Consider the following 53,197-nt stretch of genomic DNA (forward strand, 5'->3'; position numbering starts at 1 on the left):
CGCGTCCGCATCGACGTGGAACGGCTGTGGATCGTACCGCTCGGCGAACTCGATGATCTCCGCTTTCGTGACGTGGTACTCGCCGAACTCCTGGCTGTCGCCGACCTCGATGTCCTCGTAGTATTGCATAGTTCGGTACAGCGAGGTACGCGGTCAAGAGGTTACTGGAGACGGTACTGAAGAGTCGTTGTGGTGTCCCGAAGACGATACTCAGGCTTCCTGCAAGTCGCGAATGCTCACCCAGTGATCCGGATACGCTGCCTCGTGGTCGCTGGCCTCGCTGTTCGCCGTGGGCCAATCAGCACACGCGCGCTCGAGGTCACAGCTGTCACAGTGCAGTTGGTATGACATACTCCACGTCCCACGGACGTCATCTTAAGCGTTCGTCACGGTCGTGCAAGCGCCACTGTACACGCCTGCGTCAGTTGTGAATGCCCATCGCGTCGATCTGCTCCTGGTATCGGTTTCGAATGGTGACCTCGGTCACTTGCGCGACGTCAGCGACTTCGTTCTGGGTCTTCTTTTCGTTGCAGAGGAGCGCACTCGCGTAGATCGCAGCCGCGGCGTATCCGGTCGGCGACTTCCCCGACAACATCCCCTGTTCGGCCGTCGTGTCGATGATTTCGTTGGCCTTCGCCTGGACCTCCTCGGAGAGTTCGAGTTCGGAACAGAAGCGGGGGACGTACTTCTTCGGATCGACGGGCTCCATCTCGAGGCTGAGTTCCTGCGCGATGTATCGATACGTGCGGCCGATCTCCATCCGTTCGACGCGCGAGACCGCCGCGACTTCGTCCAGCGATCGCGGGATCCCCTCCATGCGGCAGGCCGCGTACAGCGTACTCGTGGCAACGCCCTCGATCGAACGGCCGCGAATGAGGTCCTCGTCGAGCGCGCGTCGGTAGAGGACGCTCGCGACCTCGCGAACGGACCGCGGAACGCCCAGCGCGGACGCCATCCGGTCGGTTTCGGAGAGTGCAAACTGGAGGTTTCGTTCCCCGGCGTCTTTCGTCCGGATTCGCTCTTGCCACTTCCGCAGTCGGTTCATCTGGCTTCGCTTGTCCGAGGAGAGCGACCGGCCGTAGGCGTCCTTGTTCTTCCAGTCGATCGTGGTGGTCAACCCCTTATCGTGCATCGTCTGGGTTGTCGGGGCTCCGACGCGGGATTTGCTGTCCCGCTCCGATTGGTTGAACGCCCGCCACTCCGGTCCGTGATCGATGGTTTCTTCCTCGAGAATCAACCCACAGTCCTCACAACTAATTTCGCTCTCATCCGAACTTCTGATGAGCGTACTCGAGTCGCATTCAGGACAGGTCCGAACGCCCTCGTTCTCGGTCGTTTCGGTCTCTGTCTGGTCATTACGCTCTTTCTGACGAGTGGGGCGTTTCATCGGTCGATTGTAAAGAATCGCCCGAGCGAGTTAAACGCTGGGAGCCATCCTCGCGAATACCGGTGAAATCAATCCCCGAAACGACGCGATCGAAGCGACCGCTCTTTGCAGGTCAGTTTGGCCAACAAGATCTCGCGCGATGAACTCTTGAAATCGCTGCTTCGTGACTCAAGATCATCCCGCGAATGGGTGAATTGCTCCGTATTATCCAATTAATTCGTTCCTCGAATCAAACGTAATGGGTTGGAACGGATTCGAACTCCGCCGAGACGGGCTCGCTCCGCTGCGCGCGACTCGTCTAGTTCAAACCTACCCAACATAACGAATTTGCTGCTCGCGGATTGCTCGCAGCAGAATCAGTGGGTTGGGACAGATTTGAACTGTCGACTTCCTCCGTGTGAAGGAGGTATCATAACCGGACTAGATCACCAACCCGCACGGAGTGATATCCGTGCGTTCAACTTAAGACTTCCTTTCACTGGTCGCTGGCGGGTTCGTGCGAACGACGCGCAGAAAGCGTCTCTCGAGCGCTCCCAGTCACCCCGTGAACCCGATCCGTAGCCTTCTGCTCGAGGGTCGTCAGGTCCTCGCGAACCGTGTGAAGACGACCCGATTCGGACTCCGATTCGGGTTCCCGGACGACCAGCGTTCGAAGCCGCGTCGCGTAGGGCTCGAGCGTCTCGGTAACGCCGAGTTTCGCGTGTTCGCCGGCGCGCTTCAGGTAGTACCGGCTGTCGTGGAAGTGTTTGTTCATGTGGTCCTCTCACATGGAGAGGGCGGCAGCGAATATAGACCTTTCGCAGGCAACAGGAACGGAATCGCGTCCGATCACGTCGTCTTGACGGAATCGATCAACGTCCGTGAGCACGCGAACATTCCCGAACGCAGCTCAGCAGCGATGCTTGCGGGCAACGCTACGTCGGTCGTCAGCGAAGTTTCCAGTCTCGAGGTCCCTTAGCCACGGCGTCGAAACCGCGCTCGAGCGAACTGTTATCGGGTACGACCGATCTCGCGCTCTCACCCGAGTGGTTCGTCGACACCTTCGAACCGGCGCGCGGAGACCGGAAACTCTCGAACCCGTGCCGGGACAGCGGGGTGGACATTCTTCCACGTCAGCCCTGACGAGTAAGGGCGGAGAGTTTCCATCGCAGTTGCTGCGTAGCAGCCAGCGATAGATATAACATTCTAGTCATATTTTGTGTTTAAAATGGAACATATACTGGCCGTCCGTTAAGAAGTTTTTATAAATATTCTCCCTAACTGATTAGATGTGCTGATTGCTGAGTTTACGGTAAGCGAAATGATTCTTCACAGCACACTTAGCGCGTTTACTGACGTTCATCTTTCGTACGAGGAGCTGTACCGAACTAAAAGCAGTGATATTCGCCTATTCTTTTGGATGGCTGGCGTCGATAGCGCCGCCTTTGAAACGGCCGTCGAGGACGACCCGACGGTTACCGGCCTCCGTCGGCTGACCGCGAGCGATTCGATGTCGCTCTATCGAGTCGATTTTACGCCATACGGTCGCGACAGATCCACGTTTTCGAGGTGGAGCGAGGACGACGTCGTGTTGCTCGAGGCGGACGGAACCCACGACGGGTGGCAACTCCGCATGCGATTCCCCGATCGAGCGACGCTCATCGAGTATCGCGAGGCGTACACCGCCATGGACTGCCCGTTTTTCCTGCTGTCGCTCTACCGGGAAACGGATCCCGAACGAACGGGAGAGACGGCACTTACCTCGAGACAACGCGACGCGTTACTGACGGCGTACGAATCGGGCTATTTCGAAATCCCGCGGCGTCTCTCGCAGAAGAAACTCGGAGCGCAACTCGACGTTTCGTCTCAATCGATCTCCGAACGGCTACGTCGGGCGATTTCTGCGTTGATTGAATCGACGATACGACGAAACTAGCACTTAAAACCCGGGCGGATCAGGTCGAACGCTCACCGGTTCATTCAGTAGATAACGAGGTGGTATGAGAAAAACCAGCAGTCTCGATCTGATGTTCAAAGCACTCGCTGATCGCCGGCGTCGACGAGTCTGTCGTTACCTCGAGTCCCGGCAGTCTCCAGTCTCATCCGGCGACGTGGTGTCACATCTGTTTGCGGAATCACAGCACGCGGGTCCGTCACGCCAAAATCTCGAAATTACCCTGCGGCACACGCACCTCCCGCTGTTGCACGACGCGAATATTATCGAGTACACTCGCTCGGCCGATCGCATCGAACCGGGGGAAAGCCTTCACACGACCGAACTAATCATCGAGATGATTTCCCAGGAGAGCGCCACCGTCGCCTGACCTGAGTGGCGTTTCGCCTCGAGCCGCCTGGCGCGAACGGTTAGTACTGCGGTGACTCTTCCGGCTCGCCGTCGCGTTTGTTGACGACGCGACCGAACGTGAACAGTCCGTCCGAAAGTCGGTTGAGGTACTGAACCGTTTGTTCGTTGATCCGTTCCTCGGCGGCGAGTCCGACGGCTCGCCGCTCGGCGCGTCGACAGACCGTTCTGGCGTGGTGGAGTTGCGCGCCGTGTTCGCTCCCCGTCGGCAGGATAAAGGCGGTCAGGGGTTCGAGTTCGTCGTCGTAGTCGTCAATCCACGCTTCGACGGTTTCGACGTGTTCGGCGCGGATCGCCGGGTCGTCCTCGTCGGGGTCGGGATTAGCGAGGTCGGCCTGGACGACGTGGAGGTGGTTCTGAACCGAGCGCAACTGGTCGTCGATATCCTCGTGGCCGGTCGGTCGAATCGTCCCGATCAGCGCGTTGAGTTCGTCGACCGTCCCGTAGGCCTCGATGCGCGGACTGGTCTTCGAAACGCGGGTCATATCTCGGAGGTCCGTCCGTCCGTCGTCGCCGCGACCGGTGTAGATCGACATACCCGAATCGTCGGCCGGTGTGCACTTAACTGCTGTCGGGTCGGCTGCGGACGGTTTCCGCCAGTACGAGCCCCCGAGTCGCTGCCTCGTCCCCATCTCGACCCGCGTACCGGAATCAGTATCTTCAACACGCGCCGCATCCAACGCCCGCGTATGGCTATGGAACTCGAACACGAGTGCCCCGACTGTGGAACGGAACGGACGTTCTACCGCGCCGCGAGCACGACGCTTCACCTCGGTACGAAAGTCAAGTGGCACTGTCCGGACTGTGACTACGGCTTCGTTCGAATCAGCGACAACGGGACGGCCGTGGACTCGAGCCTCGAGACGGCATCCCAGTAACGTCGGACGAGGAGTCTTTCTACGCCAACTCGAACGCCCAGCGGTCACTATCGCTGGTGGACCGTGAGAGGGAGTGGAACGAATTCTCTCGAGACGTTCACTGACCGTGTTTGGCTCGCCGACCGATAGTACTGGTTCTCAGACCGTCTGCGCGCTCAGTTGTCCTCAAGCGCCTGCCACGACAGGCGGGGATTCCGGGCCGCGCTGGTTTGATCGATCCGTCGCGCCGTCGTTCGATCGGGGGCGGCCTCGAGCGTCTCGGTATCCTCCGATGCGACGGCGTTGAACGCGGCGGCGAGTCGATCGAGCGTGTCCTTGCTCTCGACCTCCGTCGGCTCGGTCATCAGCGCTTCGGGGACGATCTCGGGCCACTTGGTCGTCGGCGGGTGGACCCCGTAGTCGAGCATGCGCTTTGCGACGTCGGCCGCGTCCTGTTCGCCCGCGCTGGCGACGAACTCGTGGTGGAACGGTTCGTAGGGAACGTCGTAGCCGACCCGGCTCGCGAGGTAGTTCGCGTTGAGCACCGCTTTCGCGCTGGCGTCGGTCAGCCCCGAATCGCCCAGCCGTGCGATGTAGGCGAAGGTCTTGACGAGGACGAGCCAGTTGCCCTGGAAGCCGTGGACCTTGCCGATGGTGTGTTCGGGGTCGAAGCGTTCGTAGGTCGCTTCGCCGCTCTTGCTCGCGCCCCCTTCGCGCACTCGAGGTGCCGGCAGGAAGGGCGCAAGGTCTTCGACGACGCCGACCGGACCGGCACCGGGCCCGCCGCCGCCGTGGGGCGTCGCGAACGTCTTGTGGACGTTGTAGTGCATCACGTCGAAGCCCATGTCGCCCGGCCGAGCGCGGCCGAGCAGGGCGTTCAAGTTCGCCCCGTCGTAGTAGAGCAGTCCGCCCACGTCGTGGACCATCTCGGCGATTTCCGTGATGTCGCGCTCGAACAGGCCGAGCGTGTTCGGGTTCGTCAACATCAGCGCTGCCGTCCGCTCGGAGAGCGCAGCCTCGAGCGCCTCGAGATCGACTCGCCCGCTGTCGTCGCTGGGTAGCGAAACGACGTCGTAGCCGCCCAGCGCCGCGGTCGCGAAGTTCGTCCCGTGGGCGCTCTCGGGGATGATGACTTCGTCGCGGTGGTCCTCGCCGTTGTGCTCGTGGTAGGCCGCGGCGACGCGGATCCCGACGAACTCGCCGGCCGCGCCCGCGGGCGGCTGGAGCGTCACGGCGTCCATCCCGCCGATTCGGCCGAGGTAGTCCTGAAGCCGATACAGCAACTCGAGGGTGCCCTGGACCGACCGCTCCGAGCGGTCGGGGTGGACGGCCGCCGACGGGAGCGCCGCCACGTCCTCGGTGAACTTGGGGTTGTACTTCATCGTACAGGAGCCGAGCGGGTAGGGACCGCTGTCGATCCCGTAGATCATCTGAGAGAGGCGCGTGTAGTGGCGGGCCAGTTCGGGTTCGGACAGTTCGGGTAACTCGAGGGTGTCGCGAGTGAGGTCGTCGGGAAGCGGCGAATCGCCGTCGCCGGCACCGCCCGCGTCGCGACCGTCGCTCTCGCCGCCGATCTCGACTCGAGTCAGGTCCTTCTCGGAGAGCAGCGGCTCGTACTGGCCGTCCTCGACGTATCGGGCCTGATCGTACCGGACTCGGTCGTCCGCAGACGGTTCGCCGGTCGGCTCTTCGGTCATCGTGCCACCTCCGTAAACGCCGCGACGAACGGATCGAGTTTCTCGTCGGGGACGCCGGCGACGCAGACCTGAACCTCGTGTTCGCCGACGACGTGGACCGCAAAGCCGCGCTTCTCGAGATCGTTCGCGATCGGAGCCGCGGGTTGATCGACGTGAGCGACGAATTCGCGGAAGTGTCGCCGATCGTGGACCGGCGCTTTGACGCCGTCGAGCGCGTCGAGTCGGGCCGCGAGACCCTCGGCGCGGGTGACGCCGCGTTTCGCAAGGTCGACCATCCCGCTCGGCCCGAGCGACGCCGCGTGCATCGCGGTTCGCAGCGCAACCCACGCCTGATTCGTACAGATGTTACTCGTCGCTCGCTCCCGACGGATGTGCTGTTCGCGGGTCTGTAAGGTGAGCGTGAACGCCCGCCGGTCGGTCGCGTCCTCGCTCGCACCGACCAGTCGGCCGGGTACCTGCCGGAGGTAGTCCGCGCGACATGCGAACAGCCCGAGACCCATGCCGTAGCTCGTCGGAAGGCCGAGCACGCTCGCGTCACCGATCACGACGTCGGCACCGACGTCCGCCGGTCGCTGGAGCAAGGAGAGCGCGATCGGATCCGAGCCGAGCACGAACAGCGCCTCGTTGGCAGTGGCGATCTCGCCGATCGACTCGAGTCCTTCTTCGATCGTTCCGCGAACGGTCGGATTCTCCGCGTAAACCATGACGGCGTCGTCGCCGGCCGTCTTCTCGAGCGCCTCGAGATCGACGTTGCCGTCGTCGGTGGCGTACTCCTCGAGGACGAGGTCCGTTCCGGCGACGTAGTTCTCGAGGGTGGACCGGCGACCCTCGAGCAAGCGGTCGGGGACGAGCACGCGGTGGCCGCTGGTGTCGCGAACCCGCTCGGCCAGCGTGGCGGCCTCGCCGAGCGCCGTCGCCGCGTCGTACATCGAGCAGTTGGCGATCTCGAGACCGGTCAGTTCGACCAGCAGCGACTGGTACTCGAAGAGGGCCTGCAAGAACCCCTGCGAGACCTCCGGCTGGTACTGCGTGTAGGAGGTGAGAAACTCCGAGCGGTCCGCGAGGTGGGTGACCAGCGACGGGATGTAGTAGCCGTAGTGGCCCCGCCCCAGCAGCTCCGTCAGGCCGTCGTTGCGCCCGAGAATCGAGCGAACCAGTCGTCTCGTTTCCCGTTCCGATCGCGCGTCGATCCCGAACGTCCCGTCGAACTCGACGGCCGTCGGAATGTCGAAGAGATCCTCCTCGGTCTCGGCCCCGACCGCCTCGAGCATTTGCGAGCGTTCCTCGTCCGTGTGGGGAGCGTACGGACTCCCGGTGGCGTCTGATCCGTGCATAGCTAGTACTGGTTCCGGCCGAACGAACCGCCTCGTCCCCCGTGTCGCCTGCAACGTTCGATCCGAAACATGATACGCGGTTCTAACGGTCACGGGGTAATGAACGCACCCCTTCGGGTGCGGCCGTCCACATCTGAATCCGTTGGCTAATCCATATCTTCGTCGTCTTCGTCGGTATCTGTGGTCCTCTCAGCATCCCTCTCGGTATCCGTTATCGGCGTAGTGTCTCCGCCGGCACCTGTCGAAGCATCAGCGTCCGCGTCTCCACCGTCTCCGGTATCCGCGTCCGCCCCTCGGTCGGGCGCGGTATCGGGTTCACCGCTCGCCTCGTCGTTCGCGGCGGCCGTCCCTCGAGCGGTGTCGGACGTCCCGATGTCAGCGGCAGTAGCGCGCCCTGTCCGCGTTCGAATGCCGGTTCCAGGTTCGGTGTCGACGGCGGGGTCTTCGATCGTCTCGTCGCCCTCGAGATCCGATTTTGCACCCGATCCCGTCGGCCGCTCTCGAGCGAACACGTCGAGGGTGACCTTCGCTCCGCCGAGGACGACGGGGCCGATGAACAGCCCGACCGCGCCGAAAACGACGATGCCGCCGAAGATGCCGACGACGATGATCGCGGAGTTAAACGCGCTCGTCCGTCCGATGAGTGCGGGTCGCAGGTAGGTGTCCGAGACGCTGACGAGCGAGCCGTAGCCGACCAGCACCGTCGCCCCGATCAGGTTACCGGTGGCGAACAGGTAGATCGCGACTGGAAGCCAGACGCCGAAGGCACCGACCAGCGGGAGCAACGCGAGGACGAACGTCGCGACGGTGAGGAAGATCACGGCCGGGACGCCGAGGATGGCGAGCCCGATACCGAGTGCGACCGCCTGAATCACCGCCACCGCGACGTTGCCGACGACGGAGGCCCACATGAGCTGATCCAGCTTGGCGAGGAGTTCCCGCTGAACGTCGTCCTCGACCGGAACCACCCGCCGCGTCCACGCGACGAGTCGATCGCCGTCTCGCAAGAGTGCAAAGAGCACGAACAGCGTCACGGTGAGCCCGATGAGAACCCCCGGTAGCCCGCTAACGAGTTCGATTCCGCTCGTCGCGAGGCCCTGTACCGTCGTCCCGATCGGCTCCTGGTACGTTTCGTACAACTCGGCGATGTCGATCGGATAGCCGGTGATCTCGAGTCGCTGCTCGACATCTCCCATATCGAGCGACCCCTCCTGGACGGCCGTGAGAACCTGGAGAGCCTGCCGGAGTGCAATCGCGAGGACGTACGTGATGGGGAGGAGGATCGCGAGGATCGCCACGCCGACGAGCGTGAGGGCGGCGATCATCGAGCCGGTGATCGGCTCGAGGCGTCGCTGTGCCGGCATGAGAACGTACGCGAGAACGACGCCGAGCAGAATGTACTGGAGATACGGCAGGAAAATGAGCGCCGCCAGAACGGTGCTCACGAGCGCAAGCACGGTCAATCCTGTCCGTTCGGAGAGCCATCCTGACGAATCGGGTCGGTTGGACATACTCGTCCCTACGAACGCCAGCCCAAACATCCCACGGATACTGCCAGTTCGTGCGATGAGCGGTGTCGGCGAACGCTATAACGCGCCCGATCGGACGATGGGTCTACGATCAGCGCCCTGATCGTGTCGATGGAGCGTCTCGAACGAGTCGGGTGTCACCGACTGCAATCAACCGCGGGTGTCTTATTGTGGTTTCGCAATGCTACGGACGATGGGAGACCGGCACCCGGCAAACGACCCGCCCGATGACGACGGTACCGACCGGGCCTTCATTCGAGCCCTCTTGCGGTTTTTCTTCGCCGTCGTCTTGATCTGCGCGCTCGCTCTCGGAACGACCGTGCTCGCGCCGATGGTCCTCGATGATCTCGGCGGGATCGACGGCGACGGTTTCGGGGTTCCTGATCGCATCGACCTCGAGGAGCGACCGGCGCCGAGTTCGTCCCCGCCGCCGGCCGGCGAGCGCGACCCCGACGTCACCGACCCGGACGATCCCGGCGAATCGTCGTACGAGACCGACGTCGAGACGGTCGACTCGGTGACCGTCGAGGATTTCGTCCACGCCGAGGTCAACGAGCGCCGCGCCGACCACGACCTCGAGCCCCTCGAGTGGGACGGGACGATCGCGTCCGTCTCCCGCGCGCACAGCTACGATATGGCCGACCGCGGCTACTTCGATCACGTCAACCCGTCGGGCGAGGAGCCGATGGACCGCTTTACCGACGTCGACAACTACTGTCGCGGGTACGGCGAGAACATCGCTCAGACGTGGGTCGACCAGCGCGTCGAGCGACCGGGGTCCGAGGAAAGCGTGCGCTATCAGACCGCGGAAGGCCTCGCGACCGGACTCGTCAATCAGTGGATGAACTCCACCCCGCACCGGCAGGCGATCCTCGAGGAGGGCGAGGTGCCGAGCTGGGACCGCGGTGGCGTCGGCGTCTACATCGCGGACGACGGCGTGGTCTACGCGTCGCACAACTTCTGCCTCGAGCGGTGATCGGACGACTCCGCGCTCGAGGAGCGATCACGACCGCGTCGATCCGGGCGGTTTTCCGACGGATCCGTAAGACGGAAACTGTGGTCGACTGACAGCGCCTTTGGGGCTGGGTCTCGACGCCTTCGTATGGACATCTCCCGGACGATTACGTCGGTCTATCGAACGGCAAGCGACCGCGATATCTCCTTTCTCGCGGCGGGGTTCGCCTACTACGCGTTCGTCTCGCTGATTCCGCTGGTCTTGCTCGCCCTCGTCGTGGGCTCGTTTCTCGGCGGGGAAGCGGCCGCCGAACGGCTGATTCGGGTTGCGGGCGACTTCCTCCCGGAAGCGGGCGAGGAACTCGTCACCGACGCGCTGACGACCGAATCCGGGCGTGCGGAGGCCACCGTGGTTGCCCTCGCCGTCGCGACGTGGGGTGCACTCAAGGTCTTCCGCGGGCTCAGCCTCGCCTTCGATAAGGTCTACGACGAGGTCGCCGAGGAGACGTTCGTCGATCAACTCAGAGACGGCGTGACCGTGATCGTCGCCGGTGCGGGCGCGCTCACGTTGATGATCGTGATGGGGACGGTGCTCGGGCTCGCGGCCGACGTCGTTCCCTTCGTCGACCTGTTGGGCTGGATCGTCCTGTTGGCCGGGCTGATCCTCGTGTTCCTTCCGATCTACTACGTGTTGCCGCCGATTTCGGTTGCGGTCACGGAGATTCTCCCCGGCGTCGTCTTCGCCGCCGTCGGCTGGACGGTCCTTCAGGCCGGCTTTCAGCTCTACGCCGCCAACGCCGGCAGCTACCAGGCCTACGGCGCCGTCGGTGCCGTCTTGCTCTTCGTCACGTGGCTTTACTTCGCCGGCATGCTGATTCTCCTCGGCGCGGCGCTCAACGTCGTGCTCTCGTCGCCCCCGGCCGAGTGAATCGGTCGCTCGGCGACAGCCACCGCGCTCGGCCGTTCACCGAGAGAATCCCACTGGGGAACAGTTATGGTCTCGGCACGGCCAGACGTTGACGATGAGCGACGAGCACTCACAACAGCCCTCCTCGGCCGGTTCGGCCGCCGACTCGAGCGGGTCGGCGGCAGACGCCGACGAGAACTCGAGCGACGACCTCGAGCCGGGCGGCGGTCCCCACCGCGTCGTCTCCGACCAGAGCGTCGACGATATTCTCGACTCGCTCGACGAGACGAAATCGGCGTCGACGCCGGCCGAGACGGAACCGACGGGATCGGCCGAGTCGGGCGAAGCGAACGCCGCCACCGGCGCGACAGTCACCGGCGGTTCGGAGTCCGGCGCATCGACCGAGTCGGCTGCGCCGCCGGGGAGCGACGACGCAGCTCGATCCGCCGATGCAGGTCCCGCCGCTCGATCCGACGACGGGGACGCCTCGCTCGAGGATCTCGCGGCCCGCATCGAAGACGGAACCGTTACCGGTGCGGACGTTCGGGCCGCCGAAGCGGGCGAGGGGCGCGACTCGACGCCCGACGTCGACGAGATCGACCTCTCGATGGAGGACCTCGAGACGACGCGGGAGCAAGCCGCGTCTCGGTCGCCGGCGGGCGGACCGACCGCAACGGACGACTTCGGCGACGACGCGGGGCCGCTCGCCGGGTCGATCCGGCGCGAAGAGACTGGCGACTCGAGCGATGTGGAGCCGGACGAGGAGGTCGGGTTGTTCGGGCGGATCAAGCGGTTTTTCTCGGGGTAGCGGCGACTCGGTCGGTCCGCTCCGTCGCCTTCACTATCTCGTCGTGAACGACCGTCCGCGAACGGCGATTCTCGAACCTCCGTGTTCGCTTCCGGAAGCGAGGGCGATTCACGTGACCAGCGTGATCAGGAGAAACAGCGTGACGATGGAGACGAGCGTCGTAGCGAACACGTTCAGCGACGCGAACTCCTCGTCGCCGCCGAGTTCGGCGGCGAAGACGTACGTCGAAACCGCGGTCGGCGTCCCGAACATGACGACGACGGCCGTGATCGTCGCCGTGTCGACCGATAGCGCGGCGAAGACGAGCCACGCGAGCGCCGGCATGCAGACGATCTTCAGCGCGATCACGGAGCCGGTTGCACCGAAATCGATCGCCGGCAGATCGACCTCGAGCGACGCGCCGACGCAGAGCAAGGCGAGCGGCAGCGCGAGCGAGCCGACGAGATCGAGACCGGTCGCGACGGTCCCCGGAACCGTGACGCCGATCGATCCGGTCGCCAGTCCGGCGATCAACGTCACCAGCACGGGATTTCTCGCGAGCCCCCGAAGTTCGTCGCCGAGGCTCGCGTCGGCTCCGTTGAGTGTCGAGAGCACGAGAACTGATAGCGGCAGTTGGGTCAGCGTCACGACGCCGAGTATCACGCTCGCGATCGCGGTCACCTCCGCGTCGAACGTCGCCGCGACGAGTGGCAGTCCGAGATAGCCCAGGTTCGAGTGGTACGACTGGACCACGGCGACGCTCCGGCGCCCCCTCGAGTCCCGATCTCGATGGACGAGCCAGGCGACCGCCGCCGTCGTGAACAGGACGAGCAACAGCCCCCCGACCAGCGCCGGCGACAGCACGTCACCGATCGCCCGATCGTAGGTCGAGACGAAGATGAGCGCCGGCAGCGCGACGTAGTAGGTGGCGGCGTTCAGCCGGTCCGTCCGGTCGGCGTTGAGGACGCCGGACGCACGGAGTCCGGCTCCACAGAGGAGGACGACGAGCAACGCCAGCAACCGGAGGACGACTTCCATACGGGGCTCGAATCGACTCGGACGTTTCTACCGTTCGGTTGTCGCTGACAGTGCGATTGTGTAACAGGACTCGAATCAGCGGTCGATCAGCGGTCGGTACACTGTAACGATTCCGTCGCTCACGAGTTTGCTTGCGAACGAAGTAGTGGGTTGGAGCAGATTTGAACTACGCCGAGACGTGCTCGCTCCGCTGTGCGCGACTCGTCTAGTTCAAATCTACCGAACAATTCTCCCGACGCGAACCCGTCGCTCTGCTCCTCGTTGTTGCGTCGGGAAAATGGGTTGGAGCAGATTTGAACTGCCGGCCTCCTCCATGTCAAGGAGGTGTCGTAACCAGACTAGACCACCAACCCGCTTGCGTTCTCGTGGCGTCCGTCGCCACCTTGTCTACACTCATTCGTTGCCCGCCACCGTAATTGAAGGTTTCGAATCGGTCGCCGTGCGCGACTCCACCCCACGCACCCCTCCGACACGCTTAAGTTGATGTACTGATTTGAGCATTGTAAGACAACTACGTACATTGGTGTTCACTATGCAGGAGTATGTCGAACGGGTGACTGACGGCCGGAATCTCTCACAAGCGGACGCTCGAGCGGCTTCAGCGGCCGTTTTCGAGGATGCAACGGAGGCACAGATCGGCGCGCTGCTCGCGGCGTTGCGCGCGAAAGGAGAAACCGAAGCGGAGATCGCCGGCTTCGCCCAGGGAATGCGCGAGGCGGCACGAACGATCGCGCCCGCTCGGGAACCGCTGGTCGACACCTGCGGCACGGGCGGGGACGACTACAACACGATCAACGTCTCGACGACGAGCGCGATCGTCGCCGCGGGCGCGGGCGTCCCGGTCGCAAAACACGGGAACTACTCCGTCTCGTCTTCGTCGGGCAGCGCGGACGTTCTCGAGGAAGTCGGCGTGAACGTCGAGGCAGAACCGCCGGCCGTCGAGGAGGCGATCGAACGCGACGGAATCGGATTCATGCTCGCGCCGGTGTTCCACCCCGCGATGAAGGCCGTTATCGGGCCGCGCAAGGAACTCGGGATGCGGACGGTCTTTAACGTCCTCGGGCCGCTGACGAACCCCGCGGGCGCGAACGCACAGGTCGTCGGCGTCTACGATCCCGATCTCGTTCCCGTGCTGGCGAACGCGCTCTCTCGGATGGACGTCGAGCGCGCGCTGGTCGTCCACGGCGCCGGCACCGACGAAATCGCGATCCACGGCGAGACGGTCGTCGCGGAGGTCCACGGTGATTCTGTCGACGAATACGCGCTCGAGCCGACCACACTCGGCCTCGAGGAACACGACATCGACGACATCGCCGGCGGCTCGCCCGCGGAGAACGCGGCCGACATGCGCGGCATCGTCGAAGGCGACGTCGCGGGCGCGAAACGCGACGTCATCCTCGCGAACGCGGGCGCTGCGATCTACGTCGCCGGCGAGGCCGAGTCCCTGCAAGCGGGCGTCGACGCCGCACGCGAGGCGATCGAATCCGGAGACGCGGCGACGAAACTCGAGCAACTCCGTGCGGGTGCCGCGGAGCAGGTCCAATGACGCGCGTCAAGATCTGCGGGCTCACGACCGAGAGCGACCTCGAGATGGCGATCGACGCCGGTGCCGACGCCGTCGGTATCATCTGTGACGTGTCGGTCGAGACGCCGCGAGAGGTCACGGTCGCCGAGGCTCGAGACCTCGCCGCAGCCGCACCGCCCTTCGTGGCCAGCGTGCTCGTGACGATGCCGTCCGAACCCGAACGCGCGATCGAACTGGTCGATACGATCGAGCCGGACGTAGTCCAGATCCATAGCCGGATCAGCCCGGGCGATCTCGCCTACCTGCGCGCGAAAGTCGACTCGCAGATCCTGCTCGCGGTCGACGCCGACGACGCGGCGGTCGCCGAGATGTACGACGACGTGGTCGACGGGTTCCTCGTCGACACGCCGGGCGAGGACGGCGGCGGCGGAACCGGCGAGACGCACGACTGGGATCGGACCCGAATCGCCACGGTCGACCTCGAGTCGCCGCTGATCCTCGCGGGCGGTCTCACCCCCGAGAACGTCGGCGATGCGATCCGGACGGCCGAGCCGTTCGCGGTCGACGTCGCGAGCGGGGTCGAAGCCGACGGCGGCACCAAGGATCCCGACGCCGTTCGATCGTTCGTCCACCGAGCCAAGACCGCCCACCGGACGGCGGAGCTGTAAGACGAGAACAACTATGAGTGATTCCGAACCCACACCCGACGCGACGCCGACGCTGGATATCGATCGCGAGACCTTCCGCGAGCACGCGGGCGACCGCACGGACCGTCCGGCGGTCGTTCGCACCGTCGCGACGCTCGCCGTCGAGACGACGCCGCTCGAAGCGTACGCCGCACTCACCGGCCGCTCGGCATCGAGCGATCGGGAGCGTTCGCCCTACGCCTTCCTGCTCGAGAGCGCGGAGAAAACCGCCTCGAGCGACCCCGACGGTGCCTTCCGGCCGAGTTCGGCGCAGGTGGATCGACACGCGCGGTACTCCTACGTCGGCTACGATCCGGACGCGGTCATCACGGTCGAGTCGGACGGCGCGAGCGTCGAGGCCCTTACCGACGACGCACCGCTCGATCTCATCGAAGCTGGCGTCGAAGGCGACACGGTCGACGCGCTCCGCGCCGCGATGCCGGACGTCCGACTCGCGAACGCCTCCGAGCACGACCGTCAGCACCTGACCGGCGGCCTCGTCGGCTTCCTCGCCTACGACGCGGTCTACGACCTCTGGCTCGAGGAGGTCGGCCTCGAGCGACCCGAGTCGCGGTTCCCGGACGCACAGTTCGTCCTGACGACGAAAACACTCGCGTTCGACGAGCGCGACGGGACGCTCTCGCTGATCTGTACGCCGATCCTCGAGGCCGCCGACGATCCCGATGCGGTCTACGACGAACTGCTCGCGGAGGCCGGCGCGGTCGCGGAAACACTCCGCGCCGCCGAGACACCCGAAACCGGCGGATTCGTCCGAGAGGACGAGGTCGCAGGCTCCGAGGCGGAGTACGAGGAGAGCGTTCGCCGAGCCAAGGAGCACGTCCTCGACGGCGACATCTATCAGGGCGTTATCTCCCGGACTCGAGAGCTCTACGGCGACGTGGATCCGCTGGGCTTCTACGAGGCGATGCGGGACGTCAATCCCTCGCCGTACATGTACCTGCTCGATCACGACGACCTGACCGTCGTCGGCGCGAGCCCCGAGACGCTGGTCTCGGTGCGCGGGCGCGAGGTCATGTCGAACCCCATCGCCGGCACCTGTGATCGGGGCTCGGGTCCCGTCGAGGACCGGCGACTCGCCGGCGAGATGCTGGCCGACGAGAAAGAGCGCGCCGAGCACACGATGCTAGTCGATCTGGCTCGAAACGACGTGCGCCGCGTTTCCGAGGCCGGCTCGGTCCGCGTCGACGAGTTCATGAACGTCCTCAAGTATAGCCACGTCCAGCACATCGAGTCGACGGTAACGGGCGAACTGGCCGCCGATGCAGACGCCTTCGACGCGACTCGAGCGTCGTTCCCCGCCGGAACGCTCTCCGGGGCACCGAAGATCCGAGCGATGGAGATCATCGACGACCTCGAGTCCACGCCGCGCGGCCTCTACGGCGGCGGCGTCGGCTACTACTCCTGGACCCGTGACGCGGATTTTGCGATCGTCATTCGAACGGCGACGGTCGAGCGCGAACCGGAACGGGACCGGATTACCGTCCAGGCCGGCGCGGGACTGGTCGCCGACAGCGATCCCGAAGCCGAGTACGAGGAAACCGAGAAGAAGATGGGCGGCGTGCTCGCAGCCCTCGAAACGATCGAAGGACCCGACGACGTGATCGAGACGGACGGCGAGGACGAGACGGTGACGGCGGACCTCGAGTTCACGCCGGAGGTGAGCCGATGAGCGTCACCGGCGAGGAACGCACCGACGAAACGGGGGCAGCGCCGGACCCGAAGACGGTGCTGTTCGTCGACAACTACGACTCCTTTACGTACAACCTCGTGGAGTACGTCAGCCAGCACGCGGGCACCGAAACCGCCGTGTTGAAAAACACCGCGTCGCTCGAGGCGGTTCGGGCGGTCGATCCCGACGCGATCATCATCAGTCCGGGTCCGGGCCACCCGAAGAACGACCGCGATGTCGGCATCACGATGGCCGTTCTCCGCGAGATAAGCCCGGAAATTCCGACGCTCGGCGTCTGTCTCGGACTCGAGGCCGCCGTCTACGAGTACGGCGGCACCGTCGGCCGAGCGCCGGACCCGATCCACGGCAAGGCCTCGGCCGTCGACCACGACGGGGCGGGCGTCTTCGCCGGCCTCGAGCAGGGCTTCCGGGCCGGACGGTATCACTCGCTCGTCGCGACGGAGGTTCCCGACTGCTTCGAGGTTTCGGCGACGGCAGAACACGGCAGCGCGGAACGCAGTTCCGCTGGCTCCGCGGTGGAACCGCAGAACGACGAGACGCTCGTCATGGGCGTTCGCCACCGCGAGTACTCCCTCGAGGCCGTCCAGTTTCATCCCGAGAGCGTGCTCACGGCGGTCGGTCACGACGTGATCGAGAACTTCCTCGAGTCGGTGTAAGAACGCGAGCAATGTCGGCGGCGGAGCGAATTCTCGGCGTCTGAGCGGGCGAAATGCCGTCGGAGAAATCGGCGGAGCGGATCGAAACGCGACGAGCGAACGGCAAGCGTCGACGCTCGAGAACGAGTGGAGTTGGGTTTGGAGGGGAGTCCTGCGGTCGGCCGATGCGTACCGGAAGCGCCGATCTAGACGCCGGGAATCAGCTCGAGCGTCCCGGTCGCCCACAGCCCCGCGAGGACGACCGCGGCGACGATGCCGACGCGAACGGCCAGTTTGATCGCAATACGGAGCGCGATGATGGCGACCGCAAACGCGGCCAGCGCGACCAGGGCGAGCAGGACGGTCGAGGACGTCAACAATCCGATCATACTGCATCCCCCGCACTGCAGGGACGTAATCTTTCTGGATGTCGTGATGGAGTCGCTATCCGGACTATCATCGGTAGCGATTTATCCAGCCGAAAGATAGTCCATCCGTAAAACTAAAATCGATAGGTAGCAACGGGATTCGTGATGGTTAGCGCTACTTTCAGTTCGGTCTGAAAATCGTTAAGGCCGTTGGCGTTGTAGTTGCTCACAGCAACGATCACGGCCATTTCGACGGCCGTGATCGAAGGAAACGATACAGAACCATCTATACAACCATAATTGTCCTAATACAAGAAAAGTAGGACAACAACACCCGGTTTTAAGATGCATGGCTGATTACCGAACCTTCGTCACGAATGATGCAATTTAGAACTCACACCCACGCCAGAATCGATACCCGGCAACGGGATACCTACGAGGTGAACCACGCATGAGCGACTCGGAGCTCTCCGCGGCGGAGCTAACCCTCCCGATCAAACGGACCGACGGCGACACGCTCGAGGAGCGCCTGACGGACAACGCCTACGAGAACATCCTCCCGGCACGATACCTTCGCAAGGACGCCGACGGCAACCTCACCGAGACGCAAGAGGAACTGTTCAAACGGATCGGAAACAACATCGCGCTGGCCGAAGCCGTCTACGAGGCCGAAAAGCGCGACCTCGAGATCACGGTGACGCCGGACCAGCTCAAGCCGGGCCATCCGCGACGAGACGAACTCGCCGCGGAGGTCTTCGGCGAGGGAACGACGGCGGAAGACGACGTCGAGACCGCGCTCACCGAGGGCAACGTCAACAAGTTCGCCTACGAGACGGTCGTTCCGGAGCTCCCCGACGACGTTCGCGAACACGTCGAGGACACCGCCGAGACGTTCATCGACGGGATGGAATCGCTCTCCTTTATGCCGAACTCGCCGACGCTGATGAACGCCGGCGACGAACTCCAGCAGCTCTCCGCGTGTTTCGTCATGAGCCCCGACGACGACCTCTCGGACATCCACGAGACCGCAAAGAAGGCCGCGGAGGTCTTCCAGTCCGGCGGCGGCGTCGGCTACGGCTTCTGGCAACTGCGCCCCTTCGGCGACTCGGTCGGCTCGACGGGCGGTATCGCCTCGGGCCCGATCACCTTCATGCGGACCTACGACCAGCTCTGTGAGACGATTGCCCAGGGCGGCACCCGACGCGGTGCCCAGATGGGCATCATGCGCGTCTCCCACCCCGACGTCATCGAGTTCATCCACGCCAAGAACAAGGACGTCTCGCTCGCGCACACGCTGCGACTGAACGACCCCGACGACTACACGTACACCACCTTCAGCGAAGCGCTCGAGGAAGCCCGCAGCCTCATCGACGAGGACGGCCGCGTGCCCAAGCACCTGCGAAACGCCGTCGAGGGCCATCTCTCGAACTTCAACATCTCCGTCGGCGTCACCGACGCGTTCATGGAAGCGGTCCAGAACGGCGAGGAGTACACCTTCACCAACCCGCGGACGGAGGAGCCCCACATCGCCAGCGAAGAGACGAAAGAGATGTACAGCCGCTACGACCTCGGCGAGCACGTCGAGGTCGGCGAACCGCTCTCGATTCCCGCCGAACTCATCTTCGAACGCATCGTCTCCGGTGCCCACGAAAACGGAGAGCCGGGCGTCATCTACCTCGAGCGGGTGAATAAACAGCACTCCTTCGACATCGAAGAACACGAAGATCACCAGATTCTGGCGACGAATCCGTGTGGCGAACAGCCGCTCGAGGAGTATGAAGCCTGCAACCTGGGCCACATCAACCTCTCGACGCTCGCCGACCAGGGCGCGCCCGACTGGCGCGTCTGGAGCGAAGAGCACGCCGACGAGTACGACTCTCAGGCGGCGGCCGTCGACGCCTTCCTCGAGGAGGCCATCGACTACGCGGAGTTCGACGAGCGCATCGAGTACGGCACCCGCTTTTTGGAGAACGTCGTCACGATGTCCGACTTCCCGGTCGAGGAGATCGAGGAGAAGGTCCGGGACATGCGCAAGATCGGTCTCGGCGTCATGGGCCTGGCCCAGTTGTACATCCAACTCGGCATCAAGTACGGCAGCGACGAGGGGAACGAGGTCGCCCGCCAGCTGATGACCCACATCAACCACGGCGCGAAGGCGACGAGCCACGACCTCGCGACGGAACGCGGCTCCTTCAACGACTGGGACGACTCGAAGTACGCCGACCCGACCGAGTACCGCGAGTGGTTCGAACACCAGACCGGCGAGGACGCCGACGACTGGGCCGACGGCTTCCCGATCCGCAACCACAACGTGACGACCATCGCCCCGACGGGAACGACCTCGATGGTCGGCAACACGACGGGCGGCTGCGAGCCGATCTATAACGTCGCCTACTACAAGAACGTCACCGACGACGTGCAGGGCGACGAGATGTTGGTCGAGTTCGACGACTACTTCCTGCGTACCTTAGAGGACAACGACATCGACGTCGACGCCGTCAAGGAGGAAGCCCAGGAGCAGATGGCGACCAACCAGTTCGAGGGCGTCGAAGGATTGTCGACGGTGCCGGACGCGATCGGCGAACTATTCGTCATCACGAGCGACCTCTCGGCGAAACAACACGCCGCCGTCCAGTGTGCCGCACAGAAGGGCGTCGACTCCGCGATTTCGAAGACGGTCAACGCGCCGAACGACTCCACGCTCGAGGACGCCAAGGAGGTCTTCGAGTGGGTCTACGAGAACGGCGGCAAGGGCGTCACCTACTACCGCGACGGCACCCGGAGCAAGCAGGTGCTGACCACGCGCGCCGACAACGCGGACTTCGCCGACGAGACCGAAGCCGCACAGGCGCTCGTCGAACAGATCGACGAGATCTTCGGCGGCCTCGAGGCCTTCCTCGGCAGCGACGAGGTGCGAGACGTGCTCGAGGAAGACGTCGATTCGCTCGTCGAAGCGGGGGCCGACCCGGTGACGGTCGACTTCACCGAGAAGCGCGAACGGCCCGACGCCCTGCAGGGCGTCAGCCAGCGCATCGACACCGGCTACGGGAAGGTCTACGTGACGATCAACGAGGACCCCGAGACCGGCCAGCCGTTCGAACTGTTCGCGAACATCGGCCACTCGGGCGGCTTCACGAACTCCTTTACCGAGGCGCTGGCGAAGGTCATCTCGACCTCGCTGCGCTCGGGCGTCGACCCAGAAGAGATCGTCGACGAACTCTGCGGGACTCGAAGTCCCAAGGTCGCCTGGGACAAGGGCGAGCAGATCCAGTCCATCCCGGACGCCATCGGCTCCGCGATGCGCCGATACCTCGAGAACGAGATCGACAAGCCGTACCCGAAACAGCAGACGCTCGAGGAGTCCGCCGACGCGGACACGGAAGTCGAGTACGACGATCACCAAACTGACGGCGGCGCTGCCGCCCGGAATGGGGCCAACGCGGACGACGACACCACCCAGGACCTCATCGACGCCGGCGAGTCGCCGGAGTGTCCCGACTGCGGCTCGATGACGCTGTACTTCTCCGAAGGCTGCAAGACGTGCGAGAGCTGTGGCTGGTCGGAGTGCTAATCGGGTAGTACCGGTGGATCGATAGCGGGGAATCCGTATTTTTGGTTCCGTTGGAATTCCGTTCTTCAGACCCATTTTCGCCCTGCAACAACTGGTCACTGAAGAGTGTTTACTGGTGGTGGAAATCCTGCCAGATACGGATGATCTTCGTAGCCTCGTGCAAGAGACAGGACGCATATCGGTCACGGGGCGAAGCTGGATTCGGCGTTCTGTACAGGGAACCAGTGTATCTCGCTGCGAATTAGCAAAACCGTTCAAAGGGGCTATATTCTCGCCATCTATTCGATACCGTATGAGAGTTGTTCTCGACTACGGTGGAGTTCTGGTTGATCATATCGACGAGCGAGAGCACGCCCACCTACTCGGAGTGTCTCCGAGTCAGGAACCGTACCCGGGTTGGTTGGCCTATTACCTCTTTCGAACAGGGCTTCTGAACAGTGAAGAGCAGTACGTCGAACTATTATCGACACTAACTGGAGCGACAGAAGAGAACTGCGTCGAGTATATTGACCGTACCTGGCTCAACCCTTACTTCCCAGAAGAGAACAAAGAGATTCTTGCTGAGTTAGCGTCCCAACACTCCCTCGTGTTGTTTAGCAATATGGCGAAGCCATGGATTGAAAAGGTACTTCAACGGCATAATGTTCGGGACGTATTCGATTCTTTGTTCGTTTCGAGTGAGCTGGAACGGCCGAAGCCCCATCCGAGAGGGTACCATCGTTGCATGGAAGGCATAGACGGTGAGATCGTTATGGTCAGCGACGAATTCAATGAAGATCTCCTGATGGCTCAGTGCTTCGGGATGACGACGATATGGCTCAAAAACGACAAGGAAGAACCATATCAGGAACCGGATTACACCATCGACGCCCTCGAGTCTCTCTATTCTATCCTTGAGAAGATACAGCGGAACTGTTGAAATACTATCTCTCTGATGGTTTTTCAGTAGCCGTGTTACAGACAGGGAAAGCAGTGATCGGTTGCTACTACCCAACCAGAGACCAGATTCCAGCTATAACGTCTACGGTCACCATAGCTGCTGTAAACCACACTAGACGGTTATCAGGAGCCGTATCGGGTGTGTGTGACGAGATGAATACATCATAGATCGTCCCTGCACTCATTCCAATTCCGCCAATTAAGAGAAACACTGGGAGAGAACGATACTACCAGAGACGATATTGGTGAGACCGATCCCTCCGAGGCTACCGCCACAGACGGCTACTGATGCACAGTAGAGATGTACCATGTTGATGGCTACAAATTTAAATTATAGTTAAATACCATCCGATGAGAGGATCTGACATGGCAACGGAAGCGAAACGAAAAGATCAGTAACGCGTCCTCGAGGAGGACATTCAGCGGTGAACCGCCAGCGGAGCAGTCGATCGCCAATCGATCAGATAGCCGTTCGATCCGGCTCCACGACGGCCGTCATGTGGTACCACAGCAAAGCGACGACGCCAGCGCCGGCGAGAACCAGTCCACCGGCGACGGTGAAGGCGAGGACGTAACTCGAGGCGGCGAGCCACCCACCAGCGATACTGCCGACTCCGCCCGCGAAGGCCATCAGCGCGCTGTAGGCCCCGAGCGCCTCGCCGCGGACAGATGCCGGCGCGAGTTGCGTGACGATGGTTCCCGTTGTCACGGCAATGACGGCCCACGTGAGGCCGATGATACCGAAGACGAGACCGGTTCCGACGAGTCCGACGCGCGTCACGCCGAGCGCAGCGCCGGCGATGGCGACGACCGGGAGCGCAACGGCACGGGCGAGCAGGCCGCCGACCTGCACGAGTCGGGCGTCGTGGGTCGTCGCGAACGCGCCGACGCGATCGAAGAAGACCGCGGATGCGAGACTCGAGAGCAGGTACAGGACGAAGGTTCCGTCGGAGCCGTACCCGATTTCGCCGAGGAAAGCCGGGAGCGGGGCGAAGAAGGCCGCCGATCCCGAAAACACCAGTACGATCGCGCCGAAGTACAGCGTGAGCGACGGCGTGAACCGACGGGCGAGTCGTCGCGGGTGGAGGCCGCGGGGATCGATGCGAACCGGCGAAAAGGGAAACGTGACGCCGCGGATGTTGAACCGCCCGGCGCGCTGACTGGCTCGGCGGAGTTTCTGCGGTTCGGGGTCGTCACCGGGACCCGGATCCGGCGGCAGCGATCGACCGGCTGCGACGACGCTCACCGCTGCACAACCCGCACAGATCACCAGAAATCCCTGCTGGGCCGCGAGCGGGTCGACGAGGCGCGTCGTGCCGGCGGTCCAGACGGTGCCAGCGAAGAGGCCGAGCGCCCAGCCGACGCCCTGGTACGTGTTGAGCCGCGCGATTCGCGCACTCCACCGGTTGTCGGGGACGTCCGTTACCGCTAGCAGCGTAAGGATCGGCAGGACGGCAGCGGATGCGAACCAGATGGCCGCGTTCGCAGCGATAACGATCGGGATCGACCGCGTAAGTGGGACGACGAGTAACATCGCGGCGACGAGCGCGAGTGCGACGAGGACGAACGCGCGGCGTTTCCCCGTCCGGTCGGCGAGACCGCCGAACGCCAGCGCACCGGGCACGCCGACGAACGCGGCCGCTGCAGCGAGAACGCCGAGTGTGAACGGATCGCCGCCGAGCGAGACGACGTACAGCGGGACGATCAGCGACGCCCCGCCAAAGGCGGCGGAGCCGAGCGCCCACGCGTACAACCATCGATCGGACATACGGACGACACTCGAGCGGCCCCTGATAACGAATCGGTTTCGACGATGGACTCGAGTTCTGGAAACGGTCGATCGAACGCCTAACGGCGACGAGAGAGAGGGAGAGAGTCAGCGCCGATGAGTACCGATGTTAGTCGTCGTCATCGCCGGGAACGGCATCGGGTTTCGACTGCCGTTCCGGTCGAGAGCCGATGATCCAGGCGTCGTCCTGAAGCAGGACGCGGCCGAACCGCGAACTGAACTCCCTGATGAGGCCCAGCATCGCGAGGAAGCAGACGAACGCGAACGGCCCGCCCGTGATGATCGCGGCGGACTGCAACGCGTCGACGCCGCCGAGGATCATGAGGATCGCCGCGGTCATCCCGAGCACGACGCCCCAGAAGACCCGATTGATGCTCGAGGGACTCGCCTTGCCACCGGTCGTCATCATCGAGACGGCGAGCGTCGAGGAGTCCGCCGACGTGATGAAGAACGTCGTGACGAGGATCATGAAGGTGACCATGAACACCGACCCGAGCGGGAACGCCTCGAACAGGGCGAAGCCGGCGACCGGTGCGCCGTGTTCGCCGACGGGGCCGAGGATGTCCGTGACGCCGTTGTGCTGGGCCCAGACGGCCGAGCCGCCGACGAACGTGAACCACGGGATCGTCGCGCCCGAGGTGGCGACGATGCCCGTGAATGCGACTTCGCGAACGGTTCGACCGCGGGAGATCCGGGCGATGAACAGTCCGGCGAACGGGGACCACGAGAGGGCCCACGCCCAGTAGAAGACGGTCCAGGTGTTCGTCCACTCGGTCCCGCCTTCGACACCCGCGCCGGTAAACAGGCTCATCGAGACGAAATTGGTCACCATGCCGCCGAAGGCCTGCGTCCCGAGCAGGACGAGAAAGATGGTTGGGCCGAGGATGAACGTCGCGAGCATGAGGGCCACGAAGAGGATCATATTGAAGTTCGAGAGCCGGCGAATCCCCTTGTCAACGCCGAGCACCATCGAAATCGTAAACAGGAGCGTCATCGTCGTCACCACAAGCAAGATGCCGGTGTTGCCCAGATCGATCCCCCACTGGTAGTCCAGTCCAGTGACGAACTGGCTGCCGATGAAGCCGAGCGACGTCGCGACGCCGCCGATCGTCGCGAAGACCGCGAGGATATCGATCACCTTCGCGGCCGGCCCGTCGAGGTTATCCGCACCGAGAATCGGCGTCAGTGCCGAGGAAACCCGGAGCGGAACGCTGTCGTAGTTGTACGCGAAGTAACCGATCGCGATCCCCATGATCGTAAAGACCGCGAGTTGGGGCAGCGCCCAGTGGAACAGAGTCTGCTGGACCGCTATCGTCATCGCCTCGGCCGAGCCGCCGGAGACGTTGTACAGGGGCGACGGATCGTCGTAGTAGTACAGCGCCTCCGTCGGCCCCCAGAAGACGACGCCCGCGGCGAAACCGGCCGAGTACAACATCGTGAAAAACGAGATGAAGCTGTACTCCGGATCGCTGTCGCCGAACTTGATCTTGCCCCACGGACCGACGATCAAGAAGAGCAAGAACAGGACGATCAGGAAGACGATCAGCAACAGCGCCCAGTTCAGGTACTCGAGCATCGATTCGTTGGCCACGCTGATGGCGCTTTCGACGGTGGTCGGGCTGAGGAAGTACAGTGCGATGACCCCGACCGTGATTCCTGCGCCGAACAGGAAGACGATGGGGTCGAGCTCGTCGCGGAAGCGACCGACTGCGCTCGATTCGTCCGAATCAGCCATCGATCTGCCCCCGTTCGAAACGGTGAGAGTTCGACCGAGCGGTACCCCCACTGCGCCACTGTTCTGAACCCGGTCCGTGACCTCCCGGCTGGAAAACGCCGCAGTCAGCCCCACGGACCGGGCGGTTTGAACGGTTTCTTGTTTCCGGACAGGTCATGCTAATTGGTAGCACCACCCAATCGATCCACGAACTGATTATTAACGCTATGCATGCTCATTTCTACAAATGAATATTAGATGAATAATTCAGCGGCGCTTATGAGGACCGTGTAACGAACGGCCGTCACCGCCGATCGTCGCAGCCGTTGGCCGTCGGTACACTCGCCGCCCGATGGATGTGCGATCGGTGCGTGAGGGTGTTCAGTTGCGACTGTAGAACAACGGGACAGCGTAAATCCCTCGTGTTCATAGGGACGGCTCCCCTCAGCAGCACCTACCGGAATGTATCGTAATCGGTCAAGCCATCACAGTACGGGCGACCCGACGAGCACCGCATCCGGAGGTACCGAGCCGTGACTGATGCCGACGAGCGTCAGCGAACGAACGGCCAGCCGTGTCCGCTCTGTGCGACACCGATGTACAAACGCCACTGCAAGTACGTCTGCCCCCAACACGGCGTCGTCATCGATTGTAGCGATCCCTTCCTGTAGTGCCAGTCCGCCGAACCAACCCAGTGCCCGACTCGCGCCGTGAGTCGAACCGAACTGATACGAGATGAGGCACTGTGGCTTCGGACACGCAACAGACGATCCTCGTCGTCCTCCTCGATCGGCACATGCCGGATCGTCCCGGCGACGAAGTCCTATCGTCGAACTGGATATCGACGACTACGTCACCAAACCGGTGACTCGAGCCCAGCCGACGCGGATCATCGAGAACCTCCGGCGCAGTCGCGCGTCACCGACGACGGCAAACGCGAACTCACCACTCTCTCGAACAAGATGGAGACGCTGGGGGACGACCGGTCACCGGACACCCTCGAGAACACCGAGGCCTACCAGCAACTGGAAGACGACCTGACGGAACCGAGCGATTCGCTGATCGAGAGCGAAACCGAGACGACGAGGCGTAACTGAACTGGCACTGCTTAGCTGTCCGTCGATCGGCCGGCGTTTCGCGCCTCCGTTCTCGACCGTACGGCTCGGTACGCGGGGCCCGCAAGCAACGTCGCAGCGGCGACGCCACACACGAGGGAGAGCGTCAGACCGAGTTCGCCGAAACCGCCCGCCGTCACGGTCGCTGCCGAGGAGCCGACGACGACCGCCGCGACCGTCCACGGGAGTTCGCCGACCGCGGTTCCGAGCAGGAACTGGCGAAGCGACACGCCGCTGACCGCTGCAGCACACGTCGAGACGTCCGACGGGAGCGGAGCCAGCCGCGAGGCGACGACGCCGCGGGTCGACCCCGCGCGTTCGTAGTACCGTGAGACGGCGGTTCCGGTTCGCTCGAGGGCCGTGCCGAACGGGCCACCGATCGATTCCAGGCCGGAATCGGCGCTCGACGCGTCGCGAGTGACCCAGCGAGCGACGAGGAAGACGGGAGTGACCGTCACCAGAACGCCGACGAGTGCGATCGGGATTCCGAGCGTGACGCCGTAGCCGTAGCCGACCACGACGGCAAGCGGCGTCGTCGGGAGAGCGAGCAGCGGCCGCAGGAGGTACAGTCCGATCACGACGAGACCGAACAGCGCGGGATCGGCCGACACCGACTCGACAGTCTCGAACGCCGTCGTCGGCGAACCGATCACGGCCGCGGTGACGATCGTACCGATCGCGACCACGCTAACGAGCGCACGGGCCCCGACCGACAACGGCGACATCGATCGCAGTTTCTCATCGAGCGTTGAAACGTTTGTGTCTCGACGAGGAGCGATGCGACACAACGTTTATTCGCCCCCGCCTGCCACCACTCACCGATGGACCGCGACGAGACCGAGTCGGAAGCGACCGTCGACGTCGGCGACGATCGGGTCGCGTTGGGACTGGCACTGCTCGAACGTCTCGAGCACGGGTCGATCCCGCTCCCCGATGTCATCGACCGGATCGAGACGGTGACGACCGACCCGACGGTAACGCGAACGATCCTCGACGAAGCGGAGCTCCGGGGTATCATCGAGCGCGAAGACGGAATCATCCGCCCGAAGAGCCGCCAGTACGTCCGGTTCGAACAGGACGTCATCACGAAGGAAGGAGAGTTCTCCTGTCAGCGCTGCGGCTCGGGGCTGTCGACGGGCCATTTCATCAACCTCGAGGCCGGCGAACTCGGCCCCTTCGGCTCCTCGTGCATCCGAAAAGTGACCGGTCGCGATGACTGAGTGCGCCGTTAGCGCCCGTTTCGGAGTTCGACGATCAGTTGTTCGATCGTCTGCTGTTGGTGCTCGAGCAGCTCGTGTTGTCGTTCGACGGCGTCCTCGAGCGAGTCGATGCGCTCGAGCAACTCGTCGGCGTCGTCGGTCCCGGCGTCGGACTCGCCCGTGGCGTCGGGCTCGAGTATGGACGGCGATTCGATGACGGACCCTGGATCGACTTGGCGCTCGCTCGCCTCCGTGTCGTCCGTTCCCGTGTCCGCGAGGTCGGTCTCCGACTCGGCTGGCGTATCGGCCGACATCTCTACGGTCGTGTCCGACTCGTGAGTCAGCGCTGTCGGCTCGCCGTCCGATTTCGAGTTCGTCTCTGCACGCTCCTGTTCGGGCGGGCGAGAGTCGCGTTGGTCCTGGCCGGTCGCCTGATCCGCCCGTGGCCCGCCCGCGTTCGAATCGGTCCCCGCAGTCGTTTCGGTGAGCGGGTCGACCGACTGCGCGTCTTCCTCCGGAGTCGGGTCGCTGATCGCCCCGTCGTCATCCAGTTCGGGCGGGTTGGCGTCGAGCGGGGCGACTCCGTCGCCGAAATCGACCGACGTGCGCTCGCGATCCTGGTCCGCCTCTTCGTCACCGCCGATCGTCTCGTTGAGTTCCTCGAGCGAGCCGACGTCGTGGTACTCGAAGAGGGCGCGCTGAAGCCGTTCGCGGAGATCGTTCGCCTCCTCGTTCGGGGCTTTGATCCGCTGCGGACGGCCGTCCACCGTGAGAACGATCTGCGTCGCGACGCTCCCGTCCTCGAACGCGAGACTCGTTACGTCCCCGAAGTGATACTCTTCGTAGTCGCTATCCCAGACCGCTCCGCCGATGTGTTTGACCAGTCGGGCGCTCGTGATGAGCAGCGTCAGTTCGCTAAAGCGATAGGTCTTGACGACCGTCTCGCCGGGGTCGGTGATCCCGTTTCCGTTCAAGACACCGGCCAACACCGGGTGCAAGACCGCATCGGTCTTACTCGAGGGAACGCTAAACGACCGGGTTTCCTCGAGTGGATACTCGAGGGTGAACTTGGTTTTGCGTCGCCCCTCCGAGAGCGTCAGTCGATCGGCGTTGTGAGGGAGTTCGTCGACCGATTCGTCGCTCAAGAGCCCATCTGAGCGATAGACGAGCGTGCTCGAGGGGGTAATGAAGAGTTCGTCTTCGCCACCGAGAGAGACTCGAGCTGCGATTTCCTCGCCGTTGAGAGTAGACTGGACGATTCCGGGAACGCTCATGCGCGGGTAGTTAGGAAGGCCATGTGATAAATCCGTGGGTCGTCGTTGCACGCCCGGGTGGAATGAGAAGGTTAAAGAAACAGACCGCACTACGAACGAGTGAGCCCGGGTGGCTTAGCTGGACATAGCGCCGCACTCATAGGGTTCAGAGATTCGGTGCGGTTTCGCCTTGGAAGCCTCCGTGTCCCCACGAGGACTCATGCCGAGCCTCGGACCTGGGACATGCGGAGATCGAGGGTTCGGAGCCCTCCCCGGGCACTCATCAAATTCTTTACATGCCCGCGTAAAAACACCCTATCGTGGGCCTTCTCTTCGTGATATTCGCGAGGTAGGGGACTCGTCTACATCTCGAGAGGTTGATGCAGCGACATCTGGTTTATTAGGTAATTCGGCTCCTGCAAGAGGTGTCGTGGCATGAGCTCCGCCACCGACGGGTTCGGCCCGTTCTGCGGAGCGCTCGGCTGTACCGATGACGCCGACGTCGTGATCGATCACCCGAAGCACGGGCCTCGGACAGTCTGTGATGCCTGCAGTGTCGGCTACGAGGTGTTGTGGGATGTCTGAGTCGCCGGCTGCGGACGCCGTCGTGATCTCCCAGCGTGCGCTCGGGAAGTGCGTCTTCCTCGAGGACGAACTCAACGACCTCCAAGCAGAAACCGACGAAATCGAAGCCCGCATCGAGCACCTCGAAGGTGATCTCCATGGGTGAGACGCCAGAGGTCAGCCCAGAAGATGCGCTCCAGGTTGCCCAGCGTGCGATGAACCGCTGTTCGGATCTCGAGGATGAGGTCGAAAAGCTCCGGGAGGAAAACAGCAATCTCGTCGATCGCGTCACCACACTCGAGCTGCGCTACCAGGACCTCGAGGGGACGAAACCATACGACGATCTCGATCGCGACGGTCGCGTTGGCCGCGTCCGTGAACACGCGTTCCAGCGAGCGACCAACGGCCATGGGAAAGCGACGCTCGACTACAACGACGTCATGTGGAGTGTTTTCGACGGTGAACCGAGCGCAGACTACTGCTACAAGTTGATGCGGCTCGCCGCAGAAGCTCCCGGATTCGAATACCGAGATCCAGCCGGGAAAGGGAAGCAACTGGCCGTCGACGCAGACGAGGCGAGAACAGGAGCCGCGTTTTCGTCCGCGAAGAAAACGGATTCGGAGGGGGTGATCTAAAGATGGGTTCGTTCCAGCGAGGGATACCTCCTCCATAAATCTGAGTGTAACTCAGTCCAAGTGGTGTTGTGTAAATAAGTGTCGGTTAGCTGTGAGTACGCCGAATCCGACGCCGTCCGACGCCGTCGCTCAACGTCACGAAGGCTCGATTCGGTTTTATTCGCAGACGAAAACCGCGACCGATCCAATGTCAACCCAACCATCCCAAGACGAACCACTCACCGATCGCCTGGCGACGAAGTTCTACCGTCGCTACTACAAAGAGGAGATCGGGAAACTGGCCCAGAAGTATCCGAACGAACAGCGCTCCCTCGAGGTCGACTGGGGAGACATCCACCAGTTCGACCCGAAAGTCGCTGACGACTACCTCACACAACCGGAGCAGATGCGTCGGTACTTCGAGGAGGCACTGCGAATATTCGATCTCTCGATCGACATCTCACTCCACGCCCACGTACGCGTCGGAAACCTTCCGGAGGAATACACGTTCTATCCAGGAGAGTTCTCCCCATCGGAACACCTCGCCGACTACCGTTCGATTCGCGGGGAGATCACGAAGACATCGGACGTCTATCCAAAGATCGAGGAGTCCGCGTTCGAGTGCAAGCTCTGTGGAACGCTCACTCGAGTCCCGCAGCCGGATGGGAGCTTCCAGGAACCCCACGAGTGCCAAGGCTGTGAACGACAGGGGCCATTCAGAGTGAACTTCGACCAGTCGGAGTTCGTCGACGCACAGAAACTCCGAATCAAGGTGCCACCGGAGCTCGCTGACGGCGCCGGCCAGAAGATCGACGCGTTCGTCGAGGACGATATCGCTGGCGACGTCACGGTCGGTGACCGCGTTGTCGTCTCGGGCATCATCCACTTCGAACAGGAGTCCTCGGGGCAGCAGAAGAAACCCAAGTTCGATCCCTACCTCGAAGGCCACCACATCGAGATCGAGAAGACCGATCAACAGGATCTCGACGTCTCTTCGCAAGAGCGCAAGCGGATCCGAGAGCTCTCCGACGGTGCCGAAGGTGACCCGCTCGACGTGGGTGCGCAATCGCTGACGACGAAGGTCTTCGGCTACGACCTCGAGAAGAAAGCGCTCATCCTGGCGATGGTCTCCGGTGGACAGATTCAGTACGGCGACGGTGACAGCGACCGGTCGACACTGAACGTCTTCCTGATCGGCGATCCCGGAACCGGCAAGTCGAAGCTGATCGACCGGGCCGAGTCGATCGGCTGGCGGACCGTCGGCGTTACGAGCCGACGAGCGACCGGCCCCGGTTTGACAGTTACTGCCGAACAGGATGACTTCGGTGATGGCGACTGGTCGCTGAAAGCCGGTGCGTTCGTGAAAGCGAACGGTGGGACGGTCTGTATCGACGAACTCGACGACATGGAACCCGACGTCCGGGCGTTCATGCTCGAGCCGATGTCGAAGCAGAAGATCAACGCCTCGATCGCCGGCGAGCAAGCGACATTCGAGACCCAGACCTCGGTGATCGCTGCGGGTAACCCGAAGCATGGTCGGTTCGATCCGTACGAACCCATCCCGGAACAGTTCGACTTCCGGTCTGATCTGCTGTCAAGGTTTGACCTCATCTTCACTGTCCAGGACGTTTCCAAGGAGGAGAGTGATCGGGAGCTGGCCGATCACGTCCTCGACGTTCGCGATGCTGCGAAACGCGAGGAGGACGTTCTCGTCGATGAGGATGATGACGTCGCCGAGCCGATCGTCGATCCCGAGATCTTCCGGAAGTGGATCGCCGTCGCGAAGCAGCAGCCAAACCCGCCGTTCGAAAGCGAGGCGGTCAAAGAACAGCTGCGGGAGAGCTTTCTCGAGATCCGCAAACTGTACGACGTCCGAGACAGTTCGCCGGTTCCGGTCACCTTCCGCGACCTCGAGGGGCTGGTTCGGATCGCTGAGGCCGCAGCGAAGTTCGAACTCTCAAATACGATCACTGAGCGCCACGCACAGATCGCGACAGAGATGGCTGGTCGGTCAATGCAAGACGTCGGCAAAAATGAGGACGGCGAGTTCGATGCCGACGTCGTCGAAGTGGGCCAGTCGAAGAGCCAGAAGGATCGGAAGAAGACGCTCAAACTATCCATCGATGATCTCGAGGATGAATACGACTCCGGCGTTCCACGGGAGCGCGTGATCGAGTACATCCAGGAAGACTGCGACCGCGATTACAGCGCCGACCGCCTCCACGCAGATATGGATGTTCTCCTCGAGGCCGGCGAGGCGATCGAACCACAGACGGACCACATCCGCTACCTCGGGAGGGTGACTTGATTATGTCTCAAGCAGATCAACAGAGCAATGCTGAACGCCGCAAACGCACCAAGGATACCTCTGAGTCGATCATTCGCGTCGTCGACCTGAACAGCGGGCACAAACAACCACCGCTCGCGAGCAAGCCATCGGTCGTTGGGAATCGGTGTCGGTCTGGCTACAGTCTCGAGGATATCTCTAAAGCGATCACGGCCGCTCGTAGCAATGGAGACCTGTTCCAAGTCAAAGATAATGAGGGCCGTGTTCGGCTGGGGATCAACGACGACGAGGCGCTGCTCGAGAAGATCGAAACGTACCTCTCGAGATATGACGATCCGCGAGAGGATCTGATCGGGCTCGCTAACAAGCGGATCCAGTTCCTGCGAAAGCAGGGTGATCGCGATGAGTAACCCGATCGATCCACTCGTCTGCCCGCGTGGACACCACTCCATCGACCTCAACGCAACCCGGTTCAGCTGCCGTACCTGCCGTAATCAGGGCCGAGGCCAGACCTCATGGGACCGCTCGGAGTTAGTCAACCTCCGCGAACAAGAGCCGCCGCTACGAGACGGTCGGGAGATCAGGGCCGACGGTGGTAACGCCTCGAGCGTTACTGTTCAGTCTTCGGCCAGCCCACCGGAAGCAGATTCGGTGTCGTCATCTTCGATTAGGATGAAATCAGTTGATCCACAGTCGCAGCTATCGCTTCCGATTGGCTGGATCTCGCCAGTAGGCCATTGGCGAGCCGCATATACAGAACCACATTCGGTACACTCAGCTAACCCCCGATTTACATCGTCTCTGTTTGACATCCCTATCCATCTTAGAGGCATTACTCTTCGAATTAATTTTCCTATTCAATCCATCTCCTGTCAGTGCACACTACACACGGCTACTGATCAGCCATCCTCACAGTCTAAGAACTCTACGCGAACAGAAGGGGGTGACGCGGATCGATGAGCGTCTTCGAAAACAACCACGAACTCTGGCGAAACGCCCTCGAGCACAACGACGTCACGACGATCTCCGGATCGACGTCGATCGAGACACTCCAGGAGGCACGCGACCGCTTCGAGCAGCTGGGCAACGAGATCCACGACGGCGTCCTCGTCATCTCGATCGCTATGGCCCGCGAGATCGCGCGGGGCTGGGTCGAGATCTCGGGCTTGGCGGTTCCATCGAACCACGAAGAGTTCCGGCCGTTCGACGACATGATCACGATCACGGAGCGGGTCGACGGCCGCGAGACGTTGATCTGCCGGTCGGACGCCGTCCGTCTGGACATGGAGATCCTCGAACCCGACGGTATCGTCGCGATCGACTTCGAGCAAGGTGGGTCCGATGACTGACGATGAGCTTCGCGAAGCGCTCCTCCGAGAAGCAGAAGAGGGCGACATCAGTGAAGTCCTCCTCAAGGGCTGGCAGCTCGGGATCTACGACGCCGAGCTGGCTGACGATGGAGAGATAGCATGGAAACTCTCCGAGAAGGGCACTCTCCTCACAAAACGTGGTGAACTTTCAGAGTACATCGAACGAGAGGCACAGGGTATCGATATCGAACCGTCAACACTCCGCGACCCATAGACAAATGCCTGAACAACTGCCCACGGACGTCCGCAACCTCACACCAGCTACACGGTTGATCTACAGTGTCCTCGAAGAGGGACCTATGACTGCCGACGACCTCGAGTCAAGGACTGGGCTCTCTCCGAAAAGCATCTACGACTGTACAAACGCTCTGGAAGAGATTAATGTGATCGAGATCCGGCCCCATCCAATGGATGCTCGAAAGCAAATATACGAGATGAGGAAGTAACGATTCCCTGTGCATTTATCATTATTCTATCATCAGTATAGTTGTGACAGTTGACGCGTCCAGATACTGGTCGTTCGGTTATCTCACAGACTTTGTTATTGGTATCTTCTTCGCACTTCCAATGCTTACTCAAATCGATTTCATCGGCCATACTGACAGGATTCTCTACGGTGGAGCAGCAGTAGGAGCGGTGACTCTTCAGATTAAAATCCACAACTCGTCCTTCTGAGCAACTAATCCACTCTACTCAGCATACCACATTTAACAATAATTCGGTGAGTGGATTAAAGCTCTGCTGAATAGAACGCGCGGATGTCGCACGGCACTCCACAGAAATTGTGACGGGCCGAATCGCTTAGTACAGAGGAAGGAGTTACCATTGAATCGGTCGCCATCAGTCCTCTATCATAACTGTAAACCAGAACTTCTCGAATGGCCGAATTACCTTGACGAACTCGCCGGGATCAACCGGCTTTCGAGGATTGCATCTTCGTCAGTATCGTCATTGAGATCTCGGGATTCGATGGAGTTTTTACTCATTCCAGACAGAACGATCACTGGAACGTGAGTGCGCGTCTTGTATCGTTTGTGTCGGCGCGCACTTGCAAGGTGGGATAGTATTCCATCGGGCGGCGACCATCTACCCATGAGCGACCGCAGCCGCGAGCAGGGTGTCGATCTGGGCGACCTCCATGAGAAGCTCGAAACTCACGATTACCCGGCGAGCAAGGAGGACCTGCTCAAGGCCTACAGAGATCACGAACTCGAGTTCGGCGACGGACAGGCGACGTTCGCCGACCTCCTCGAACCGATCAATCAGGGCACCTACGACTCCGAGATGGAGGTCAAACAGACGATCATGAACATGGTCGGAGACGAGGCGATCGGACGCAAGAACTACAGCGACCGAACGCCGCCCGCCCCCGGCGAGGACCGCCAGGACGAAGGTGCACCCGATCAGGAGGGTATGCGCCACCAAGAGTCGTTCTAAACCGTCCGCGAGGCTGGCGAAAGGGTTAGATTCGTACGTTTAGTAAGCGGGTGATGCGCCGCTTTCGGCGTGAAACAAACGGAGTCGTTCTGCTGCACATATGCTCTATATTCAGCAGACTGTTTGTATCAGTCGATGAGAAGTTCAACAGAGCCAAACTACAGACTCTCAGAAGACGTCAGCCTCAGAACACACTTGATCAAAGAGGTAATCACGAGTGTTTCCGGCTGGCATGCCCAGTTCACAAATAATGAGGACTATTCGTATAGGTGGCTTCGAGCTGACGAGGGCCAGTTTCAGGTGCGGAATATCTGCCCGGTATGAATGAAGCGAATGTAGAATTGGGCCATAGATAGACTGGTTCCGAAGCCGTCGACAAGATTAAGAGGCGAATCTCGCGGAACAGCGAGCGGATGTGACTACTCGAGATCGATCGCCCACTCACCGTCGGCCTGGACATCAACCCAACCGACACCGTCGAAGTTGCACGTCGTCTCGCCATCGTATTCGCCGATTTCATTGAACACCAGCTCGCCGAAGCTGCCTTCAGCTGGGTAGATCTGGACCGCGAAGTTGCTCGAGCCGGAGTGCGACCCAGAGGCGATATGAGAGCCGGAGAACTCGAATGGCCCAGCCACAGCGGGACTATCGCCCGAGAGCGACTGCGACAGACTGTCGCCGCTGGCCGCCCGCGGCTGGCGAATCTCGACATCCCAGTCACCATCGGCTTCGACGTCGAGCATGTACTCGTCAGCGTCGAGCAGGTCCGCAGATGCACCGTCGTACTCGCCAATCGCATTCACGAAGTTATCGTCGTACTCGCTGTCGTTGACGAGACTAACTTGGAAATTGCTCGAGCCGCCGGTGTGCGTTGCGTCGACGACGGTAAGGCCACCCTCGATCGAGACGCCATCCTCGACGGATGCGCCGGACCCGGAGAACGACTGCGGTTCGGGTTCGTCGACGGTTTCAGTGTCATCTTCAGATTCCTCTTCGTCGTTGTTGTCTTCGCTTTCGCCATCTCCAGAACCGGGGTTCTCGTCGCCATCACCAGCGTCACCGTTTCCGTTCCCACTATTGTCTGTCTCGTCGCCACCATCAGCGTCACCGTTTCCGTCCCCACTATTGTCTGTCTCGTCGCTCGAGCAGCCGGCAAGGATCGTTGAGAATGCGACACCACTACCGAGCAGCACTTTCCGTCGGTTCACATCAAAATAATTGAATGACCCCGTGATAAGACTACCGTTTATATGATACGCCGATATCGAGCGCGTCGGCAGTTCTGAGTGAGTGTTCTACTCTTGGAGCACAGTAACTGTGGCGACATGCAAGGACGATTCCGAGATTGTTGGAATCGGGACGAAGTTGATAACGTTCACACGAAGCGTATTCTCTGTCGCGTTTCCACTGCGCGACATAGATCCAATCCCACCTACCTGGCATTGTTTCAGCCTCGTCCGGTGGCCGTACCCCTGGCTATCGGGCGTTTTGCGGCTTTTCTCGAGGAGACACTTCGAGCTCCGAGTGGGATCTACCCAATCTCGAGTTCGTCGACGACCTCTGCCGGGCCGACGTCGTACTCGATAAGTCGATTGGCAGCCAATAACTACGCTCTTTCTGAGAGGTCGGGATCGACATCTTCAGTGTGAACACTGAACTCAGCCAGTGCAACGGCGATCAGGAGGTCGTCTCGACGTTCGATATCGGACATCGCCGATGTTGGCCTCGGCTTTGTATATAAACTACTGCTCCAGAAGACGTCGGTAGTGACCCGACGTCAACGCTCCCCATCCGCTGGTGGTGTGTCAATCGGACAGGGCGACCAAAGATCAAACGTCGGTAGCAATCAACGTTAGGATCCTTGGTCAACCCATTCCGTCGACTGAACAATTTGAATAGTGGTGACCTATAGGCTACCAGAGCTGGCAGTGACTCGAGGATCTCGACAACGTCCATACTCAGTACAGGGGATCCACTTATCGGTGCAGGCGGTGCATTGTTACTCTGTATGCCCGAGGAAGTTCTGTTCAAATCAGAGAGCAGCCAGACCCGAGAAGAAATTGCATCGTATCTTCACAGTGTTGCTGAGAAGCTCGAACAAGGTGATGCGGTCACATTAAAATCAGGTTCCGAATCCGTGACGATGGAACCGCCAGCCCGCCCGACGTTTGAGGTCAAAGCCGAACGCGAAGGGCCAACGGATGGTCCCGGTGAATTGAGTATCGAGTTCGAACTCGAATGGGACGAGAACGACGGTGAGAGAGACGGCGAGAGCGGCCAGTTAGAAATCGAGTGATCAGTTCGCACACATAGTTGCCGTTCATTACAGGGGGCTTACATAGGTCAGTTGAATGCGCTCAAGTATTGGGCTGCGATTGCTTGCCCTCGTACTAAACAATATGCTATGGTAGTAACTCTTGATGGCGCTCAAACAGATCAGTCACATCGCGGACAACGAATTGATGGACGAGTGTATCGACAACTGCTCGGAAGCCTCACAGGCATGTGAGTGGTGCGCAGACGAGTGTATCGGGATGGGCGAGGAGATGGCTCGATGCATCCGGCTGTGTAGAGACGTTGCCGATCTCACGTCGATGCACGCGCGCTTCATGTCCCGCAACTCAGGCTATAGCAGCGACCTCGCGGAAATTTGTGCCGAGGCGTGCGAGGAGTGCGCCGATGAGTGTGAGCAACATGAGCACGAGCACTGTCAGGTCTGCGCCGACAAACTGCGCGACTGCGCCGACTCCTGCCGGGAGATGGCGTCGGCATAAACTCCCGCAAGAGTTCCAGTTCCAGTATTTTCTGAGCAGCCTGTAGTATGCAGGTAACAGTCTCACAAACTTGAGCCAAGACTGAACACACCATACTCATGGTCCCGGACGCAATCTCACCTTCCAACGAGGAAATTGAAGCGCGGATTCAACAGGTCGGGGGATACTCACGGATCATCCGCATCGGGTTCCTCATTATTCTGAGCGCGTTAGTATTGGCTGTTGGCATCGTTTTACCCGCAAATCTTAGTAGTCCAGCACAGGCGATCGAGTCAATCCTCATGCCTCTTACCTTTGTGGGACTTGGCATGATCCTCTACGGAATTGGCATGCATCTTCACCTGATGCATCTAAACCTAGTGAGAAAGTTACAGACTGAACAGCCAGACGAAGAAGAATCTGTCTCGACACCACGTGACTGATTTTGAACGTTGCGGAGAACATTGTCCGTTCAGCTCGCACGTGTAGTGTTCGTGTACTTCACGCAAAAACGCGTCTGAATAATAGGATTTCAACAGAGCCGGACAGCGGTACGTTCGGGCGCTTCCAAAGTCAGAGTTAGTCATCGCGATCGTCCTGTTCACTCACGACGTCTGCCAGCTCGCGCAGCCGCTCCACCAGTGGGGTCTCGGTTAGCCGATAGAGCGGACTGTTTCCGATCTTGCCGTCCCGTTCGATCACGCCGACCTCCTCGAGATCCTCGTGATAACGATACCAGGCATCCCGTGAGACGCCGTCGTACTCGTAGATGGCTGACGGGGTGAACTGACTGCTGTCACTGCCCTCCTCGAGCACTGCAGCCACGATCACGATCCGATCGCCGACATGCGCTTCTGGTCTGGTAACTGGGAAGCGCCCGACGATTCGGACAAAGACGAGTTCAACCTGATTTGTGACGACTGTCACGCTGAACTCGTGCGCAACTGAAACGAGGCGTCAAACAACCTTATTTTTTGGGTACTGGCGCCAGCACACCACGGTTCGCGAGTCAGTCCTGCTCGAGATCGCGTTCCTCGAGGACCTCGACGACGTCCTCGCGATGGATGTGAACGCGCTGAAAAACAGTCTGCTCACCGTCTGTGTAGAGTCGCTCCTGCTCGAGCGTCTTTTTATCGCGATCATCGTCGACGACGCCACGGGAATGGAAGGCGTAGGCCTGCGTGGTGCCGTCGCTGAAGTGCGTTGCTCGGATCGCCCACTCGTCGCCCCACTGTTCGCAGGCCAGTTCCTCGAGGCGCTCGAGCGTTTCCTCGCGACCGTCGAGTACGTCAGCCATCTTCGAGTAGTTCGTCCCGAGCCGCCTTGAGTTTCTGGAATCGGCCAGACGACCCACCCGTGTCTGGATGGCCCTCGAGTTCTTTGATCTGCGCTCGGAACGCTGCCGTGACAATCTCGCTGGGAGCGTCCGGCGCGACGTCCAGGGTCTCGTGCGGCTCCTCGTCGAGATCGTCACTGCTCGAGGCCGGCGGCGCGGCGATCGCGTCTTCGTCAGCTGGCGGTAGCTGCGCGACTTCGTCGATGTCCTTCGCAGTCTCGACTCCGCAGCGATCGGCTAGCCGAATACGAATACGTCGGACCCACAGCGAGATCGCGCGGGCGTTCTCGAGCTGGCTCTCCCACTGGTCGCAGGCGATCGCCGACTGTTCGTCAGCCCGGGCCTCGAGGTCGCGGTAGTAGGCCACGACGCCGACGTCGTCCGGGTCGGCGGACTTATGCGGGATGTTCGGATCGTTCGCGTAGTGCGTCCCCGCGGTCTCGATCTCCACGTCGGTCTTCCCCCAGCGCTCGAGTTCCTCGACGACGGACTCGAAGGCCTCGCGGTGGTTGAGCGAGATGTTCCCGGGATAGGGTTCGCGATCGCTTGAGCCCGTGCGGTCGTAGCCGTCAGGCCACTGAATATACGAGCCACCGTCGGCATACTGCTGGCTAATCATCGGAATCACCGTCCTTGCGCGGATCCTCAACGAACCGGTAAACGCCAGTCCCTTTCGGTTCGACCTTTTCGACCCACCCTGCGTCATGGAGTGAGCCCAACGCCGACGATGTGTACTGGCGGGGCATCTCGAGCACCTCGCCAGCGATCGACGCCGACGTGTACCCCCACGGTTCGCCCTCATCACGACCATCCTTTAAGTGATCGAGAACAGCCTCTTGCCGCTCATCGGGCACAAACGACTCGTTGACCATATCGATTGTTCCTACGGACATGATACACTTCACAGTTAGCACCATCTAACACATTGTGGCTACGAACAATATTACATATTCTATTACAGTACGTAACATCTAAGTGCCTGCCCGATAGACTATGAAGTAGAAACGCAGGGTGGCCGGGAAAACCGATTCTCGGCCGGGTGTTACAGCACCCGACCTGTGTCCATGGAAGGACAATGTCAACTACGACCCCACGCACCGAAGATGTTTCGGAAGCACAGATCGATGACGTCGTTTTCGAACGGCGAAGCTGGAACTACGCGTACGTCGGCGAAGACAACAAGCAGCGACACCACCACGTCGACCGAAAACTCGAGTGCATCATCGTCACGAAGTCCCGCGCAGAACGCGATGACTCTGGCGCGGTGCCGGTGTTCTCGCTTCGCGGCCCGATCCTGCATTCGGAAGGGATCCTGCTCGCATCGAACGGCGCTGGCGGCGACGACGTCCGGCGCTGGATCCAGTTCATCGATCAGGAGATCGGCGACGGGGACGAGAGTAGCTGGGGCGAGCGCCCCGTCTCGGCGGTCGACAGGATGCAGGACATCCTCCAGGAGGCGATCTGAACATGATCGCTGGCAGAGACCTCAACGGCTGCGATCGCTGCGATGCTCCCCGCCCACTCGATGCTCGCGGACTGTGCAATCACTGTGCCAAGGTCGTCGACCGACGCAAGCTCCAGGCCCGAGCCGCGGACGCTCGCGAACGCCAGGGCCAGCGTGATCTCGAGCTTGCCCGCGAGGCCGAGGCAGTCGCGGGCCAGGAGGTCCGGGCTGACGGGAGCGGCGAATCGGAGATCGACACGCGCGAGCAGATCCACACGGGCGTCTCGATCACTGCGAAGATCAAGCGCGGCAGCGGAACGCGGGATCAAGACGAGATCAAAATCAAGGCCAAGGGTCGCAACGCCGCCCACGCGGCCACAGAGATGGATCAGGTTCTTGAGCACGCCGACGAGTGGAGCGACCAACTCCGTGCGGTTCAGCCCGCCGCTGATGGGGGTGATGCCTGATGGCACAACTCAGCTACCGCGGACGGAAGCGTCTCAGCGAGGCGCGGAGCACGTTCATCGAGGCGTTCGACTCGCGGGTGCTCGAGGACTGGATGCACTCGGTCGACGACGGCGACGATCTTGTCTACCATTACGCCGAGGCGATCGCGAACGCCGAGTGTGCGGCCGACGAAGCCGACGAACGATACGGCTGGGATGACGACACCAGCCTCGATGCTGGCAGCGCCGTCGGGGAACTGACCGGCGCGCTCGAGATGCACCTCGAAGCGTTGGTCGCCGAGATCTGTGCAACGGTTGCCCAGCGCGAAGGCGAGTGGACCGAGTACACAGACGACGAAGAGATCGAGCCCGCGGTGCACGAGGCCCGAGAGTGGTTGCAGGAGCATCAAGACGCCGCCGAGCGCGCCGGTGTCTGGGAGGAGGTGTCTGCGTGATGGCGGCCAGTGGTGACGAGGTTGCGATGACGCTCACGTTCGAACGTCCGCTGACCGACGAGAAGGTCGCCGAGCGCTGCCGGGCGATCGCCGAGTTCCTCGAGGCTGACAATGAGTGACCGGCGCGAGCCGTTCGCCGTTCGATATAATCCTCCACGCGGCCGGCCCCGGAAGGTCGTCTTCGAGCCTCGGTCAGCTGGTGGTTGGGATCGGATCACGTACGAAAAGCGGCGTGGACGCTGGCGGATCACTGGCGAGGAGATCGTCGCCGACGTCACCCTCGAGACTGCTGACGGCGTCGCGATCGGCGAGTAGACGCAGAAGCTCTGTCAAATTTGGCTCTGTTGAAATCCTCAACGGATGATATAAACAGCGTGCTGAATACAGGGCGCGTATCGGTCACTGATATCTCAGCCGTTGGTGAGAAGACGAATTGGTAGAGACAGAGGAACAAGATACTGCGTCGGATCTTAGCGTTGTGATTCGCGAAGGATCAGCGGCTCGATGGCAAGTGTCCGTTTCGCTATGGTGAGGATGCGAAGGACGTAGGAGACGAACAGCATGAATGGAACGAGCGTCACCGCAAACGCACCGCCCACAACGAGGATGATGTGATCGAAACCGAGTGTACTTCCCGGGAACGCCCCCGCATCGACGGTTGTGATCATGATACCCGCAACGGCCAGTGCCGGGACTGCAGCATAGAGAATCATCTGAGACATGTTGATGAGTGCCCACTGGAAGTACAGCGTCTTGATGTGTTCGCGCGCCGGACCAAAAAGAGACAGCGCTGTTTTGAGGTCGTCAAGCAAGCCGTGTTCTTCCTCAGTGAGGCTCTCTTCGTATTCGTTCGCGAGACGTTCAACTTGGAAGATTTTCCAGCTATAATTGAAATTCAGTGCGGCGAATAACACATCGAACGAGCCGAACTGCGCACCCTCAAGCTGATCACGTACCGTGTCAGCGTTCCCAGTGACGCTTTCAGCAAATTCATCGACCTCTTCTCGGAGGTTCTCGTCATCATGCTTGCCAATAGACTCTCGAAGAGTCGTAGTCCGTTGTGCCGAGATTCCGATGATCTGCCGGAGGAATTCGGATGGATCGGCAGGACTCGGCGACCCGATTAATTCTTCAGTAAAGTCCCGGAAATCCATTGAACTGGCCATACGCTCGCGTTGATCGCCGAGCGGGCCGTTCTCCTGGGAGAGGACGAGCTGACCGATCGTGACGACGAGTGTCGTCCCAGTCACGATGACCGTGATCATCGTCGAGAACATCGTGTCGATCATGTCGCCGGACTCGATTTGCCGTGAAAACGATGGATAGAGGACGGCGACGGCGATTACGAATGCGACGAACACGGCACTGGTCAGGATGGTGGAGACGAGAAGGCGGTTCGCGCGCAGCAGCATCCAGAGTTTTATCCGACTCTCGCCCGAGCGCTCACGCATCGTGTTGGCCGTACTGATGTCGGTCTCGTCAGTCATACTGGCTCACTCGATTGGGCAGGTCGCTTAAAAACGAGATACTTGGTGCCGCCTCCTTCGTAGTCGATCGTCTCCACAAACTCCCAGCCCTCTGCACCGAGTTGATTCAACTCTGCTTTCGGATCCTCTGCTTCTTTTTGGGTCTCATCGCGCGGTGGGCGAAGCGTCTCGTACTCCCAGCGGGTCACTTCTGATTCGGCCATCACTACTAGTAGGTACTCCAGCCCTCTATATCCCGTTCCACTACCGAGATGGTACATTATACGGAGAACGGATTTATCGGTCTGTCTCTTTCCAGTCGCCCGGGTCCCCTTCACGGAATTCACCCTTGGCATGGCGCTCGCGGGGCCAGAAGGTGACGCTCAGCAGTACGACGTAGAACACACCCATAACGGCAACCACAGCAATCCCGGGGATACGGGCGATTCCAGCGGTTGTCAGCCAGTCTTGGCGCGGCGCGAACGCTGTAATCCTGAAGACCCACGCGACAAATAGCACACTGAGCAGAGCAAGGTACACACGCCGGAGCCGGTTTGCGAGTGCTTCGTATAACGAAACTTTCAGCGTCGGCCTGCGATAGTCCTTGCTCAGTTCCGCTCGCCAGTCGTGACTTTCAGTGCCTTGGGACGGATCGAGGGCGTTTGCGAACAAGTTCTCTTGGATGACTCGAGCACGAGAGCGAAAGACATCGTAGTCCCGATACCGCCGTGCTTCGATGCCCAGAAAGATGGTAACGACAATGATCCCAATCAGCAAGATATAATGTGGGTTATCGGCACTTGAAAACGCCCACGTCAAGATTGCTGCCATCAGCGTCACCGCCCACGTCGTCGACTCGTCAAGGCGCTGCCGCCATGTCCCCACTCGGTCTATCTCTCCGCGATAGGCGTGGGCCATCACCGAACCGAGTCCGTACTGTCGTCGACCATTTCGCGGCCGATTTCCCGTTGGTCTGGTGCTGTTGGGTCGAACTCGTCGCTACTCGAATCGGTCATAGAGGAGATACACCTCCTCGCTCCATAAGGAGTGATGGTGACGGCGTAATCTGAGTGTCATGTACTGGAGAACATCATAACAGTACGCACCACAGTCCTACCAGTCAATTCGGACAGACGCTGTCGAAATAAACGAGTGTGTAGTGCTTACTGTATCCTCTATATTCAGCACGACTTTGAATAACCGTCATCGGTCAAGGATTTTAACAGACCGTAGCCGACTGCTTATCGGAAATATCGGAAACAGCCCCCATGCTGTTCCGAAATGACGCCCGTTACGCCTTTTATATCACCACCGAAAACAATCACGTATGATTAAAGATCGGTGGGTGTTCGACGACGCGTATCCGACTGATATCCTCCATCGAAACGAGGAACTCAACTCGCTCTCGCGGTTGCTCAAGCCCGCAACGGCCGGTGATCGCGCACACGATATCCTCATCCACGGCCCGTCCGGCGTCGGGAAGACTGCAACGGCTCGGTGGATGCTTCGCGATCTCCGCAAACGCGCTGCTGTCAGCTCGGCGCTGCTCGAGTGCTCGGGGCAGACAGCCAACGGGATTATCCACGAGGCCGTCGAGAAGTATCCGGCAGGGACGGTCGTCCAGCGCAACCAGCCGCGCAGCGAGCTCGTCCAGACGCTCGAGAAGATCGTCGACGAACCCTATATTATCGTACTCGACGAGGCGGACGTCATTCCCGACCTGGACGTCCTCGAGGATCTGCTCTCGATCGAGTTGGTCTCGGTCATCGCGATCACACACTCGGAGAACGAGTGGCTCAATCGCGTCGACCGGGATCTCCGACCGCGCTTTCGTGGTGATAGCCAGATCGACTATCGGAAATACCACGTTCCCGAGTTGGTCGACATCCTCGAGCCTCGTGTGGAACACGGCCTGATCGGACGGCCCGTCAGCACTGATCAACTCGAGTGGATCGCCGACGAGACAGGTGGGGTGGCCCGGTGGGCGATCAAGTCCGTGCTGGCTGCTGCGGAGCTTGCCGGCGAGCGTGGACACGAGTCTATCCACGAGTCTGACGTCGCCGATTCATTCGAGCGGGCGAAAGCGAAGATTCGGGAGGCGAACCTGCAGTCGTTGCCGGTGACACACCAGCGATTGTACGAGCTCGTACGCGCAGTCGGGCCGACCGGTGGCGTCAAAATGAAACGCGCCTACCTCGAGCACCAGGAGGCGATCGCCGGTCGAGACAACGATCCAGTCACGTGGCGGCAAGCTGGGAACTACTTGAGCAAGATGGAGGACTACGACCTGATCAGAATGCCCGGCGAAACGAACGCGACAGTGTACGAAGCGGTTGATTCTGAGCTAGAAGCGCCTGTTGAGTTCGACCTGAGAGAACCTGTAGAACTGGATTAGTTGGCTCTATTGGAATGCTATTGTTTAGCCGCATTTCGTCGTAAAACACATATACACTGTATGTGCGAATTGATCGCGAGGAGATCGTTAGCGATCGCACTGGCGAGTAATCGTCAACTCCTCACCGCCGATTCGCACTCGATAGTCATCGATCAGGAACGACAGGTCGACGCGTTCTTCGCCAGCGACAAGCGTGTCTAGCGCTTCGGGATCGACGTGATCATACAGTGTGGTATCGAGAACATCGGAGAGTTCCACCGGATCAACCTCTTCGAGCGTTGCGAGGGCGGTGATCGTGGCCGTACTTGCCGCTGTAGCTGACCAATCGTACGTTCGGCAAAATAGTGACTCGCATGTATCCGCAGATTTATCGGCACCGTCTCGTTCTGCGACCATACTTTTCGTACGGAGCCGAGAAACAAAAGCATCGTGTGAGTCTCTGAGTGAATGATTGAGTAGCCTTACGACGACTGGTTCCCGTTGAGCCGCCAGGTGAAAATTGCCCGCAGGACGACGACGAGACTATTTCGTTCGCCGGCACCCCAAATCGCCGTCTCCTCGATGTCTTCGCTCGTGGAGATATCGTCCACGAGCGCGCTCACGAGCGCCGTCTCTTCGTCGGTGATCAGCAGGCTTCCGGCGGGCGTCTCCTCCCACTCCCAGAGAGTCTCGAACAGTTCGGCTTCCGGCACCGTTTCCTGGATACGTTCCTGGACTTCTTCGGAAATCCCCGCCAAGTAGATCTCGACACCACGCTCCGCGGCAGCCTGAAGCCTGTCGAGTTGTTCGTCGGTGAGCAATTCGTCGATAGTCATGTAAACGATCTGCTCGTCAGCGTCGGCGATGAACTCCTCAACGCGGGACGACACCGCCTCCTGTCCAGTGACCGTCCAGACGCCGAACTGTTCGCGTTGTGGCTGGGTGGGGCCGATCTCCTTCAGACACTCCGCGAGTTCGGTAATCGTGTTCTCGTGTTTGACGGTGAGCAGTCGGATGAGCGTCTCCTCGGAGGTCACGGTAAACTTTCGCGGCGTCGTGTGCTGGATGTCGATGAATCCCAACTCGTGGAGTCGCTCCGCCGATTCGTACACGCGAGTCCGGGGGACACCATTGATTTGATTGATATCTTGTGCGGTTCCCGTCCCGAGCCGTATGAGATTGATCAGCGTTTGAGCCTCGTACTGGGACAACCCGAGATCTTGCAACCGGTCAAGCGCCTCGGCTTCGGCCTGCTCCTCCTCGAAACTCGCCATGGTAACAATTGACCTGGTGAGGGCAAAAGGCTCCCGCCGTTTTGAGTTTCTATTCTATACCTTCGGTGGCGAATCGGAGCACCCTTTCGACGCGTTCGTTAGGGGTATACCGGATCATCTTCGTATGCGGGTTGTACTCGATCAAATTGGCATCCTCGAGTTTCGGGAGATGGAGGTGTTGTACGTCGATGAGAAGGGAGTCAGCGTGAGTTGCAGTAGTCTTCGGAGGGGGGTTCTCGGGAGAGATGCGATCGACGAGGGTATTCATTGTAACCATGGTTTCCTCGCTGTCGATCAACTGGGAGAGGATTGATCGCCGACACGTATCTGCCACTATCCGTAATGCTGTTTCGGTCGAGACAGTTTGGATTTCCTGGGTCATTGACGGACCATGGCAAAAACGAGGATCTCACGGATTAATTCCCCCGTTTACTCGAAACATCACATGTGGACAGACGCGGGATCGAGTAGTGACATCGGAACAAGCGGGTGATACACGCTTTCCCGGCTCTGTTGAAATACCATTATTCAGACGTGTTTTGGCGTGAAACACACGAACACTACACGTGCGAACTGAACACCATTCTAACTACCAATTAGCGATGGTGTTCTTAGCAGCGTGCAAGAGACACGACGCGGCGAAACTCGAGCACGACACCCGACGCGCTGCTCGAGAGGATATCACGCGACGCTTCGACGAGGCCGGAAAAGAGGCATACAACGACCGCCACGACCGGCCTGTCGGGTCGCTGACCTCGACCGGTCGCTACACCATCAACGGCGAGGGCGACGACGCGTGGCTCACGAGCCGCTGGGCAGTCAGCGAGGAGGGTGCGCGATGACGGGTTGGGAATGGGAGGTATCGGTCACTGCCGATATCGAGTACACCCCACGCGTCCACGCTGACTCCGTTGACGAAGCCGAGGAGACCGCTCGCAAGCAGATCAAAGAGGGGTACGGCGTCACTGTTGACACCGTACAGCACGAGACGGAGTTACCTGATGGCCGCCATCAGGTGTGCGTCTGGGCCGAGCGACACCTCTACGAGAGCGTCGTCGAGGCAATCGAATCAGACGCACTCGAGGCGGGTAGGGAGCAGATCGAGCGCGAATACGCCGTCCAAACAAGCGACGTCCATGGGGCGAACGCGCGGAAGCTTCGCGAAGTCGATATAGACGACGGAGGTGAGTCGGAATGACCTCCACACCCGATTCCCAGCTGGCCGTCGCACGTCAGGCCGGCGACCGCGCCGAGACCGCAGTGCTCGATCTCGTTCCCGAGCTTCGGTACGTCGCCGATACAGAAGCCGACCACTACGACTCGATCGCCGAGGCCGTCATCGAACCCTCCGACCAGCTCCCGATCTACGGTGTCGACGTGCTGGATGTCGGCACACAAACCGAGATCAAAAGCGCCGGCGTCGTCTACGGCGAGCGTCAACGCCGCGGCCGATTCAGCATTCGGCGTGGGCAACACAACGCCCTCCTCGAGATGGAGGGCGTCTATCTCTTCGCCGTCTGTGCACCCCACGACCGCGATGTGATCGCAATGTGTGTGATGACCGCGTCGGTTGTCGACGATCTCCGACGCGAGCACACGGACGGCTGGCGATCGGCCGGTGACGGTCGGGAGGACTACGTCCAGCTCTCGTGGGCACGAGTATTCGATCCCAGCGAGGTGGACGCATGACCACCCGCTACGAGGTCGTCGGAGCCGTCGACCGGTCAGTAGCCGATCTCGAGACTACCGCCGGACTGATCCTCGTCGACGACGGTGACGAGGACCTCCTGATCGCACAACCAGCGGAGGGTGACGATGCCGAGTAAGTGCGCCGAGTGCGGGATGAACACCGCTCCCGGTCGTCGCGTCTGTAAGGACTGTTCGATGATGGACCGACACGGAACCCCATCGGATCACACCAGCACCCAGACTGACGACGGCGTCTACTGCTGGGTCCAGGATATCGAAGAGACCTGGCACGCCTCGATGTATTTCGAGGGCTCGAGCCACGCTGCGGCTTGCGGTGAACTCCTCGAGACTCCCGTGGCCGACGTCAAGGACGACCCACGGCACCTCGACGAGACTCACACCTGCGACGCCTGCGAACAGTACCTCGAGGCCGACGAAGCCGAGACGACCGTCCCAGACGGCGGCGAGTTCGCGACGGCGAGCGAGCTCCGAGCCGACGGCGGTGAGCGAATCGACGATTCGGGATCTTCGGCAGACCACAGTTCTGCCGGTGGTCTCGAGGAAGTGTTCCGCCGCGAGACGATCGTCGCGACCGACGACGGGATCGCGATCGGCGCGGATGCTGACCCAGCGCGTTTCGAACGCGAGCGGGGTGAGTCACAATGACTGGCTCCAGTACTGCCTCGAGCGGCACTGAACGGTTCACTCAAAATGTAGATATCTGGCTAGGTCAGATCGACAGCGACCACTCGTGGCCGCACTTCGGACAAGCGAAGTCCGCTATTGTCTCTCCATCAGAGACATACTTTTCGAGCTTCTCACCCAACCCGTCATCACAATTAGGACATCTAGACAACATTCAGCGATCTGTTTCTAACGATCTGAGACGAATCAGTCTGGTCCCCCGTTATGTTGGTGGATTAATCGGCGATGGCCGTTCACTACAGCCGGACACCGACCACAAGAGCGGTGGTTCGCAATGAGCACCGAGACTGCCGACGTCCTCGAGGGCGTCTTCGCCGTCGACGAAGGAGACGACGTCCACCTGGCTGTCCGAAACTACGAGTGGGCGAGCCCCTACGAAGTCACGGATGTCGATCACGTCGAATGGATCGGCGCGACTGGCGAGACCTGGACGACTCGAGAGGTCCTCGTCGAGGGCGGCTACGGATCGACCTTCGCGGTCGCAGCTGTTGAAGGTGATCAGGATCTCGAACTCCGTCGTCACCCAGGCGGACAGAAACGCGGTGATCTCGTGCAGTTCGAGCCCGTCGGCGAGAGCGGCACCTCCACCGAGGGCGACACCACGGAGTTGTCAGAGGCACCAGACGTCGACCTCGAGGAGGACGCTGCGGACGACGATGGATCCGGCGACGACGTCCAGGAGGAAACCGACGCCGAAGAGATCACCGTCGACGGCGTCGATGACGTTCAAGGCGATAATGAGATCGAGGTCGCACTCCCCGATGGAGTGGGCCCTGACGATGTCGAAGCAGCCGTCGATGAACACTACGGCCTTGGCGACGTCGCCGATGAGATCGGCGTCACTCGCGGACGTGCGCGAACAATCACGGTTGCACTCGGTTGCTACGGTGACGTCTCCGATGTCCCATCCGACCGAGGATTGATCGATCCGCGAGCGCTCGGATTGCTCGTCCTGGTCGTCGGGATGGTGTTCACTGCCGCGATCGCCCTTGGGGTGAACGCGGCATGAGCACCGTCACCCAGTCCCCGAGCTACGAGGACATCGAAGTCTCCGGTCACTGCCACCGCATGTGGAGTGAACGTTCCAACCGACCGGATCTCAACCCGCGAATCGCGTGGCTCGAAGCCGTTCCGGTCGACTACCCATCGATCAAGCCACCAGCACGGTTCGCTCGCTACCACGAGGTGACGGGACAGATCCTATTGGCGTGCCCTGACGGCACGCTGGCGACGTGCATCCCGCTGTCGAATCGCTCGCGAGACGAACAACGCTACATCCGCGACCAATTGGTGAGCGACGAATGAGTACCACAAAGACTCCCGCAAATCCCGAATAAAAAGCCGCAGAGACCGTCGAAGAGAAGCGCGATCTGTTCGATCGAATCGCCGATGCTGACCTCCCGATCTCGGACGATATCGAACGGATCCTCGAGATCGCTGATGGCGATGGGGGAGACACCTGATGTCGTCAGTCGTCTCCCAGCAGCAGCTGCCGGAGAGCAGCGTTCTCGTCGACGGCGTCCTTCGCCTCCATGACGTCGTCGAGGGTGAGATCCTCGATCTCGGCGACCGCGCCAGCGGACTCCATCCATCGACGCTCGAGTTCGTCGTCTTCGTCGATGGCTCGTTGCGTCATCGCCTGGCCACACCACACACAGACATCGTTCTCCCGGGGTGTCTCCCGATCGCACCGGGGACAGACAAGCGGGGCGAGGTCCTCGTGTTCGTCTTCCTGGACGTCGATACCGTGGGCCTTTGCGATCTCTCTGTCGTTGGCGTCGCCGAAGACGCTGATATACCGGGATGCGATATCGGATCCACGCGTCCAGCCGTGGTGATCCTCGAGATGAGCCTGGGAGACGCCTTGACTGGCGAGATGGGACGCCGAGGACTTCCGGAAGCTCGAGGGCGTGACCGGCCGCTCAACATCGGCCTTTCGGGCCTTCTCTTTCAGGATGTCGCGTATGCGGTTGTTCGTGACCGAGTCGCCAGTCGAGAGGTTGCACCACAACGGATCGTCACGATCGCCGGGGTGGACTTCGAGCCAGCGGTTGACGTATGGGACCGACGGGATCAGGACGGGCGAGCGGCGTCCAGTCTTTCCATCGACGGTGACCTGCAGCCCGTACTTGTGGTCGGAGATTTGCTTCGGTGTGAGGTCGAACAATTCGTAGGGCCGGGGTCCGAGATCCCAGGCGAGGGCGATCAGGGGGCGATCAGGGCGCGATCGCGAAGGTTCGCACATGCATTGATCATTGGCAGGATTTCCTCTTCCCATCGGAGCATGTCGCTGGGATCGGGAGCCGGATCGTAGTTGCTGGGGTAGCCACCAGGGACCCACTCGAGGCTCTCGGGGATTTCGTCGACGTCGTCGTCGCTGGCGAGCTTTCCGAACTGGCGGAGAGTAACGCGATAGTCCTTGTTGGTCTCCGGAGAGTTGGCCTTCTCGGTGTTGATCCAAGCGACGAGTTGTTCGGCAGCGCTGCGGTCCTCGAGGGCGTCTGCGAGACCACCGACTTCTTGGGCCATCTTCACTGCACGCATGAGGTACTTGTCGTGAGCGAAGTCACCGTACTTCGACGGACCGAGGATACGGATCTGGTCGGACATTCGTCGGAGCGCTTCGGCATCATCCTGACTCATATCTTCGACGCTGTCGATGCGCTCGCGGAGTCGCTTAATCGACTGTTCCGGGTTCGCGGTCATAACTTATACTATAAGAGTGGGCATGTGAAGATCGGGTTTGGATCCCTTCCCGGGCATGCTTCTCAAAGACGCCACGAACCGAACGTGAGTGGCGAGACTGAGAAGCGTTCCCGGGTCCTCGAGAGTAAGCGTCGCGAACGATCGAGGGCACTGAAGAGCTTCACTCTTCCGGAGGTTCGCAGCCCTCTCTGGATGCGCCTCGAGTGGTGTGCGTGAACGAACCGGATCGGTGCCGTCGAACACCCGCTTCTCGAATCGATCACAGGAAAGAAGTCGTTGCCGTTGACCGGCAGTATCTCCCATCCCGGTAATACTCTAATAACCGTTTTGGACGTCGATAAGACCGTCTTAGCGTGGAGTAGGAGCCACTTCGTCCACCGTACCATTCACCAGTTTTATGTGCCATAGAGTGCCATGGCGTGTATGGGTACGGGGGTACCACCGAGTCACAGCATCGTTACACAGATCGCAACAGCCGAGCGGATCGCACCGATAGACCTCGAGACGCCGCTACACGACGTCATCGATCCCGACGCGCTCGACCGACTGATCGCGTCGAGCGACCACGGCTCGAGCGTCGACACGGTCGTGGTCGAGTTTACCTATTACGGATACACGGTGCAGGTCAACGGAGCGGGGGCGGTCGAAATCCGTCCGGCAGAGCAAACCACCGACTCGAATTCGGGCGTGGATTCGACGGAAGACGCTCACGGGGATTGATTCCACGCGACAGTCGGTCCCGTCAGATACTGTAGACCCGCTTTTGGGCGACGCGTTCTCGAGCGACCGGCGTTCGATTCGGACGGCGAGTGAAAACTCCGGCGTGAGTCCAGCCGAACGAGATACCGCGTGGACGGTCTTGGCTGGTGACAGCGGTTCGATGTAGCAGGCGCTGTCAGCCATTCTGTTCGTGTACGTCCTCGAGAACGAACTGGCGAGTT

At 61.1% G+C, this 53,197-nt stretch carries 66 protein-coding genes, 3 tRNA genes and 1 pseudogene (1 of these 70 running past the window's edge); 41 read left to right on the forward strand and 29 right to left on the reverse strand.

What is annotated here, in order from left to right; translation table 11 throughout:
* From DWB23_RS19060 to DWB23_RS19075, 5 genes are all read right to left on the reverse strand, one after another.
* Positions 1-129 carry the start of a MaoC family dehydratase gene (locus DWB23_RS19060; RefSeq protein WP_121744388.1) on the reverse strand. 321 nt of this gene lie to the left of the window's left edge, so 129 of the gene's 450 nt are visible here — the first part of the coding sequence; the start codon lies at positions 127-129; its stop codon lies off the left edge, out of view.
* An 81-nt stretch (positions 130-210) separates the two neighbouring features.
* Positions 211-351: a hypothetical protein gene (locus tag DWB23_RS23170; protein WP_162989872.1), complete on the reverse strand. Its 141-nt coding sequence runs from the start codon at positions 349-351 to the stop codon at positions 211-213.
* 70 nt (positions 352-421) lie between these two features.
* A complete protein-coding gene (locus DWB23_RS19065) occupies positions 422-1,387 on the reverse strand; it encodes a transcription initiation factor IIB (RefSeq protein ID WP_121744389.1) in 966 nt (321 codons plus the stop codon).
* 360 nt (positions 1,388-1,747) lie between these two features.
* Positions 1,748-1,822 (reverse strand) — tRNA-Val (locus DWB23_RS19070).
* 40 nt (positions 1,823-1,862) lie between these two features.
* Entirely contained in the window at positions 1,863-2,141 is a 279-nt protein-coding gene (locus tag DWB23_RS19075) for a DUF7553 family protein (protein WP_121744390.1), read from the reverse strand.
* Positions 2,142-2,687: 546 nt separating this feature from the next.
* Here DWB23_RS19075 and DWB23_RS19080 point away from each other — a divergent pair.
* Positions 2,688-3,302, forward strand: coding sequence for a helix-turn-helix domain-containing protein (locus tag DWB23_RS19080; RefSeq protein WP_238717533.1), 615 nt, complete (start codon positions 2,688-2,690; stop codon positions 3,300-3,302).
* A 91-nt stretch (positions 3,303-3,393) separates the two neighbouring features.
* Positions 3,394-3,690, forward strand: a complete 297-nt coding sequence (locus DWB23_RS24150; protein WP_455429444.1) for a DUF7344 domain-containing protein — start codon at positions 3,394-3,396, stop codon at positions 3,688-3,690.
* A 40-nt stretch (positions 3,691-3,730) separates the two neighbouring features.
* Here DWB23_RS24150 and DWB23_RS19085 read toward each other — a convergent pair whose 3' ends face one another.
* Positions 3,731-4,264, reverse strand: a complete 534-nt coding sequence (locus DWB23_RS19085) for a cob(I)yrinic acid a,c-diamide adenosyltransferase (RefSeq protein ID WP_121744392.1) — start codon at positions 4,262-4,264, stop codon at positions 3,731-3,733.
* Between the two features lie 153 nt (positions 4,265-4,417).
* Here DWB23_RS19085 and DWB23_RS19090 point away from each other — a divergent pair, with 153 nt between their 5' ends.
* Positions 4,418-4,606 carry a DUF7838 family putative zinc beta-ribbon protein gene (locus DWB23_RS19090; protein ID WP_121744393.1) on the forward strand — a complete coding sequence of 63 codons (189 nt, stop codon included), beginning with the start codon at positions 4,418-4,420 and terminating at the stop codon, positions 4,604-4,606.
* A gap of 155 nt (positions 4,607-4,761) precedes the next feature.
* Here DWB23_RS19090 and gcvPB read toward each other — a convergent pair whose 3' ends face one another.
* From gcvPB to DWB23_RS19105, 3 genes are all read right to left on the reverse strand, one after another.
* Positions 4,762-6,282, reverse strand: coding sequence for an aminomethyl-transferring glycine dehydrogenase subunit GcvPB (gene gcvPB / locus DWB23_RS19095; RefSeq protein ID WP_121744394.1), 1,521 nt, complete (start codon positions 6,280-6,282; stop codon positions 4,762-4,764).
* The gene (gcvPA, locus tag DWB23_RS19100; protein WP_121744395.1) at positions 6,279-7,616 is read right to left on the reverse strand and encodes an aminomethyl-transferring glycine dehydrogenase subunit GcvPA; all 1,338 of its coding nucleotides are present in this window, start codon (positions 7,614-7,616) and stop codon (positions 6,279-6,281) included. Before gcvPA ends, gcvPB begins: the two co-directional genes overlap by 4 nt.
* Positions 7,617-7,762: 146 nt before the next feature.
* Positions 7,763-9,127, reverse strand: a complete 1,365-nt coding sequence (locus DWB23_RS19105; RefSeq protein ID WP_121744396.1) for an AI-2E family transporter — start codon at positions 9,125-9,127, stop codon at positions 7,763-7,765.
* Between the two features lie 211 nt (positions 9,128-9,338).
* Between DWB23_RS19105 and DWB23_RS19110 the strand changes: the two genes are divergently transcribed.
* The 3 genes from DWB23_RS19110 (at position 9,339) to DWB23_RS19120 (ending at position 11,814) form a co-directional block, all read left to right on the forward strand.
* Positions 9,339-10,121 carry a CAP domain-containing protein gene (locus DWB23_RS19110; RefSeq protein ID WP_121744397.1) on the forward strand — a complete coding sequence of 261 codons (783 nt, stop codon included), beginning with the start codon at positions 9,339-9,341 and terminating at the stop codon, positions 10,119-10,121.
* A gap of 126 nt (positions 10,122-10,247) precedes the next feature.
* On the forward strand, positions 10,248-11,027 hold the full coding sequence (locus DWB23_RS19115) for a YihY/virulence factor BrkB family protein (RefSeq protein WP_121744398.1): 780 nt from the start codon (positions 10,248-10,250) through the stop codon (positions 11,025-11,027).
* A gap of 94 nt (positions 11,028-11,121) precedes the next feature.
* Positions 11,122-11,814: a hypothetical protein gene (locus DWB23_RS19120; protein ID WP_121744399.1), complete on the forward strand. Its 693-nt coding sequence runs from the start codon at positions 11,122-11,124 to the stop codon at positions 11,812-11,814.
* 108 nt (positions 11,815-11,922) lie between these two features.
* On the opposite strand, the gene DWB23_RS19125 is transcribed toward DWB23_RS19120, so the two are convergent.
* Complete coding sequence (locus DWB23_RS19125; protein WP_121744400.1) at positions 11,923-12,831, reverse strand: AEC family transporter; 909 nt, start codon at positions 12,829-12,831, stop codon at positions 11,923-11,925.
* Between the two features lie 278 nt (positions 12,832-13,109).
* A tRNA-Val gene (locus DWB23_RS19130) sits at positions 13,110-13,184 on the reverse strand.
* A 179-nt stretch (positions 13,185-13,363) separates the two neighbouring features.
* On the opposite strand from DWB23_RS19130, the gene trpD reads away from it, so the two are divergent.
* The 4 genes from trpD to trpG are packed head-to-tail and all read left to right on the forward strand — an operon-like array spanning position 13,364 to position 17,409.
* Complete coding sequence (trpD, locus tag DWB23_RS19135; RefSeq protein ID WP_121744401.1) at positions 13,364-14,377, forward strand: anthranilate phosphoribosyltransferase; 1,014 nt, start codon at positions 13,364-13,366, stop codon at positions 14,375-14,377.
* Positions 14,374-15,024 carry a phosphoribosylanthranilate isomerase gene (locus DWB23_RS19140; protein ID WP_121744402.1) on the forward strand — a complete coding sequence of 217 codons (651 nt, stop codon included), beginning with the start codon at positions 14,374-14,376 and terminating at the stop codon, positions 15,022-15,024. The genes trpD and DWB23_RS19140 overlap by 4 nt, the downstream gene beginning before the upstream one ends.
* A 13-nt stretch (positions 15,025-15,037) precedes the next feature.
* Entirely contained in the window at positions 15,038-16,732 is a 1,695-nt protein-coding gene (gene trpE, locus DWB23_RS19145) for an anthranilate synthase component I (RefSeq protein WP_121744403.1), read from the forward strand.
* Positions 16,729-17,409 carry an anthranilate synthase component II gene (trpG, locus tag DWB23_RS19150; RefSeq protein ID WP_121744404.1) on the forward strand — a complete coding sequence of 227 codons (681 nt, stop codon included), beginning with the start codon at positions 16,729-16,731 and terminating at the stop codon, positions 17,407-17,409. Before trpE ends, trpG begins: the two co-directional genes overlap by 4 nt.
* Before the next feature lie 185 nt (positions 17,410-17,594).
* Here the strand turns inward: trpG and DWB23_RS19155 are convergent, their stop codons facing one another.
* Positions 17,595-17,777: a hypothetical protein gene (locus DWB23_RS19155; RefSeq protein ID WP_121744405.1), complete on the reverse strand. Its 183-nt coding sequence runs from the start codon at positions 17,775-17,777 to the stop codon at positions 17,595-17,597.
* 430 nt (positions 17,778-18,207) lie between these two features.
* On the opposite strand from DWB23_RS19155, the gene DWB23_RS19160 reads away from it, so the two are divergent.
* Together DWB23_RS19160 and DWB23_RS19165 are read left to right on the forward strand one after the other, a co-directional pair.
* Positions 18,208-21,327 (forward strand): adenosylcobalamin-dependent ribonucleoside-diphosphate reductase, encoded by a 3,120-nt coding sequence (locus DWB23_RS19160; protein ID WP_121744406.1) that lies wholly within the window; start codon positions 18,208-18,210, stop codon positions 21,325-21,327.
* Positions 21,328-21,619: 292 nt separating this feature from the next.
* Complete coding sequence (locus DWB23_RS19165; protein WP_121744407.1) at positions 21,620-22,246, forward strand: HAD family hydrolase; 627 nt, start codon at positions 21,620-21,622, stop codon at positions 22,244-22,246.
* A gap of 480 nt (positions 22,247-22,726) precedes the next feature.
* On the opposite strand, the gene DWB23_RS19170 is transcribed toward DWB23_RS19165, so the two are convergent.
* Positions 22,727-24,034 (reverse strand): MFS transporter, encoded by a 1,308-nt coding sequence (locus tag DWB23_RS19170; protein WP_121744408.1) that lies wholly within the window; start codon positions 24,032-24,034, stop codon positions 22,727-22,729.
* Between the two features lie 130 nt (positions 24,035-24,164).
* Positions 24,165-25,790, reverse strand: a complete 1,626-nt coding sequence (locus DWB23_RS19175; RefSeq protein ID WP_121744409.1) for a BCCT family transporter — start codon at positions 25,788-25,790, stop codon at positions 24,165-24,167.
* A gap of 512 nt (positions 25,791-26,302) precedes the next feature.
* Between DWB23_RS19175 and DWB23_RS23175 the strand changes: the two genes are divergently transcribed.
* Both DWB23_RS23175 and DWB23_RS23560 read left to right on the forward strand, forming a co-directional pair.
* Entirely contained in the window at positions 26,303-26,440 is a 138-nt protein-coding gene (locus DWB23_RS23175) for an HVO_2523 family zinc finger protein (RefSeq protein ID WP_162989873.1), read from the forward strand.
* Between the two features lie 291 nt (positions 26,441-26,731).
* Entirely contained in the window at positions 26,732-26,866 is a 135-nt protein-coding gene (locus DWB23_RS23560) for a hypothetical protein (RefSeq protein ID WP_238717508.1), read from the forward strand.
* 11 nt (positions 26,867-26,877) lie between these two features.
* Here DWB23_RS23560 and DWB23_RS19185 read toward each other — a convergent pair whose 3' ends face one another.
* Positions 26,878-27,609, reverse strand: a complete 732-nt coding sequence (locus DWB23_RS19185; protein WP_121744410.1) for a TVP38/TMEM64 family protein — start codon at positions 27,607-27,609, stop codon at positions 26,878-26,880.
* A 96-nt stretch (positions 27,610-27,705) separates the two neighbouring features.
* On the opposite strand from DWB23_RS19185, the gene DWB23_RS19190 reads away from it, so the two are divergent.
* Positions 27,706-28,104 carry a DUF5830 family protein gene (locus tag DWB23_RS19190; protein ID WP_121744411.1) on the forward strand — a complete coding sequence of 133 codons (399 nt, stop codon included), beginning with the start codon at positions 27,706-27,708 and terminating at the stop codon, positions 28,102-28,104.
* 8 nt (positions 28,105-28,112) lie between these two features.
* Here DWB23_RS19190 and DWB23_RS19195 read toward each other — a convergent pair whose 3' ends face one another.
* Positions 28,113-29,357, reverse strand: a complete 1,245-nt coding sequence (locus tag DWB23_RS19195) for a DUF7115 domain-containing protein (protein ID WP_121744412.1) — start codon at positions 29,355-29,357, stop codon at positions 28,113-28,115.
* Between the two features lie 103 nt (positions 29,358-29,460).
* Between DWB23_RS19195 and DWB23_RS19200 the strand changes: the two genes are divergently transcribed.
* The 11 genes from DWB23_RS19200 to DWB23_RS19250 all read left to right on the forward strand — a co-directional run bounded on the left by DWB23_RS19200 (position 29,461) and on the right by DWB23_RS19250 (position 35,608).
* Positions 29,461-29,615 (forward strand) — tRNA-Met (locus DWB23_RS19200).
* A gap of 156 nt (positions 29,616-29,771) precedes the next feature.
* Positions 29,772-29,921, forward strand: coding sequence for a hypothetical protein (locus DWB23_RS23180; protein ID WP_162989874.1), 150 nt, complete (start codon positions 29,772-29,774; stop codon positions 29,919-29,921).
* Positions 29,914-30,066, forward strand: coding sequence for a hypothetical protein (locus tag DWB23_RS23185; protein ID WP_162989875.1), 153 nt, complete (start codon positions 29,914-29,916; stop codon positions 30,064-30,066). The genes DWB23_RS23180 and DWB23_RS23185 overlap by 8 nt, the downstream gene beginning before the upstream one ends.
* Positions 30,059-30,535 carry a hypothetical protein gene (locus DWB23_RS19205; protein ID WP_121744413.1) on the forward strand — a complete coding sequence of 159 codons (477 nt, stop codon included), beginning with the start codon at positions 30,059-30,061 and terminating at the stop codon, positions 30,533-30,535. Before DWB23_RS23185 ends, DWB23_RS19205 begins: the two co-directional genes overlap by 8 nt.
* 187 nt (positions 30,536-30,722) lie before the next feature.
* A complete protein-coding gene (locus DWB23_RS19210; protein WP_121744764.1) occupies positions 30,723-32,822 on the forward strand; it encodes a minichromosome maintenance protein MCM in 2,100 nt (699 codons plus the stop codon).
* 2 nt (positions 32,823-32,824) lie between these two features.
* Positions 32,825-33,211 (forward strand): hypothetical protein, encoded by a 387-nt coding sequence (locus DWB23_RS19215; protein ID WP_121744414.1) that lies wholly within the window; start codon positions 32,825-32,827, stop codon positions 33,209-33,211.
* A 546-nt stretch (positions 33,212-33,757) separates the two neighbouring features.
* A complete protein-coding gene (locus DWB23_RS19225) occupies positions 33,758-34,150 on the forward strand; it encodes a hypothetical protein (protein WP_121744416.1) in 393 nt (130 codons plus the stop codon).
* Positions 34,143-34,385: a hypothetical protein gene (locus DWB23_RS19230; protein WP_121744417.1), complete on the forward strand. Its 243-nt coding sequence runs from the start codon at positions 34,143-34,145 to the stop codon at positions 34,383-34,385. The genes DWB23_RS19225 and DWB23_RS19230 overlap by 8 nt, the downstream gene beginning before the upstream one ends.
* 85 nt (positions 34,386-34,470) lie before the next feature.
* Entirely contained in the window at positions 34,471-34,617 is a 147-nt protein-coding gene (locus DWB23_RS23565) for a hypothetical protein (protein WP_238717509.1), read from the forward strand.
* A gap of 43 nt (positions 34,618-34,660) precedes the next feature.
* The gene (locus DWB23_RS19240) at positions 34,661-34,846 is read left to right on the forward strand and encodes a hypothetical protein (RefSeq protein WP_238717510.1); all 186 of its coding nucleotides are present in this window, start codon (positions 34,661-34,663) and stop codon (positions 34,844-34,846) included.
* A 417-nt stretch (positions 34,847-35,263) separates the two neighbouring features.
* Positions 35,264-35,608, forward strand: a complete 345-nt coding sequence (locus DWB23_RS19250; protein ID WP_121744419.1) for a DUF5789 family protein — start codon at positions 35,264-35,266, stop codon at positions 35,606-35,608.
* Between the two features lie 419 nt (positions 35,609-36,027).
* On the opposite strand, the gene DWB23_RS19255 is transcribed toward DWB23_RS19250, so the two are convergent.
* Entirely contained in the window at positions 36,028-36,816 is a 789-nt protein-coding gene (locus tag DWB23_RS19255; RefSeq protein ID WP_121744420.1) for a hypothetical protein, read from the reverse strand.
* Positions 36,817-37,616: 800 nt separating this feature from the next.
* On the opposite strand from DWB23_RS19255, the gene DWB23_RS19265 reads away from it, so the two are divergent.
* Both DWB23_RS19265 and DWB23_RS19270 read left to right on the forward strand, forming a co-directional pair.
* Entirely contained in the window at positions 37,617-37,904 is a 288-nt protein-coding gene (locus tag DWB23_RS19265) for an amphi-Trp domain-containing protein (protein WP_121744421.1), read from the forward strand.
* Between the two features lie 124 nt (positions 37,905-38,028).
* Positions 38,029-38,382, forward strand: a complete 354-nt coding sequence (locus DWB23_RS19270; RefSeq protein ID WP_121744422.1) for a four-helix bundle copper-binding protein — start codon at positions 38,029-38,031, stop codon at positions 38,380-38,382.
* Positions 38,383-38,940: 558 nt separating this feature from the next.
* Here the strand turns inward: DWB23_RS19270 and DWB23_RS19280 are convergent.
* The 4 genes from DWB23_RS19280 to DWB23_RS19295 form a co-directional block, all read right to left on the reverse strand.
* Complete coding sequence (locus DWB23_RS19280; RefSeq protein ID WP_162989876.1) at positions 38,941-39,288, reverse strand: hypothetical protein; 348 nt, start codon at positions 39,286-39,288, stop codon at positions 38,941-38,943.
* Positions 39,289-39,370: 82 nt separating this feature from the next.
* Complete coding sequence (locus DWB23_RS19285; protein ID WP_121744425.1) at positions 39,371-39,658, reverse strand: hypothetical protein; 288 nt, start codon at positions 39,656-39,658, stop codon at positions 39,371-39,373.
* Positions 39,651-40,316 (reverse strand): J domain-containing protein, encoded by a 666-nt coding sequence (locus DWB23_RS19290; RefSeq protein WP_121744426.1) that lies wholly within the window; start codon positions 40,314-40,316, stop codon positions 39,651-39,653. The genes DWB23_RS19285 and DWB23_RS19290 overlap by 8 nt, the downstream gene beginning before the upstream one ends.
* Complete coding sequence (locus DWB23_RS19295; RefSeq protein WP_238717511.1) at positions 40,309-40,590, reverse strand: MarR family transcriptional regulator; 282 nt, start codon at positions 40,588-40,590, stop codon at positions 40,309-40,311. Before DWB23_RS19295 ends, DWB23_RS19290 begins: the two co-directional genes overlap by 8 nt.
* A gap of 182 nt (positions 40,591-40,772) precedes the next feature.
* Between DWB23_RS19295 and DWB23_RS19300 the strand changes: the two genes are divergently transcribed.
* The 4 genes from DWB23_RS19300 to DWB23_RS19315 all read left to right on the forward strand — a co-directional run bounded on the left by DWB23_RS19300 (position 40,773) and on the right by DWB23_RS19315 (position 42,357).
* Positions 40,773-41,162 (forward strand): hypothetical protein, encoded by a 390-nt coding sequence (locus DWB23_RS19300; RefSeq protein WP_121744427.1) that lies wholly within the window; start codon positions 40,773-40,775, stop codon positions 41,160-41,162.
* A gap of 2 nt (positions 41,163-41,164) precedes the next feature.
* Positions 41,165-41,608, forward strand: a complete 444-nt coding sequence (locus DWB23_RS19305) for a DUF7389 domain-containing protein (RefSeq protein WP_121744428.1) — start codon at positions 41,165-41,167, stop codon at positions 41,606-41,608.
* On the forward strand, positions 41,608-42,042 hold the full coding sequence (locus DWB23_RS19310) for a hypothetical protein (RefSeq protein ID WP_121744429.1): 435 nt from the start codon (positions 41,608-41,610) through the stop codon (positions 42,040-42,042). The genes DWB23_RS19305 and DWB23_RS19310 overlap by 1 nt, the downstream gene beginning before the upstream one ends.
* A 111-nt stretch (positions 42,043-42,153) precedes the next feature.
* Positions 42,154-42,357, forward strand: coding sequence for a hypothetical protein (locus tag DWB23_RS19315; RefSeq protein ID WP_121744430.1), 204 nt, complete (start codon positions 42,154-42,156; stop codon positions 42,355-42,357).
* 155 nt (positions 42,358-42,512) lie between these two features.
* On the opposite strand, the gene DWB23_RS19320 is transcribed toward DWB23_RS19315, so the two are convergent.
* The 3 genes and pseudogenes from DWB23_RS19320 to DWB23_RS19330 form a co-directional block, all read right to left on the reverse strand.
* A complete protein-coding gene (locus DWB23_RS19320; RefSeq protein WP_121744431.1) occupies positions 42,513-43,529 on the reverse strand; it encodes a hypothetical protein in 1,017 nt (338 codons plus the stop codon).
* Positions 43,526-43,732, reverse strand: a complete 207-nt coding sequence (locus DWB23_RS19325) for a DUF4177 domain-containing protein (RefSeq protein ID WP_121744766.1) — start codon at positions 43,730-43,732, stop codon at positions 43,526-43,528. Before DWB23_RS19325 ends, DWB23_RS19320 begins: the two co-directional genes overlap by 4 nt.
* 73 nt (positions 43,733-43,805) lie before the next feature.
* Positions 43,806-44,524, reverse strand: a pseudogene (locus tag DWB23_RS19330) (DUF2270 domain-containing protein).
* Positions 44,525-44,835: 311 nt separating this feature from the next.
* Here DWB23_RS19330 and DWB23_RS19335 point away from each other — a divergent pair.
* A complete protein-coding gene (locus DWB23_RS19335) occupies positions 44,836-45,903 on the forward strand; it encodes a Cdc6/Cdc18 family protein (RefSeq protein WP_121744432.1) in 1,068 nt (355 codons plus the stop codon).
* A gap of 87 nt (positions 45,904-45,990) precedes the next feature.
* On the opposite strand, the gene DWB23_RS19340 is transcribed toward DWB23_RS19335, so the two are convergent.
* The 3 genes from DWB23_RS19340 to DWB23_RS24155 all read right to left on the reverse strand — a co-directional run bounded on the left by DWB23_RS19340 (position 45,991) and on the right by DWB23_RS24155 (position 47,538).
* Positions 45,991-46,299 carry a HalOD1 output domain-containing protein gene (locus DWB23_RS19340; RefSeq protein ID WP_121744433.1) on the reverse strand — a complete coding sequence of 103 codons (309 nt, stop codon included), beginning with the start codon at positions 46,297-46,299 and terminating at the stop codon, positions 45,991-45,993.
* A 65-nt stretch (positions 46,300-46,364) separates the two neighbouring features.
* The gene (locus DWB23_RS19345; protein WP_121744434.1) at positions 46,365-47,156 is read right to left on the reverse strand and encodes a TrmB family transcriptional regulator; all 792 of its coding nucleotides are present in this window, start codon (positions 47,154-47,156) and stop codon (positions 46,365-46,367) included.
* Positions 47,157-47,205: 49 nt separating this feature from the next.
* Entirely contained in the window at positions 47,206-47,538 is a 333-nt protein-coding gene (locus DWB23_RS24155; protein ID WP_455429443.1) for a DUF7344 domain-containing protein, read from the reverse strand.
* Positions 47,539-47,722: 184 nt separating this feature from the next.
* Between DWB23_RS24155 and DWB23_RS19355 the strand changes: the two genes are divergently transcribed.
* The 7 genes from DWB23_RS19355 (at position 47,723) to DWB23_RS19380 (ending at position 50,855) form a co-directional block, all read left to right on the forward strand.
* Complete coding sequence (locus tag DWB23_RS19355; protein WP_162989877.1) at positions 47,723-47,998, forward strand: hypothetical protein; 276 nt, start codon at positions 47,723-47,725, stop codon at positions 47,996-47,998.
* A complete protein-coding gene (locus DWB23_RS19360) occupies positions 47,995-48,354 on the forward strand; it encodes a hypothetical protein (RefSeq protein WP_121744437.1) in 360 nt (119 codons plus the stop codon). The genes DWB23_RS19355 and DWB23_RS19360 overlap by 4 nt, the downstream gene beginning before the upstream one ends.
* Positions 48,351-48,845: a hypothetical protein gene (locus DWB23_RS19365; protein ID WP_121744438.1), complete on the forward strand. Its 495-nt coding sequence runs from the start codon at positions 48,351-48,353 to the stop codon at positions 48,843-48,845. Before DWB23_RS19360 ends, DWB23_RS19365 begins: the two co-directional genes overlap by 4 nt.
* The gene (locus DWB23_RS23190) at positions 48,842-48,982 is read left to right on the forward strand and encodes a hypothetical protein (RefSeq protein WP_162989878.1); all 141 of its coding nucleotides are present in this window, start codon (positions 48,842-48,844) and stop codon (positions 48,980-48,982) included. The genes DWB23_RS19365 and DWB23_RS23190 overlap by 4 nt, the downstream gene beginning before the upstream one ends.
* Positions 48,972-49,511: a hypothetical protein gene (locus tag DWB23_RS19370; RefSeq protein ID WP_162989879.1), complete on the forward strand. Its 540-nt coding sequence runs from the start codon at positions 48,972-48,974 to the stop codon at positions 49,509-49,511. The genes DWB23_RS23190 and DWB23_RS19370 overlap by 11 nt, the downstream gene beginning before the upstream one ends.
* A 313-nt stretch (positions 49,512-49,824) precedes the next feature.
* Positions 49,825-50,559, forward strand: a complete 735-nt coding sequence (locus tag DWB23_RS19375) for a hypothetical protein (RefSeq protein WP_121744440.1) — start codon at positions 49,825-49,827, stop codon at positions 50,557-50,559.
* Entirely contained in the window at positions 50,556-50,855 is a 300-nt protein-coding gene (locus DWB23_RS19380; RefSeq protein ID WP_121744441.1) for a hypothetical protein, read from the forward strand. The genes DWB23_RS19375 and DWB23_RS19380 overlap by 4 nt, the downstream gene beginning before the upstream one ends.
* A gap of 163 nt (positions 50,856-51,018) precedes the next feature.
* Here the strand turns inward: DWB23_RS19380 and DWB23_RS23570 are convergent, their stop codons facing one another.
* Together DWB23_RS23570 and DWB23_RS23575 are read right to left on the reverse strand one after the other, a co-directional pair.
* Positions 51,019-51,795, reverse strand: coding sequence for a tyrosine-type recombinase/integrase (locus DWB23_RS23570; protein WP_238717512.1), 777 nt, complete (start codon positions 51,793-51,795; stop codon positions 51,019-51,021).
* Entirely contained in the window at positions 51,756-52,256 is a 501-nt protein-coding gene (locus tag DWB23_RS23575) for a hypothetical protein (protein WP_238717513.1), read from the reverse strand. The genes DWB23_RS23570 and DWB23_RS23575 overlap by 40 nt, the downstream gene beginning before the upstream one ends.
* 423 nt (positions 52,257-52,679) lie before the next feature.
* Here DWB23_RS23575 and DWB23_RS19390 point away from each other — a divergent pair, with 423 nt between their 5' ends.
* On the forward strand, positions 52,680-52,976 hold the full coding sequence (locus tag DWB23_RS19390; protein ID WP_121744767.1) for a HalOD1 output domain-containing protein: 297 nt from the start codon (positions 52,680-52,682) through the stop codon (positions 52,974-52,976).
* Positions 52,977-53,197 lie beyond the last annotated feature (221 nt).

The organism is Natronorubrum halophilum (genome assembly GCF_003670115.1).
Classification (GTDB): Archaea; Halobacteriota; Halobacteria; order Halobacteriales; family Natrialbaceae; genus Natronorubrum; species Natronorubrum halophilum.

Bases quoted from the DNA above. Each gene is read 5' to 3' on its own strand.
- DWB23_RS23190 (WP_162989878.1), top strand. From the start codon at position 48,842: ATGACCACCCGCTACGAGGTCGTCGGAGCCGTCGACCGGTCAGTAGCC.
- DWB23_RS19270 (WP_121744422.1), top strand. From the start codon at position 38,029: ATGGCGCTCAAACAGATCAGTCACATCGCGGACAACGAATTGATGGAC.
- DWB23_RS19215 (WP_121744414.1), top strand. From the start codon at position 32,825: ATGTCTCAAGCAGATCAACAGAGCAATGCTGAACGCCGCAAACGCACC.
- DWB23_RS19305 (WP_121744428.1), top strand. From the start codon at position 41,165: ATGATCGCTGGCAGAGACCTCAACGGCTGCGATCGCTGCGATGCTCCC.
- trpE (WP_121744403.1), top strand. From the start codon at position 15,038: ATGAGTGATTCCGAACCCACACCCGACGCGACGCCGACGCTGGATATC.
- DWB23_RS23185 (WP_162989875.1), top strand. From the start codon at position 29,914: ATGTCTGAGTCGCCGGCTGCGGACGCCGTCGTGATCTCCCAGCGTGCG.
- gcvPB (WP_121744394.1), bottom strand. From the start codon at position 6,282: ATGACCGAAGAGCCGACCGGCGAACCGTCTGCGGACGACCGAGTCCGG.
- DWB23_RS19310 (WP_121744429.1), top strand. From the start codon at position 41,608: ATGGCACAACTCAGCTACCGCGGACGGAAGCGTCTCAGCGAGGCGCGG.
- DWB23_RS19160 (WP_121744406.1), top strand. From the start codon at position 18,208: ATGAGCGACTCGGAGCTCTCCGCGGCGGAGCTAACCCTCCCGATCAAA.
- DWB23_RS19170 (WP_121744408.1), bottom strand. From the start codon at position 24,034: ATGTCCGATCGATGGTTGTACGCGTGGGCGCTCGGCTCCGCCGCCTTT.
- gcvPA (WP_121744395.1), bottom strand. From the start codon at position 7,616: ATGCACGGATCAGACGCCACCGGGAGTCCGTACGCTCCCCACACGGAC.
- DWB23_RS19110 (WP_121744397.1), top strand. From the start codon at position 9,339: ATGGGAGACCGGCACCCGGCAAACGACCCGCCCGATGACGACGGTACC.
- DWB23_RS19115 (WP_121744398.1), top strand. From the start codon at position 10,248: ATGGACATCTCCCGGACGATTACGTCGGTCTATCGAACGGCAAGCGAC.
- DWB23_RS23180 (WP_162989874.1), top strand. From the start codon at position 29,772: ATGAGCTCCGCCACCGACGGGTTCGGCCCGTTCTGCGGAGCGCTCGGC.
- DWB23_RS19140 (WP_121744402.1), top strand. From the start codon at position 14,374: ATGACGCGCGTCAAGATCTGCGGGCTCACGACCGAGAGCGACCTCGAG.
- DWB23_RS19190 (WP_121744411.1), top strand. From the start codon at position 27,706: ATGGACCGCGACGAGACCGAGTCGGAAGCGACCGTCGACGTCGGCGAC.
- DWB23_RS19365 (WP_121744438.1), top strand. From the start codon at position 48,351: ATGACCTCCACACCCGATTCCCAGCTGGCCGTCGCACGTCAGGCCGGC.
- DWB23_RS19075 (WP_121744390.1), bottom strand. From the start codon at position 2,141: ATGAACAAACACTTCCACGACAGCCGGTACTACCTGAAGCGCGCCGGC.
- DWB23_RS19375 (WP_121744440.1), top strand. From the start codon at position 49,825: ATGAGCACCGAGACTGCCGACGTCCTCGAGGGCGTCTTCGCCGTCGAC.
- DWB23_RS24150 (WP_455429444.1), top strand. From the start codon at position 3,394: ATGTTCAAAGCACTCGCTGATCGCCGGCGTCGACGAGTCTGTCGTTAC.
- DWB23_RS19225 (WP_121744416.1), top strand. From the start codon at position 33,758: ATGAGCGTCTTCGAAAACAACCACGAACTCTGGCGAAACGCCCTCGAG.
- DWB23_RS23575 (WP_238717513.1), bottom strand. From the start codon at position 52,256: ATGACCGCGAACCCGGAACAGTCGATTAAGCGACTCCGCGAGCGCATC.
- DWB23_RS19285 (WP_121744425.1), bottom strand. From the start codon at position 39,658: ATGGCTGACGTACTCGACGGTCGCGAGGAAACGCTCGAGCGCCTCGAG.
- DWB23_RS19250 (WP_121744419.1), top strand. From the start codon at position 35,264: ATGAGCGACCGCAGCCGCGAGCAGGGTGTCGATCTGGGCGACCTCCAT.
- DWB23_RS19295 (WP_238717511.1), bottom strand. From the start codon at position 40,590: ATGTCCGTAGGAACAATCGATATGGTCAACGAGTCGTTTGTGCCCGAT.
- DWB23_RS19175 (WP_121744409.1), bottom strand. From the start codon at position 25,790: ATGGCTGATTCGGACGAATCGAGCGCAGTCGGTCGCTTCCGCGACGAG.
- DWB23_RS19090 (WP_121744393.1), top strand. From the start codon at position 4,418: ATGGCTATGGAACTCGAACACGAGTGCCCCGACTGTGGAACGGAACGG.
- DWB23_RS19265 (WP_121744421.1), top strand. From the start codon at position 37,617: ATGCCCGAGGAAGTTCTGTTCAAATCAGAGAGCAGCCAGACCCGAGAA.
- DWB23_RS19380 (WP_121744441.1), top strand. From the start codon at position 50,556: ATGAGCACCGTCACCCAGTCCCCGAGCTACGAGGACATCGAAGTCTCC.
- DWB23_RS19185 (WP_121744410.1), bottom strand. From the start codon at position 27,609: ATGTCGCCGTTGTCGGTCGGGGCCCGTGCGCTCGTTAGCGTGGTCGCG.
- DWB23_RS19340 (WP_121744433.1), bottom strand. From the start codon at position 46,299: ATGGTCGCAGAACGAGACGGTGCCGATAAATCTGCGGATACATGCGAG.
- DWB23_RS23570 (WP_238717512.1), bottom strand. From the start codon at position 51,795: ATGTGCGAACCTTCGCGATCGCGCCCTGATCGCCCCCTGATCGCCCTC.
- DWB23_RS19390 (WP_121744767.1), top strand. From the start codon at position 52,680: ATGGGTACGGGGGTACCACCGAGTCACAGCATCGTTACACAGATCGCA.
- DWB23_RS23560 (WP_238717508.1), top strand. From the start codon at position 26,732: ATGGAGACGCTGGGGGACGACCGGTCACCGGACACCCTCGAGAACACC.
- DWB23_RS19370 (WP_162989879.1), top strand. From the start codon at position 48,972: ATGCCGAGTAAGTGCGCCGAGTGCGGGATGAACACCGCTCCCGGTCGT.
- DWB23_RS19345 (WP_121744434.1), bottom strand. From the start codon at position 47,156: ATGGCGAGTTTCGAGGAGGAGCAGGCCGAAGCCGAGGCGCTTGACCGG.
- trpG (WP_121744404.1), top strand. From the start codon at position 16,729: ATGAGCGTCACCGGCGAGGAACGCACCGACGAAACGGGGGCAGCGCCG.
- DWB23_RS19230 (WP_121744417.1), top strand. From the start codon at position 34,143: ATGACTGACGATGAGCTTCGCGAAGCGCTCCTCCGAGAAGCAGAAGAG.
- DWB23_RS19080 (WP_238717533.1), top strand. From the start codon at position 2,688: ATGATTCTTCACAGCACACTTAGCGCGTTTACTGACGTTCATCTTTCG.
- trpD (WP_121744401.1), top strand. From the start codon at position 13,364: ATGCAGGAGTATGTCGAACGGGTGACTGACGGCCGGAATCTCTCACAA.
- DWB23_RS19155 (WP_121744405.1), bottom strand. From the start codon at position 17,777: ATGATCGGATTGTTGACGTCCTCGACCGTCCTGCTCGCCCTGGTCGCG.
- DWB23_RS19320 (WP_121744431.1), bottom strand. From the start codon at position 43,529: ATGACTGACGAGACCGACATCAGTACGGCCAACACGATGCGTGAGCGC.
- DWB23_RS19210 (WP_121744764.1), top strand. From the start codon at position 30,723: ATGTCAACCCAACCATCCCAAGACGAACCACTCACCGATCGCCTGGCG.
- DWB23_RS19105 (WP_121744396.1), bottom strand. From the start codon at position 9,127: ATGTCCAACCGACCCGATTCGTCAGGATGGCTCTCCGAACGGACAGGA.
- DWB23_RS19065 (WP_121744389.1), bottom strand. From the start codon at position 1,387: ATGAAACGCCCCACTCGTCAGAAAGAGCGTAATGACCAGACAGAGACC.
- DWB23_RS24155 (WP_455429443.1), bottom strand. From the start codon at position 47,538: ATGACCCAGGAAATCCAAACTGTCTCGACCGAAACAGCATTACGGATA.
- DWB23_RS19325 (WP_121744766.1), bottom strand. From the start codon at position 43,732: ATGGCCGAATCAGAAGTGACCCGCTGGGAGTACGAGACGCTTCGCCCA.
- DWB23_RS23565 (WP_238717509.1), top strand. From the start codon at position 34,471: ATGACTGCCGACGACCTCGAGTCAAGGACTGGGCTCTCTCCGAAAAGC.
- DWB23_RS19335 (WP_121744432.1), top strand. From the start codon at position 44,836: ATGATTAAAGATCGGTGGGTGTTCGACGACGCGTATCCGACTGATATC.
- DWB23_RS19315 (WP_121744430.1), top strand. From the start codon at position 42,154: ATGAGTGACCGGCGCGAGCCGTTCGCCGTTCGATATAATCCTCCACGC.
- DWB23_RS19300 (WP_121744427.1), top strand. From the start codon at position 40,773: ATGTCAACTACGACCCCACGCACCGAAGATGTTTCGGAAGCACAGATC.
- DWB23_RS19165 (WP_121744407.1), top strand. From the start codon at position 21,620: ATGAGAGTTGTTCTCGACTACGGTGGAGTTCTGGTTGATCATATCGAC.
- DWB23_RS19085 (WP_121744392.1), bottom strand. From the start codon at position 4,264: ATGTCGATCTACACCGGTCGCGGCGACGACGGACGGACGGACCTCCGA.
- DWB23_RS19290 (WP_121744426.1), bottom strand. From the start codon at position 40,316: ATGATTAGCCAGCAGTATGCCGACGGTGGCTCGTATATTCAGTGGCCT.
- DWB23_RS19360 (WP_121744437.1), top strand. From the start codon at position 47,995: ATGACGGGTTGGGAATGGGAGGTATCGGTCACTGCCGATATCGAGTAC.
- DWB23_RS19205 (WP_121744413.1), top strand. From the start codon at position 30,059: ATGGGTGAGACGCCAGAGGTCAGCCCAGAAGATGCGCTCCAGGTTGCC.
- DWB23_RS19120 (WP_121744399.1), top strand. From the start codon at position 11,122: ATGAGCGACGAGCACTCACAACAGCCCTCCTCGGCCGGTTCGGCCGCC.
- DWB23_RS19195 (WP_121744412.1), bottom strand. From the start codon at position 29,357: ATGAGCGTTCCCGGAATCGTCCAGTCTACTCTCAACGGCGAGGAAATC.
- DWB23_RS19125 (WP_121744400.1), bottom strand. From the start codon at position 12,831: ATGGAAGTCGTCCTCCGGTTGCTGGCGTTGCTCGTCGTCCTCCTCTGT.
- DWB23_RS23170 (WP_162989872.1), bottom strand. From the start codon at position 351: ATGTCATACCAACTGCACTGTGACAGCTGTGACCTCGAGCGCGCGTGT.